This window comes from Streptomyces racemochromogenes, from assembly GCF_044129415.1.
Taxonomy (GTDB): domain Bacteria; phylum Actinomycetota; class Actinomycetes; order Streptomycetales; family Streptomycetaceae; genus Streptomyces; species Streptomyces racemochromogenes_A.
The window spans coordinates 1-46819 of the sequence record NZ_JBBDHD010000055.1; the positions used below are offsets into that span (position 1 = coordinate 1).

The window sequence follows — 46819 nt, forward strand, 5'->3', positions numbered from 1 at the left end:
CCCCCGCCGCGCCGGCCGCGCCGGCCGACGCCGGGGCGCGGGGCGGCGAGGAGGAGCCCGGCGTCCCGGACCGGGCGGCAGCGGCCGGGGCGGGGGCCGCGAAGGATGCCCATGTGGGTGACTCCGTACGGGTGCAAGGACAGGAGGTGGGTCGACACCTGCAGGTGGTGCTCGCCGCGTTCGTCGACCCCGCCGTCAGCGTCGAGCCGAACTACGCGCCGCCCGCGGGGAAGCGCTGGGTGGCCGCCTCGATGTCGTTCGTCAACGTCGGCGGGGCCTCGTACGGGGCGCTCGGGCGCATGTGGGCGTACGACGGCGCGGGCAAGCGCCACCCGGTGGTGCGCACCGGGGAACTGACGACCGGAAAACCGCTCGTCTTCGATTCCCTCGCCGTCGGTGAGCGGGCGGAAGGCTGGGTGGTGTTCGAGATTCCGGAAAACCAGCGCATTGTGCGGCTCCAGTATCAGGACGCGAACACGCGGCCGAATTCCGGAGGGGGATTCTGGGCCGTGTAGCCCGCGCGGGTGAAAGGCCGTGAAAGGGCCGGGCGGGAGAGCACTAAGGTGCGGCGCATGACTTCAACGCAAGCCGAAATCGACCGCTCCCAGCTCGGCACCCTTTCCGTCCTCGCCTGGATCGGTGACCCCTCCGAGGGCCACGACGTCCCGTACCTCATCGCCTACACCCTCGGCGACGGCCCGCAGGGCCGGGAGGGCGGCGAGGCGGCCGCCCGCGGGCTGCTGGAGGAGATCGGTCTGCAGATCGGCGACGTCGTCATGGACGGCACGCGCAACCCGCGGGCCTTCCCCGTGCAGATCCTGCTGGCCGACGACCAGATCGCGCTGACCATGCCCGGCCTGAACGCCACCTGCACCGCCCCGCCGGAGTGGGTCGCCGCCGCGAACGAGAGCGGGCAGGCCTACTTCCTGTTCGCCACCCGCGCCTGGCCCGAGGCCGTCCCGGGCCAGCCCGTGGCGCCGGAGCTGCTCCAGGGCTTCGCCGGGGACGAGGCGGTGCTGACGAGCAGCGCCCACTGCGTCCTCGCCGTGCAGAGCCTGCAGAAGTAGCCGCGGCGGCGGCGCCCGCCGTCGCGCTCCGGCCGCCGGGCCCCCAGCCTGCCCGGCGGCCGGCCCCTTCGCCCGGCCGCCCCCTCGCGTCAGGGACGTTCGAAGGCGAAACGCAGCGAACGGACGCGGTTGTCGAAGTTCGAACCGGCCAGATCCGGCAGCCCCACCGCCCGCAGGCCCACCGGCCGGGTCAGCAGCTCCCGGAACAGGGCCTTCATCTCCACCCGGGCCAGATGGGCGCCCAGGCAGAAGTGCGGCCCGCCCCCGCCGAACCCCAGGTGCGGGTTGGGCGAGCGGGTGATGTCGAACGAGTCCGGGTCCGGGAACACCGCCTCGTCGCGGTTGGCGGACGCGTAGTACAGCACCACCTTGTCCCCCGGCACGAACACGTGCCCGCGCAGGGTGTGCTCCGCGGTGACCGTCCGGCGGAACTGGATGATCGGCGTCGAATGGCGGATCATCTCGTCCACCGCGCCGTCCGCGTACTTCTCGAAGTCCGACAGCAGCAGGTCCCGTTGGGCCGGAAAGTCCGTCAGCAGGGCCAGACCGTGGGTGATGGCGTTGCGGGTGGTCTCCACCCCCGCCACCATCAGCAGGCTGAAGAAGGCCCCCAACTGGCGGGCGCCGAGCGCCTGCCCGTCCACGTTCGCGCACACCAGCGCCGAGATCAGGTCGTCGGACGGGTTCCGCCGCCGCTCCCGCCCGATGCCCGCCACCATCCGCTGCATCCGGGCCAGCGCCCGCAGCCCCCGCCCGGGCATCCGCAGCCGCGATGCCAGACCGCGCTCCACACCGATGTTCTCCGAGGCGTGGTTGACCCGGTCGGCGATCTCCGCCCGGTAGCGCTCCGGGATGCCCATCATGTTGCAGATGACCTCCAGCGGCAGCCGCGAGGACACCGCCGAGACGAACTCGTCGGGCCGGTGCTCCAGGACGTCGTCCACGATCCGGGCCGCGACCGCGTGGATGTCCGCCTCCGCGGCCGCCAGCAGCCGGGGCGTGAACGCCCGCTGCACGATCTTCCTCAGCTGCGCGTGGTCGGCGCCGTCCAGGTTGACCATCGAGTCCCCGAACAGGGCCCGCACCCACCGGGCCGGCTCCGGCGTGGTGACCCCGGGAGCGCTCGCGAACACCTTGGGCAGCCGGCTGGCCTCCTGCACGTCCGCGTGGCGCACCAGGGCCCAGTGCCCGGTGCGGCCGCCGCCCTCCGGGACGAACACGGGGGAGTCCAGGGCGCGCAGGCGGGCGAAGGCCGCGAGGCGCTCGGCCGGCGGCCGCTGCCAGAATCCCGGCTCGGCCAGTTCCCCGCCGGGGCCGGATCCGAGTCGCTGCGAGGGGAGTGTCATCCGAGGTGCCTCTCTGCTGTCGCCCGTCACCGTGGCGTCCTGCGCTGGAGAACGGTGCCGGCGCCGCGCGGGTGACGGTCGCCGCGCCCCCGGCCTCGGACGACCTCAGACGGCGTCCGGCACCGGACGCACCGTGAGAGCCGTCCCGACCGCCACCGCGGCGGCCGCGACCAGGCCCGCGTACAGGACGGCGTACGCACCCGTCCAGGTACTGGCGAGGATCGCCAGCGCGCACAGCGGCAGCACCAGCTGCTGGGCGGCGCCCCGCTTGAAGTGCCGCGAGTGCAGCAGCCACACCGTCAGCAGGAACACCGCCGCCGGCACCGTCACGGCCGCGTTCGCCGCCACCTGCGAGATGTGCGCCTGGCCGACCGCGTGCTCCACCGCCACCTCGATGCCCGCCCCGATCGCCGCACCCGAGGCGAAGATCGCCAGATGGCCGTAGCCCCACGGGATGGCCTCCCGGTTGGAGTTCAGCCGCTCGTGCACCGGCACCGCGAAGTAGATCCACCACGCGGCGAAGACGATCAGCAGCCCGCCCGCCGCGATCGGCAGCAGCACCCCCAGCGCCTCGTGTTCGTCGATCGCCGACTTCACCGCCACCGTGCTCGCGGCGATCGTCTCGCCCAGCACGATGATGGTGAACAGGCCGTACCGCTCCGCGATGTGGTGGGCGTGCCACGGCGTCTGGTGCCCGTGCTCCGCCCACACCGGCACCATCAGCTCGGCCGCCACCAGCACCAGGAACAGCCAGCGCTTCCAGCCGTCCGGTGCGAACAGCAGCGCCACCCAGCCCGCCTGGCACACCAGCAGCCCGGCCGCGTACTTCAGCGCGGCGGTCCGTGCCGCCCCGCTCTCCCCGGCAGCGGCCCGCAGCCACTGCGCCGTCAGCGCCACGCGCATGATCAGGTAGCCGATGACGGCCACCGTCCAGTCGTTGTCGTTGAAGGCCCGGCTCACCCCGGCCGCGTAGACGAGCACCCCGGCGATCTGCACCAGCGTCGTGATCCGGTACGGCACGTCGTCGCAGTCGTAGGCGGAGGCGAACCAGGTGAAGTTCATCCACGCCCACCACACGCCGAAGAAGACGAAGAGGTAGCCGACCACCCCGCTGCCCGGGTGCCCCTCCACGAGCGCGTGCACCAGCTGCTGGCCCGCCTGCGCGATCGCGACGACGAAGCAGAGGTCGAAGAAGAGCTCCAGCGTCGTCGCGGTCCGGTGGCCCTCGACGCGGCTGCGGGCGGTCATCGGCACGTACGTCATACCGCCCAGCACACCAGGGCCCCGCACCGTGACGGCCGAGGCGCGCGGCCCGCGGGGCACGGGTACCCCGGGCGGACGCGGGCACCGGCGGACCGGCCAACGCACCTCCCGCGGCGGGACCTTGTCCCGCCGCCCACACGACGTTCGCCCCTGCCGCGCGCCGCCCGCGCGGGCAGAGCCTGGAAGGGTCACCACCCTCCCCGACGTTCAGGACGACGCCATGAGCACCGCAACCCAGCAAGCGCCGGAGGTACCGGCCGACCCGGCGCAGTACCGCCCGGGCCGCGCCATCACCGCACCGGCACGTCCCCGGGCTCCGCCGGCCCCGGCAACGGAAAGGTGGCCGCGGCCAAGGCGGTCTTCGCCGCCCGCGGAGTGCGGGCCGTATGCCCCGTTCGGAACAACCGGAAAGTCCGTATAGCGGGCTAAAACGGTATGGACCACCTAGCGTGGTGCTGTGTCCGAGCCCACCGAAGCACTCGCCGCGCCCCCGCCGTCACCACACGGCGCGCCGCAGCCCCCGCCGCCGGCCGGCCGGTCCGTCCCCACACGGGCCACCCTGGCCGGCACGGCCGTACTGGTCCTGCTCGTCGCCGCCATCGTGCTCGGCAGCCGCCTTCTGCGGGACTTCGACCGCGCCCTGCCGGCCTACGCGGTCGCCATCGTCTTCCTGGCCTTCGGGGTGACCCACCGCCACACCGTCTGGAGCTCCGCACCCGCTGCGCGCCGCCCTCTTCGCCAAGGGCTTCGGCAGCCTCTTCCCGGCCGCCAACGCGGCCTCCCCGGTCGTCGCGAGCTTCGCGCTGCCGTCCGGCGGCGACCAGGGGAGCTTCCGGCCCTTCTTCGCAGTTTTCCCGGCGGCTTTCACCTGCTCCGGACCGGGCAACGGATCGACCTTCCGGCAGATCTCGGTGATCTTCCGCGAGCAGCACATGCGCCAAGCGGTGGAGCAGGGCCCCGAGGCGCAGGCGGCCGCGCTGAAGAAGTCGGAGAGGGAAGCGGGCGCCGTCACCGGCTTCTCGTCCGCCATCGCCGCCTACGGCTTCTTCTTCATCCCGGCCATGTTCGCGGCCACGGCCGTCACGAGCGCCCTGTGGCTGTTCATCGGCTTCTACGCGACCTGTCTCGCGGTCTGCTGGTGGTTCTACGCCCGTAAGGGCGCGGAAGCCCCCAGCTGACGAAAGCCGCGACAGGGGCCCGGACGGGGGCCTGAGCCCCGTCCCGGGCCCGCGCCCGGGCCGGGCCCGGCCGTACCCTTGAGCCATGAGCACCGCCGCCTCCCCCGACCCGCAGCCCTCCGAGCCCGCAGCCGGGACACAGGCCCCCTCCAAGCCGGCCCCGAAGCCGAGGCCGAAGCTGGTCTTCGACGACCCGCTCGACCGGCAGTCCTCGGACGACACCGACCGGGGCTGGGGCGAGCGGCCGCCCGCCGGCGGAAGCGCGGCCGACCTGGCCCGCTTCCTCGACGAGAAGCCCCCGCACCACATCTGATCCGCCGCGGCGGTCAGACCGCGTCGCGGGCTCCCGGGGTCCTGGCGCCCTCCCCGTTCCCGCTGCGCTGCGCGACCAGCGTGTCGCGGATCTCCTTGAGCACTTCGAGCTCGGTGATCTCGATGGTCTCCTTCACGCCCTCCCTGGCCTTGCGGCGCGCTTCCTGCCGGGACAGGTACTTCGCCATCGGCAGGACCATCAGGAAGTAGACGACCGCGGCGGTGATCAGGAAGGTGAGCGTGGCGTTCAGGACCGAGCCCCACATGATGTTCACGCCGGTCGGCTCGCCCTTGGCGTCCACCCCACAGGGTGCCTTCAGGCACGAGGTGTAGACATCCAGGTTTTTGGTGCCGATGGCGCCCACGACCGGGCTGATGATGCCCTTCACGATCGAGTTCACGATGTTCGTGAACGCCGCGCCGATGACCACCGCCACGGCCAGGTCCACCACGTTGCCGCGCATCAGGAAGGCCTTGAAGCCCGCCAGTACGCTCTCCTTCTTCTCGCTCACGACTGAGCCTTTCTTCGTCACTGCTGTACACGGAGCCAACGGTTCCGAAAGCTACGGCAGTGATGGCACGCCATGTCCAATCCGTGCCCACACGCGGGCTACGTGACTGCACGCCAGTGCGAATCAGCACAACGTCACCGCCAGCCGTGCCACCGCGCCCGCCCCCACCAGGGCCTGCGCGGTCTCCCGGGGAACCGACAGGACCACCAGCGCCCCACCGTCTCCCGCACCCCCCTCCGGCGCCGGGACCTCGGCCACCCTGGCCCCCGCCGCGACCACCCGCGGCAGCCCGGCGCGCTCCGCCGCCACCACGTCCACCCGGTCACCGGGACGCAGCAGCCGCACCGTGGCCGCGTCCGCGATGCGCACCGGCGCCGACACCAGGCGCACCGCCGCGGGCGGCGGCTTCACCTCGGGCGGCGCCGCGCCCCGGGAGGCCCGCGCGTCCGCCCCGCCCACGGCCAGGGCGGCGGCCACCACGGCCAGCCCGGCCGAGGCGATCCGCCGCCGGCGGCGCACCGCGCGCCGCAGCCGCCCCCGGGCCCGGCCCACACGCAGCGGCGGGAACGGCGGCACGGGCCGCGCCGGTCGGCACCCGGAGGAGAGCGAGGGCGGGGAGGACGGCGAGGAAGAAAGCGGGGGAGGAGCCGGAGAGCCGGGGGAGTCGGGAGAGGCCGTGGACATGCTGATCACCGCCGAAGGGGTCGAGATCCGGTGTCCGGGTCCAGCGCCCGGACCCTCCCACGATCCGCCCCTTGGCCGAGGCCCGCTCCGGCCTGTGGACGATCCCCAGGTTGTGGACAACCTGTTCACCCACAGGGACCGGTACCCCGCCCGGCCGCTCAGGACCGGCCCGGCACCCGGCAGGCCTCCGAGAAGCCCTGGCTGGTCAGACCGAAGGCGCTGTTCACCCGCGAGCGCCAGTTCTCCAGGGCCACCACGGCGGTGAGCTCGACGAACGCGGCCTCGCCGAGCCGCGCGATGAGCCCGGCCGCCATCTCGTCGGTGACCGCCGGCTCGGTCTCGGTCATGGCCTCCGCGTACTCCATCACCAGCAGCTCCAGCTCGGTGAAGGCCTCCCGCTCCTCGCGCCACCGAGGCACCCGCTCGATCTTCTCCGGCGACAGGCCCAGCTCGTGGCCCTCCCAGTAGCCGAAGTCCATGCACCACGAGCAGTTGATCCGGGCGGCGCAGGCCATCACCGCGAGGTGCTTCAGCCCGGGGTCGAGCGCGGTCCACTTCGCCGCCCGCTGCTCCATCCGGACGTACGAGAACAGCACGCGCGCGTTGTGCCCGTACGCCTGGCCGGGGTCGAGCACCTTGCCGTAGGTCCGGCGCGAGTACCAGGCGCCGACGCGCGTGAGGAGGGTGCGGGGCGGGGTGAGCGAGATGCGCGGCATGGCGGCCTCTTCCACACGGGGGGTCCCGTCGACCCCTTCGCACAGGAGACAGGACGGCCCGGCGGAACGTGACACCTCCGGGGAAACGATTCCCCGCCCGGCGCCCTGGGCCGTGGCCCGCCAGGGGACACGGCCCGCCTCCAGGGCGCCTGGGGCCCGCCTCCAGCGCGCCTACGGCAGTTCGATGCCCAGGTCCCAGCCGTCGTGGGCGTGGGTGCACAGGCAGTCGCGGTCCTCGGTCGCCGGCAGGCCCGCCACCGCGTCGAACAGGACCTCGCGCAGCCGGCTGACGTTCTCGCCGAACACCTTCAGGACCTCGGTGTGCGAGACCCCCTCGCCCGTCTCCGCGCCCGCGTCCAGGTCCGTCACCAGCGCGATCGACGTGTAGCAGAGGCCCAGCTCACGGGCGAGGACCGCCTCCGGGTGCCCGGTCATACCGACCACCGACCAGCCGGCCGCCGCGTGCCACCGGGACTCCGCGCGCGTCGAGAAACGGGGACCCTCCACCACGACCATGGTGCCGCCGTCCACCGGCTCCCACTCCCGCCCGCGCGCCGCCGCGAGCGCCACCGAGCGCCCCACCGGGCAGTACGGGTCGGCGAAGGTGGTGTGGACGACGTTCGGGACGCTCCCGTCCGGCAGCGGCTCCCCGTCGAAGAAGGTCTGCGCGCGGGACTTCGTACGGTCCACCAGCTGGTCCGGGACCAGCAGCGTGCCCGGCCCGTACTCCGCCCGGAGGCCACCCACCGCGCACGGCCCCAGCACCTGCCGGACGCCGACCGAGCGCAGCGCCCACAGGTTGGCACGGTAGTTGATCTTGTGGGGCGGCACGGTGTGGCTGCGCCCGTGCCGCGGCAGGAACGCCACCTGCCGGCCGGCGAGCTCGCCCAGGTACAGGGAGTCGCTCGGAGGCCCGTAGGGGGTCTCGACCTGGATCTCGGTGACGTCCTCCAGGAAGGAGTAGAAGCCCGAGCCGCCGATTACACCGATCTCTGCGTTCACCATGCCGCCACCCTAACGGGGGACGCGAAAGGCCCCGCAGCCCAGGAGGGCGAACGGGGCCTCGGCGGAAGGCTGCGAGGTCAGGCGGCCGAGCTGGAGCTGCTGCTGCCCGCGCTGGAGGACGTCGAGGACGACGCGGCGGCCGGAGCCGAAGCGGTCGACGTCGTCGTGGACGACGAGGAGGACGACTTCGAGGCGGGCGTGCTGCTCGACGAGGCGCCGCGGCTGTCGTTCCGGTAGAAACCGGAGCCCTTGAACACGATGCCGACCGCGGAGAACACCTTCTTCAGGCGTCCGTCGCAGCTCGGGCACACGGTCAGCGCTTCATCGGTGAACTTCTGCACGGCCTCAAGGCCCTCACCGCACTCGGTGCACTGGTACTGGTAGGTCGGCACGAATTTCCTCCTGGCACTCTCACTCAATGAGTGCTAACGACGCTCCATGGTGACGTATTCCGGCGGATCAGTCCACCGTCACAGGCGTGCGGTGACCGATCCCACGCTCGGCCGTGCGCTCCCGCCCGCTGCGACCGGGCGCGGCGGCGGCCGGCTCGGACGAGTTCACGATGCGGCTCGCGGCGTTCGGAGCGAGCTTCGCGCGCAGCGCCACCAGGGTGGCCAGCGCCAGCGCGGTGGCCGCCAGCGGCACGAGGAACCCGTACGAGGACCCGTGCGCGTCCGTCAGGCGGCCGGCCACGATCACGGCGACGGCCTGCCCGAAGGCGACCGCGCCGGTCAGCCAGGTGAAGGCCTCGGTGCGCGAGGCGGCCGGGACCAGCTGCTCGATCATCGTGTAGCCGGTGATCAGCGCGGGGGCGATGCACAGGCCGACGGCCAGGCCGACCGCGCCCATCAGGAGGGCCGAGTTCACGGCCCACAGCACCGAGGCGGCGGCGGTCAGGCCGACGTAGCCCAGGATCAGGCGGCGGCGCGGGCCGATCTTCCAGGCGACGGCGCCCATGGTGATGCCCGCGATCATGTTGCCGGCCGCGAAGACGCCGTAGAGCAGGCCGTTGACGCCCGGGTTGCCGATCTCGCCGGCGAAGGCGGTGAGCGACACCTGCATGCCGCCGAAGACGGCGCCGATGCCGAGGAACGCGACGATCAGGACGCGCAGGCCGGGGAAGGACAGCGCCGAGGCGCGCTTCTCGCCGGTGGCCGCCGCCGGGGCCGCCTTCGGCTCGGTGGAGCGCTGCGCGGCGAAGAACAGGCCGCCGAGCAGGGTCAGGGCCGCCTCGGTGGCCAGGCCGGCCGCCGGGTGGACGCCGGTGCACAGCGCGGTGGCGAGCACCGGGCCGACGACGAAGGTGAACTCGTCGGTGACGGACTCGAACGCGGCCGCGGTCGGCAGCAGCGGGGAGCCCTCCAGCTTGACCGCCCAGCGGGTCCGGACCATGGGCCCGACCTGCGGGACGGAGGCGCCGGCCGGGACGGCGGCCAGCGCGAGCGCCCACAGCGGGGCGCCGAGCAGGGCCAGCGCGGTCAGGGCGGAGACCGCGCCGGCGTGCGTGAGGACGACCGGCACCAGGACGGCGCTCTGGCCGCGGCGGTCGGTGAGCTTGCCCATGACCGGGGCGAACAGGGCCATGGAGACGCCGGTGACGGCGGAGACGATGCCGGCGTCGCCGTAGGAGCCGGTGGCGTGCTGGACGAGCAGCAGGATGCTGATGGTCAGCATGCCGAAGGGCAGGCGGGCGGCGAAGCCGGGGAGGACGAAGGAGAGGGCGCCGGGAGTGCGCAGGAGCTGCCCGTAACCGGGTCGGGCGGACTTGTCGGTCGTGACCGCGGATGTCACGGCCTGGCCTTTCCGCTGCCTGGTAGAGCGTCCCCGTCTGCGGACGGCCGGCCGCCTTGTGAGCGGCCGCACCCGTACATGTGGGAGCCCCGAGAGCTGTCCTCTTGCGCAGAACCGAGTGATACCTGGGCGCCCACTGCGGGAGGGTGCCACGGCCGCTTTGCGGTCGCGCCAGCTCTGCGTCAGGCAGAGTTGGTTCGATGTGGTGTGCCTTCATCGTACAGGGCAATCCACTACCACGCCCTGTGATTACGGTGACAAGACATGTCTTCACCTGCGATTAACTGGAACTTCGCATTCCGACCCTCGGAAATAGGGGCAAGGCCGGATGCAAGCCACCGAAAATGGCTGATTTAGAATGTCGCTCTAACCGGAATCCGCCGCCCCGGGTGGCCCGTACGGCCACCCTCCGGTACCTAGAGTGACGTTCCGCCACCGGTGCCCAGCCACCCCGCGAGCTTGCCCCCGCGCGCCACCGCACGCAGCCTCGCCTCCGCCGCGTCCCGCACCGGATCCGTGGCCACCACCAGCAGCTCGTCCCCCCGGCGCAGCACCGTCGACGGCGCCGGCACGAAGCTCCTCGCGTCCCGGACCACCAGCGTGACCGACGCCCCGGCCGGCAGCCGCAGCTCGCCGACCTCCACGCCGTGCATCCGCGACGCCTCGGGTATCGCGAAGGAGAGCAGGTGTCCGCGCAGCTTCTCCAGCGGCGCCGACTCGATCCCCAGGTCGGCGGCGGCCTCGTCCGTCTCGCGCAGGTTCAGCTTGCGCGCCAGCCACGGCAGGGTCGGCCCCTGCACCAGCGTGTAGACGACGACGAGCACGAAGACGATGTTGAAGACCCGGTCGCTGCCCTCGATCCCCGTCACCATCGGGATCGTCGCCAGGATGATGGGCACGGCGCCGCGCAGCCCCGCCCACGACATCAGCACCTGCTCCGGCCACGCGACCCGGAACGGCAGCAGGCTGACGAACACCCCCAGCGGCCGCGCCACCATCGTCAGCACCAGTCCGATGATCACGGCGGGCCAGAAGTCCCCGGCCAGCTCGTGCGGCGTCACCAGCAGGCCCAGCAGCACGAACATGCCGATCTGCGCGATCCAGCCCAGCCCGTCCGCGAACCCCCGCGTGGCGGGCCAGTGCGGCAGCTTCGCATTGCCCAGGACCATCGCCGCCAGGTACACCGCGAGGAAGCCGGAGCCGTGCGCCATCGCGCCGGCCGCGTAGGCGCTCACCGCGATCGCCATCACGGCGATCGGGTACAGGCCGGAGGCGGGCAGAGCCACGTGCCGCAGCCCGTACGCCCCCAGGAAGCCCACCGCCAGGCCGATCGCGGCGCCGATCGCCAGCTCCAGCGCGATCTTGCCGACCAGGACGTACCAGGGGTCGACCGGCCCGGCCGCCGCGAAGGCCACCACCAGGATGACGACGGGCGCGTCGTTGAAGCCGGACTCGGCCTCCAGCACACCCGTCACGCGGGAGGGGAGCGGAACCTTCCGCAGGACCGAGAAGACCGCCGCCGCGTCGGTCGAGGAGACGACCGCGCCGATCAGCAGCGCCTGCCGCCATTCGAGTCCGACGAGGTAGTGCGCGCCGGCCGCGGTGACCCCCACGCTCACCGCGACGCCGACCAGCGACAGGACGACCGCCTGCGGCAGGGCCGGCCTGATCTCTTTCCACTTGGTGCCCAGACCGCCCTCGGCGAGGATGACGACGAGCGCGGCGTAACCGATGACCTGCGTCAGCTCGGCGTTGTCGAATACGACGTTGCCTATGCCGTCCTGGCCTATCGCGATGCCTATGCCGAGGTAGATGAGCAGGCTGGGGAGGCCGCTGCGTGAAGAGATGCGTACCGCCGCGACCGCGACGAGCAGCACGAGCGAGCAGACCAGCAGGAGCTCGTTGAGCGTGTGGACAGTCAGTGGGCGGCCCTTTCCTCAAAGCGCGTCCGGCGGAACGTTCCACCGGCGGCGTATTCGGCAAGTGCTTCGTTACCTTACCTAATCTTTGACGGACTCTTTACGCGATACCCACATTGTGAAACGGCGGTTCGCCCCTGTCCTACGGACCTTGACCCCTGGCGGATCACCGGAGGCGGTCCTGCGCCTATGGTTGCTCCCAGCACTCCCAGGACCACCCTGCCCCTCGAAGGACAGCGATGCCCGCCAAAGAATCCGGACCTTCCGTCAAGAAGAAGGGACGACGCGCACGCCTGCTCGTGCTCGTCTTGGTCCTGGCGCTCTTGGCGGGCCTCGGCTACGGCGCGTACTGGAGCGTGGACACCGTGCGCGCTTCGTTCCCGCAGACCACCGGCTCCCTCAAGGTCCCCGGCCTGACCGGGACCGTCGACGTCAAGCGCGACGAGCACGGGATCCCCCAGCTCTACGCCGACAACGACGAGGACCTCTTCCGCGCGCAGGGCTTCGTCCACGCGCAGGACCGGTTCTGGGAGATGGACGTACGCCGTCACATGACCTCCGGCCGGCTCTCGGAGATGTTCGGCTCCGGCCAGGTCGAGACCGACGCCTTCCTGCGCACCCTCGGCTGGCGCCAGGTCGCGCAGGAGGAGTACGACAAGAAGCTCTCGGCCGAGACGAAGAAGTACCTCCAGGCCTACGCCGACGGGGTCAACGCGTGGCTGAAGGGGAAGTCCGGCAAGTCCCTCTCCGTCGAGCACGCCGCCCTGAAGATCACCGACGGCTACAAGCCCGAGCAGTGGACGCCGGTCGACTCGGTGGCCTGGCTCAAGGCGATGGCCTGGGACCTGCGCGGCAACATGCAGGACGAGATCGACCGCTCGCTGATGTCGAACAAGCTCACGCAGGCGCAGATCGACGAGCTCTACCCGGCGTACCCCTTCGACCGGAACAAGCCGATCGTCGAGGGCGGCACCGTCGCGGGCGGCAAGTACGCGCCCCAGGGCACCACCGGCTCCACCACGACGGGCACCACCGGCGCGGGCACGGGCACCACCGGCACCGGCACCACCGGCACGGGCTCCACCGCGGGCACCGGCGCCACCGGCATGCAGGCCACCCCCAACGGCGGCGCCAACCCCGCCTCCGGCCTCGCCGACAACGCGAGCGCCCAGGGCGCGACCGTCGGCCTGCGCACGCAGCTGACCGCCCTCTCCAAGACCCTGGACGACATCCCGGCCATCCTCGGCCCCAACGGCAGCGGCATCGGCTCCAACTCCTGGGTCGTCTCCGGCAAGTACACGACCACCGGCAAGCCGCTGCTCGCGAACGACCCGCACCTGTCCCCGCAGCTGCCCTCGGTCTGGTACCAGATGGGCCTGCACTGCCGCGCCGTCTCGGCCAAGTGCCAGTACGACGTCGCCGGCTTCACCTTCTCCGGCATGCCCGGCGTCGTCATCGGCCACAACGCCGACATCGCCTGGGGCATGACCAACCTCGGCGCCGACGTCACCGACCTCTACCTGGAGCAGGTCCGCCCCGAGGGCTACGTCTACGACAACAAGGTCGTCCCCTTCACCACCCGTGAAGAGGAGATCAAGGTCGCCGGCGGCAAGAGCAAGAAGATCACCGTCCGCTCGACCAACAACGGACCGCTGATCTCCGACCGCAGCGACACGCTGGAGACCGTCGGCTCCCGCGCCCCCGTCCCGAGCTCGGCCCCCGACCGCGGCACCGGCTACGCCGTCGCCCTGCGCTGGACCGCCCTGGACCCGGGCAAGTCGATGGACGCCGTCTTCAAGATCGACCGCGCCAAGGACTTCCCGAGCTTCCGGGCCGCGGCCGCGGACTTCGAGGTCCCTTCCCAGAACCTGATCTACGCCGACAACAAGGGCCCCAACGGCAACATCGGCTACCAGGCCCCGGGCCGCATCCCGGTCCGCGGCCAGGGCGACGGCCGCATGCCGGCCCCCGGCTGGGACCCCAAGTACGCGTGGAAGGGCGGCCGCGACGGCAACGCCGGCTACATCCCGCAGAACGAGCTGCCCTGGGAGTACAACCCGCAGCGCGGCTACATCGTCACCGCCAACCAGGCCGTCACCGAGTCCGCGACCGGCACCGCGACCGGCAACACCGGCAACACCGGCAACACCGGCAATACCGGCAACACCCCCGGCACCGGCACGAGCGCCCCGGGCAGCGCGGCCGCCGCGGCCACCGCGGGCAAGTACCCGTACGTCCTGACCACCGACTGGGGCTACGGCGCCCGCAGCCAGCGGATCAACGACCTCATCGAGGCGAAGATCAAGGACAACGGCAAGATCTCCACCGACGACATGCGCACCATGCAGACGGACAACAGCAGTGAGATCGCCGCGCTGCTGACCCCGATGCTGGCCAAGATCCCGGTCTCCGACCCGGACGTGCGCTCGGCGCAGCAGCTGCTGGAGGGCTGGAACTACACCCAGGAGAACGACTCCGCGGCCGCCGCGTACTTCAACGCCGTCTGGCGCAACATCCTCAAGCTGGCGTTCGGCGACAAGATGCCGAAGGAGCTGCGCGTCGAGGGCAGCTGCATGAACGTCATCGAGGAGGGCACCGGCCCCAACGACGACCTCGCCAAGACGGTCCGCGAGTGCGGCACGCGCGGCCCCGACTCCGCGCAGCCCGACGGCGGCGACCGCTGGTTCGAGGTGGTCCGCCGGCTGGTCAAGGACGAGAAGTCGCCGTGGTGGACCGCCACCCCGAAGACCGTCCACGACAAGCCCATCAAGACCCGTGACGAGCTCTTCGCCCGGGCGATGGAGGACGCGCGCTGGGAGCTGACCGCCAAGCTCGGCAAGGACCAGTCGACCTGGAGCTGGGGCCGGCTGCACCAGCTGACCCTGAAGAACCAGACCATCGGCAAGGAGGGCCCGGGCTTCATGCAGTGGCTCCTCAACCGCGGCCCGTGGAACCTGGGCGGCGGCGAGGCCACCGTCAACGCCACCGGCTGGAACGCCTCCAGCGGGTACGACGTCACCTGGGTGCCGTCGATGCGGATGGTCGTCAACCTCAACGACCTGGACAAGTCGCGCTGGATCAACCTGACCGGCGCCTCGGGCCACGCGTACGACGGCACCTACACGGACCAGACGACCCTGTGGGCCAAGGGCGAGCTGCTGGACTGGCCGTTCGGGAAGGCCGCCGTCGACAAGTCGACAGTGGACACCCTGACGCTCAAGCCGTGAGCGACGGCGCGCACGGCCTGACCGCCACGACGTGATCAGGCCGTGAAGCGCACCACCCCCGACGGGGTGGCGACCGCCTGGACGGGGTGGTCGTGCGGTTCCTCCGGGACCCGCGCGACCACCTCTTCGTCGTAGAGGAGCACCACCAGCGCCGGATGCGCCCCGGCCCGCTCCAGCCGGGCCAGCACCCGGTCGTACGAGCCCCCGCCGCGCCCCAGCCGCATCCCGCGCCGGTCCACGGCCAGTCCGGGCAGCAGCACCGCGTCCGCCCCGGTGACGGCCTGCGGGCCAAGCGGCGGACCGGAGGGCTCCAGCAGCCGCATCTTCCCCGGGTGCGCGGCCTCGGCCAGGCTGTCCGGGCCCTCGTACGCCGCCCAGTCGAGGTCGTTGTCCGGCAGCAGCAGGGGCAGCAGCACGCGCTTGCCGGCGTCGCGCAACGCGTCGAGCAGCTCGCGCGTGCCGGGTTCCGCGCCGACGGAGACGTACGCCGCCACCGTGCGCGCGCCGGCCAGTTCCGGCAGTGCCAGCGCGGAGCGCGCGAGGGCGTGGGCCGCGGTGCGGCGCGACTCGGGGGACAAGGCCCGCCGGGCGGCGAGGAGTTCCCTGCGGAGGGAGGCCTTCTCGGGAGGGAAGGGCGGATTTCCGGACAGGCTCTCTACCACAGTTGGGTCACATTTCCTTTTCTATCGGGACAGAGTTGGATCTATTTACCGGAATCTGGTCGGGTGTTCGGTACGACCCACTATGGTTCTGCCCATGACTCAGTCGCACCCTGTGATCAAGAAAGCCGTCATTCCGGCAGCTGGCCTCGGTACCCGGTTCCTGCCGGCGACCAAGGCGACCCCCAAGGAAATGCTCCCGGTCGTGGACAAGCCGGCCATCCAGTACGTGGTCGAGGAGGCCGTGTCGGCCGGTCTCGACGACGTCCTCATGATCACAGGACGTAACAAGCGGGCCCTCGAAGACCACTTCGACCGCAACTACGAGCTGGAATCGGCCCTGACCGCCAAGGGCGACGACGACCGGCTGAAGAAGGTTCAGGAGTCCAGCGACCTCGCCACCATGCACTACGTCCGCCAGGGCGACCCGCGCGGCCTCGGCCACGCCGTCCTGTGCGCCGAGCCGCACGTCGGCGAAGAGCCCTTCGCGGTCCTCCTCGGCGACGACCTCATCGACCCGCGCGACCCCCTCCTGCGCCGGATGGTCGAGGTCCACGAGAACACCGGCGGCACTGTCATCGCCCTGATGGAGGTCGACCCCGCCCACGTGCACCTCTACGGCTGCGCCGCCGTCGAGACGACCGGCGAGGACGACGTCGTCCGCGTCACCGGCCTCGTGGAGAAGCCCGAGCCCGCCGAGGCGCCCAGCAACTACGCGGTCATCGGACGCTACGTCCTGCACCCCGCGATCTTCGGCATACTGCGGGAGACCGAGCCGGGCCGCGGTGGGGAGATCCAGCTCACCGACGCCCTGCAGAAGCTGGCCGCCGACGAGAGCGTGGGCGGCCCGGTGCACGGCGTGGTCTTCCGCGGCCGCCGCTACGACACCGGGGACCGGGGGGACTACCTGCGGGCCATCGTCCGACTCGCGTGCGAACGTGAGGACCTGGGCCCGGAGTTCCGCACCTGGCTTCACCGTTACGTCACGGAGGAGATGTAGCACCTTGAGCAGCAGAGCACCGCAGGACACCGGCCACCACCGCCTGTGGTCGGTGGACGAGCACCTCGCGGACGTCCTCGCAGCCGTCCGGCCGCTGGAGCCCATCGAACTCCAGCTGCTCGACGCCCAGGGCTGCGTCCTGGTCGAGGACGTCACCGTGCCCGTCGCCCTCCCGCCCTTCGACAACAGCTCCATGGACGGATACGCCGTCCGCACGGCCGATGTCCAGGGCGCGAGCGAGGAGTTCCCCGCGGTGCTCACGGTCATCGGCGACGTCGCGGCGGGCAGCGGTGAGCTGCCCACCGTCGGACCCGGCCAGGCCGCCCGCATCATGACCGGCGCCCCCCTGCCCCCCGGCGCGGAAGCGGTCGTACCGGTCGAGTGGACCGACGGCGGCACCGGAGGCGGCGCCGCCTCAGGGATGACCCCGGCCAGCGCCGCGCCCGAGGGCGCGGGCGGCGAGGTACGGGTCCACCGCGCGGCCGAGGCCCGGGCCCACGTCCGCGCCCGCGGCAGCGACGTCCAGGCCGGCGACCTGGCACTGGCCGCCGGCACGGTCCTCGGCCCGCCGCAGATCGCGCTGCTGGCGGCCATCGGCCGCGGCGCCGTACGGGTCCGCCCGCGCCCCCGCGTGGTCGTGCTGTCCACCGGCAGCGAGCTGGTCCAGCCGGGTGAGGCGCTGGCCTCCGGGACCATCTACGACTCCAACAGCTTCGCCCTGGCCGCCGCCGCCCGCGACGCCGGCGCCATCGCCTACCGCGTCGGCGCGGTCGCCGACGACGCCGACACGCTGCGCTCCACCATCGAGGACCAGCTGATCCGCGCCGACCTGCTGGTCACCACGGGCGGGGTCAGCGTCGGCGCGTACGACGTGGTCAAGGAGGCCCTGACCACCGCCGGCTCCGGCGACGGCGACGCGCCGCAGGCGGCCGGGGTGGACTTCCGCAAGCTCGCGATGCAGCCCGGCAAGCCGCAGGGCTTCGGCACCGTCGGCCCCGACCACACCCCCCTGCTGGCCCTGCCCGGCAACCCGGTGTCCTCGTACGTCTCCTTCGAGCTGTTCGTGCGTCCCGCGATCCGGGCCCTCATGGGGCTGCCGGCGTCGCAGGTCAGCCGGCCGAGCGTGCGGGCCGTGCTGAAGGCCGACGCGCCGCTGCGCTCCCCGGCCGCCCGCCGGCAGTTCCTGCGCGGGAAGTACGACCCCGTGGCGGGCACCGTCAGCCCGGTCGGCGGATCGGGCTCGCACCTGATCGCCGCCCTGGCGCACGCCGACTCGCTGCTGGTCGTCCCCGAGGACGTCACCTCGGTGGAGCCGGGCACCGAGCTGGAAGTCATCCCGCTCGGCTGACCGCGCGGCCCTCCGGCGGCAGCGTCCGGCCGGCCGCCCCGCGCGGCCGGCCGCCCTGTTCGCCCAGTGGTCCTGCCCCGCTGAGGACCGCCCGGTGCGGGTAGCGTGTTGCACCACACAGGCCCCGGCGCTTCGGGGCCCGGAGCGGGAGCGGCACGGAGACATGAGTACGCAGAGCAGGCTGACGCACATCGACGAGGCCGGCGCGGCCCGGATGGTCGACGTATCGACAAAGGACGTCACCACCCGCACGGCGCGCGCCAGCGGCCGCGTCCTGGTCTCGTCCCGGGTGATCGAGCTGCTGCGCGGCGAGGGAGTGCCCAAGGGCGACGCCCTCGCCACCGCGCGGATCGCCGGGATCATGGGGGCCAAGAAGACCCCCGACCTGATCCCGCTCTGCCACCCGCTGGCCGTCTCGGGGGTGAAGGTGGACCTGAAGGTCGCCGACGACGCCGTCGAGATCCTCGCCACCGTCAAGACCACCGACCGCACGGGCGTGGAGATGGAGGCGCTGACCGCCGTCGCCGTCGCCGGGCTCACCGTGATCGACATGGTGAAGGCCGTCGACAAGGGCGCGGTCATCACCGACGTCCGGGTGGAGGAGAAGACCGGCGGCAAGTCCGGCGACTGGACGCGCTCGTGACGCCCCCGCGCGGCGGCGAGGTCCACAGCCACGTGCCGCCCGCGGCCGGCGGCGCCCGGGAGACGGCCCCCGCCGCCGGCGGCGCGCCCGCCCCCCGCGGCCTGGTGGTCACCGCCTCCAACCGCGCCTCGCAGGGCGTGTACGCGGACAAGGGCGGTCCGCTGCTGGCCGAGGCCCTGGAGAAGCTGGGCTTCGCCGTCGACGGCCCGCGCGTCGTCGCGGACGGCGACCCGGTCGAGGCGGCGCTGCGCGAGGGCGTCGCCGCCGGGTACGAGGTCATCCTGACCACGGGCGGCACCGGCATCTCGCCGACCGACCGGACCCCCGAGGCGACCGCCCGCGTGCTCGACTACGAGATCCCGGGCATCCCCCAGGCCATCCGCGCCGAGGGCCTGGCCAAGGTGCCGACCGCCGCCCTGTCGCGGGGCCTGGCCGGCGTGGCGGGCCGCACGCTGATCGTGAACCTGCCCGGCTCCACGGGCGGGGTCAAGGACGGCCTCGCGGTGCTGTCGCGGATCCTGCCGCACGCCGTCGACCAGATCCGGGGCGGCGACCACCCCAGACCGGACGCGGCCCCCGGGAGCCCGAGCTGAACGGCCCGTCCTGGCCGGTGGTGCTGGCGGACGGCGACGTCACGCTGCGGCCCATAAAACTGCGTGACCAGCGCGCCTGGCGCGAGGTCAACCAGCGCAACCGCGACTGGCTGCGGCCGTGGGAGGCCACCATCCCGCCGCCCGCGCCGTGGGGACCGGTGATCCACCGGCCGACGTACCGGCAGATGGTCCGCCACCTGCGGACGGAGGCGAACGCGGGCCGGATGCTGCCGTTCGTCATCGAGTACCAGGGGCGGCTGGTCGGCCAGCTGACCGTCGCCGGGATCACCTGGGGATCGATGTGCGCCGCCCACGTGGGCTACTGGGTGGACCGCGACGTGGCCGGCCGCGGGGTGATGCCGACGGCCGTCGCGCTCGCCGTGGACCACTGCTTCCTGAAGGTCGGCCTGCACCGCATCGAGGTGTGCATCCGCCCCGAGAACGGCCCGAGCCGCCGTGTCGTGGAGAAGCTGGGCTTCCGGGAGGAGGGTCTGCGACCGCGTTATCTGCACATCGACGGTGCGTGGCGTGACCACCTGGTCTTCGCGCTCACCGCCGAGGAGGTCCCGGAGGGGCTGCTGCGCCGCTGGAACCGGGTGCGCAAGAGGGAAAGCCCGCCGCCGTCGGCCACCCGCTAAAGGGGTAATCGCAAAAGCGTTCGAATTGTTGCTCGATTCGCCCATAACCTGATCCGAAGAATCACAAAAAAAGTCGGTGATATCAGCCGGATCGTGCGACACACCGGCCCAATTGGCTGATCCTGTCGGCCGTGCCCCTCTACGGTGTGGGGTGTGAGCAGCAGCGGCCTCATCTACGCAGTCATCGTCGGGGCCTGGGCCGCCTACTTGGTGCCCATGTGGCTCCGGAGGCAGGACGAGCTGAACGAAGCGCGTCCGACGGAACGCTTCTCCACTGCCATCCGGCTGCTTTCCGGCCGGGCGGGAATGGAGCGCCGTTACGCCAAGGGGCTGCGTGAGCGCGGTGAAGTCCAGGCGGAGCCCCAGCCCCACGCGGACCCGGACGCGGTGACGGAAACGGTGAATTCCGTGGACGCCGACGCCCGGGCCCTCGGCGTGTCCCCGACCAGGGCCGAACCGAGATCGGTCGAGGTCGAACGGGTCGAGCGGGTCCGGCGCCAGCAGCGCCTCCAGGTCCTCGCACGCCGTCGGCGCACCACCGCCCTGCTCTTCCTCGCCTTCAGCGGCGGCGCCATCGCCGCCGCCGTCGGCGGGCTGCGCTACCTGTGGGCGCCGGCCGTCCCCGCCCTCCTGCTGAGCGCGTACATCGTGCACCTGCGCGTCCAGGAACGGCGGCGCTACGAGTTCACCATGGACCGCCGCCGCGCCGAGGCGGCCGCCCGCGCCCTGCGCGAGAGCCGCTCCCGCCACCGCGACCCCGAGCCCGCGGGCGCCGCCGAGCCGGACCCCGCGCCGCCGGTCTCCCCGCAGGAGGCCGGGCGCCGCGCGCTCGTCGAGCAGACCGACCACGCCGAGTGGGTCGACCAGCAGCGCGAGCGCGAGCGCGGCCCGGCGCGCGGCGACAGCTGGGAACCCGTACCCGTCCCGCTGCCCACGTACGTGACGGCCCCCGTCGCCCCGCGCGCCACCGGGCCGGTCAACCCGGACGGCTGGAGTGCCACCCGTTCGAGTGCCGCCGAGCCCACCAACCCCCGGCTGCGCGCCCAGCCCGGCCCGGCCCCCGCCAAGCCGGAGCCCCAGCCCCACCCGGCCACCCCGCGCCCGCGCGGCCGCGAGGCCGGCCGGACCCCGCTCTTCGACCAGTACGAGAGCGACGACCGGCCGCGCGCCGCGAACGAGTGACCGTCCCCGCGTCCGCCGGGTGACCTGCGCGGACCCGGCCGGAGGCGGCCGGCGCACCCCGCGGGCCGGCCGCGGGGAACGCGTTTTGGACCAGCGGCGCAGGGATGCTAATGTTTCACACGTCGCAAGGGCCTGTGGCGCAGTCTGGTAGCGCACCTCGTTCGCATCGAGGGGGTCTGGGGTTCAAATCCCCACAGGTCCACAGACGATGAAGGTCCCGTCCGATCGCAAGATCGGACGGGACCTTCTGCTTTTCCTGAAGATCCGTCACGTCACACTGGGGCGCATGACGAACCAGGACGGCGCCACGGCGCAGGCGTGGAAAGCCCTCGGCGGCGCCGAGGGGCTGGCGGAGCGGGTGGAGTACCGGGGGCCGAGCGGCCTGGAGGGGCCACTGCCGGTGCGGGAGTTGGCGCGGGCCACCGTCGGCGTGTGCGCGCTCGCGGCGGCCGAGCTGGCCGCCGTACGGGCCGGGGCTTCGGCCCTGGACGCGGCTCCCGTGGTGGTGGACGAGGGGGCCGTGGCGACGGCTTTCGTCAGCGAACGCCACCTCCGGGTGGAAGGCCGTGCCCCGGTGGGCTTCGCCCCGCTGTCGGGGTTCTGGCGGGCCGCCGACGGGTGGGTGCGCACCCACGCCAACTATCCGCACCACGAGGCGGCCCTCGTACGGGCCCTCGGCGTGCCCGCGACCCAGGAGGCCGTGCGCGGGGCCCTCGCCGCGCGCGGCGCCGTGGAGGTGCAGGAGCTCGTCCACGCGGAGGGCGGGCTGGCCGTCGCGGTGGCGCCGGAGTACGGGGCCCCGCAGCCGCTGGTGGAGTGGACGCGGGGCGAGGCGCGCGACGGGCGTCCCCGGGGGCCGGCGCCCGAGCGGCTTCCGGCCGCGGGGGTGCGGGTGCTGGACCTGACCCGGGTCATCGCCGGGCCCGTCGCCACCCGCACGCTCGGCGTGCTCGGGGCCGACGTGCTGCGGATCGACCCGCCGGGGCTGCCGGAGGCGGACGACGCGTACGCGGACACCGGGTTCGGGAAGCGCTCGGCCCTGCTGGACCTCGCGCGGCCGCAGGAGCGGGCGGTGCTGGAGGAACTGCTCGACGGGGCCGACGTCGTGGTCACGGGCTACCGGCCGGGGGCGCTGGAACGCTTCGGCCTGGGCGGGAGGCAACTGCTGGAGCGGCGGCCGGGGCAGGTGGTGGCCGAGCTGTGCGCGTGGGGGTGGCGGGGGCCGTGGGCCGGGCGGCGGGGGTTCGACTCGCTGGTGCAGGCCGGGTACGGGATCGCCGCCCGCTGTGCGGGGGAGGACGGGGTGCCGGGGGTGCTGCCGGCGCAGGCGCTGGACCACGGGACCGGGTACCTGGTGGCGGCGGGCGTCCTCAGGGCGCTGGCCGGCGGGGCCGGGGGGCTGCTGCGGTTCTCCCTGGCCGGGACGGCGTCGTGGCTGGTGCGGGACGTCCCGGGGGCGGGGCCGGGGGTGCCGGGGTACGAGGCGGGGCCGTGGCTGCGGGAGGGGCCGTCGGGGTACGGGACGCTGCGCCACGCGGTGAGTCCCCTCGGGGAGTGGCGGCGGGGGCCGTCGCGGTGGGGGAGTGACCGGCCGGAGTGGCTCCCGCGGTAGCGGGTGCGGGCGGCCGGGGGGTGCGGGCGCGTCCGGGGTGTGGGGCGCGCCCGAACGCCGGTGGGGCCGTCCGCGGCCCGCGCGGCGTTCGAGCGCCGGGGCGGTGCCGGCGGGCGGGTCAGGCGGGTGCGGCGGGCGACGGCAGCGGCTTCGCCATGCAGCGGCTCGACTCGTACTCCCGGTAGTACCCGAACTTCTCCGACAGCGTGTACCCCGACGACAGGTACAGCTCGATCGCCTCCGGCTGCCGGTCGCCCGTCTCCAGGACCATCCGGCGTCGGCCGGCCGCCGCCGCGTCGGCCTCCAGTTCGGCCAGGATGCGGCGGGCCAGGCCCTTTCCGCGGGCCTCGGGGACCACGTACATGCGCTTGATCTCGGCGTCGCCGTCCGAGTAGCCCTCGTCGTTGTGGTCCTGGGCGCGCCAGGCGCCGCTCGCCACCGGGGTGTCCGAGGCGTCGTACGCGAGCAGGTAGAGCCCGGACGGCGGGACGAACATCGCCGGGTCGAGGAAGGTGGCGTCGCCCTCGCCGTCGTAGCGCTCCTGGTATTCGAGCTGGACCTGGGCGTCGAGTTTCAGCGCGTCCGGGTGGTCGTACGGTACGGCGCGCAGGTGTATCCCGTGAGACATCAGAACATCGTACGGAAGGCTGCGGTTATGGTGCTGGGATGCTCACCGTGACCTCCGTGAATGTGAATGGGATCCGCGCCGCCGCGAAGAAGGGCTTCGTGGAGTGGCTCGCCGGATCCGATGCCGACGTCGTGTGCCTCCAGGAGGTACGGGCGGAGGAAGCGCAGATTCCGGTGGAGGCCCGGGAGCCCGCCGGCTGGCACACCGTGTTCGCTCCGGCCGCCGTGAAGGGCCGGGCCGGCGTCGCCCTGTATACGCGGAACTCACCTGAACGGGTGCAGGTGGGCTTCGGCAGTGACGAGTTCGACGCGAGCGGCCGGTACGTCGAGGTCGACCTGCCCGGTGTCACCGTGGCGAGCCTGTACCTGCCGTCCGGGGAGGCCGGGACGCAGAAGCAGGAGGAGAAGTACCGCTTCATGGCGGAGTTCCACACCTACCTCCAGGCGCTGAAGGTGCGGGCGGCCGCCGACGGCCGGGAGGTCGTGGTGTGCGGCGACTGGAACATCTGCCACCAGGAGGCCGACCTCAAGAACTGGAAGACCAACCGGAAGAACGCCGGCTTCCTGCCCGAGGAGCGGGAGTGGCTCGGGAAGGTGTACTCGGAGGCCGGGTACGTGGACGTCGTGCGCGTGCTGCACCCCGACACGGAGGGCCCGTACTCCTGGTGGTCCTACCGCGGGCGGGCCTTCGACAACGACGCCGGCTGGCGCATCGACCTCCAGGTCGCGACGCCGGGTCTGGCCGCCAGGGCCGTCAAGGCGTTCGTCGAGCGGGCCGAGACGCACCCGGAGCGCTGGTCGGACCACGCGCCGGTGACCGTCGTCTACGAGCTCGGCGTCTGAGGCGGACGGGGCGCCGCGGGGCCGCGCCGCTGGTGCAGGCGCTCCATGGCGCTCGTGAGTTCGGCCTCGACGACGCTCTTGGCGAGCGGGCGCAGACGGGTGACGGCCTCCTCCCCGAGGTGGCCGGAGATCAGTTCGGTGAAGAGCGCCGCCAGCGCGTCCGCGTGCTCGCGGACCCGGCGGCCCGTCTCCAGTACCGCGGCGAGGGGTACGCCTTCGCGGACCAGGGCGGAGGAGACGTCCAGCAGGCGCCGGCTGACGTGCACGATCTCTTCGCCGTCGGGGGCGAGGTAGCCGAGGTCGAGGGCGGCCGCCAGGTTCTCCGGGGTGACCTCGCCCTCGAAGTGGTCGGCCAGTGCCTCCGGTGTGAGCCGTACGGGGGTCTCGTCCGACCAGCCCATGCCGAGCAGCTCGCCGAGCTGGCCGACGTCGCGGCCCTTCTCGAAGGCGGCGGTGAGCTCGGCGATGCCGCCGAGGGTGTGGCCGCGTTCCAGCAGGGCGGCGATGGTGCGCAGGCGGGCCAGGTGCTGGTCGTCGTACCAGGCGATCCGGCCCTCGCGGCGCGGCGGCGGGAGCAGCTTGCGCTCTCGGTAGAAGCGCAGGGTGCGCACCGGGATGCCGGCGGCCTCGGCCAGCTCCTGGGTCCGGTACTCGCGCTTCACGGCCGCCTCCGCCTCCCACGTCCCCCGCGTCTCCACATGCGCAGCCTAGGGCGTACCCCCGGTAACTTTCCGGGCGCGACCCCTACCCATGGGTACGGAGCTGCTCTACGCTCCCGATTGTGCCAGTGATTGCTGGCAATGTTCGGATGAGTGTGACGGCGTGGCTTGACGTGGCTGGGACGGACTGCGGAAGCGGGAGGCGGCGGGCATGAGCGGCATGGACGGGCGCGGGCACGGGCGCGAGCACGTACGGGTGGCGGTGATCGGGTCGGGCTTCGGCGGACTCGGCGCGGCCGTCCGGCTGCGGCGCGAGGGGATCACGGACTTCGTCGTGCTGGAACGGGCCGACTCCGTCGGCGGCACCTGGCGCGACAACAGCTATCCCGGGTGCGCCTGCGACGTCCCCTCGCACCTGTACTCCTTCTCCTTCGCACCCAACCCCGACTGGCCCCGCACCTTCTCCGGGCAGCCGGCCATCCGCGCCTACCTGGAACACGTCACCGACACCTTCGGGCTGCGCCCGCACATCCGCTTCGGCCACGAGGTCCTGATGATGCGCTGGGACGCCGAGGAACTGCGCTGGGAGATCGACACCTCGGCGGGCGCCTTCACCGCCGACGTCGTGGTGTCGGCGACCGGCCCGCTGTCCGACCCGAAGATGCCGGAGATCCCCGGGCTGGACGAGTTCCCCGGGAAGGTCTTCCACTCCGCGCGCTGGGACCACGACTACGACCTGCGCGGCAAGCGCGTCGCGATGATCGGCACGGGCGCCTCCGCGATCCAGATCGTCCCCGCCATCGCCCCGAAGACGGCGCGCCTGACCCTCTTCCAGCGCACCCCTCCGTGGGTCATGCCGCGCACCGACCGGGCCATCAGTTCCCTCGAACGCCGGCTCCACCGGCAGCTGCCCTTCACCCAGGCGGCCCGGCGCGGGCTGCTGTGGGGGATCCGCGAACTCCAGGTCAGCGCCTTCACCAAGCGGCCGAACCAGCTCGGGCTGATCGAATCCCTGGCCAAGGCCAATATGGCGCGTTCCATCAAGGACCCGGTGCTGCGGGCCAAGCTGACGCCCTCGTACCGGATCGGCTGCAAGCGGATCCTGCTCTCCAGTGAGTACTACCCGGCGCTGGCCCGGCCCGACGTGGACCTGGTCGCCTCCGGGCTGAAGGAGGTGCGGGGCTCGGTCCTGGTCGCCGCCGACGGGACCGAGGCGGAGGTCGACGCGATCATCTTCGGCACCGGCTTCCACGTCACCGACATGCCCATCGCCGACCGGGTGGTCGGCGCGGACGGGCAGACCCTCGCCGACAGCTGGAAGGGCGGGATGCAGGCGCTGCGCGGGGCGACGGCGGCCGGCTTCCCCAACTGGATGACGATCATCGGCCCGAACACCGGCCTCGGCAACAGCTCCATGATCCTGATGATCGAGTCCCAGCTGAACTACATGGCCGACTACCTGCGTCAGCTGTCCCTCCTCGGCGACGGCCCCCGCGGCGGCCGCACCGCGCTCGCCGCCCGCCCCTCCGCCGTCAACCAGTGGAACCGGCGCGTACAGGCGCGCATGGAGCGGACGGTGTGGAACACCGGCGGCTGCACCAGCTGGTACCTGGACGCGCAGGGCCGCAACACCACGGTCTGGCCGGGTACGACGGGTGAGTTCCGGCGCGAGACGTTGACGGTCGACCTGGCCGAGTACGAGGTCGTACGGGTCCGCGGGCGCGAGCACGGCGCCCAGCGCCTCCCCGCGACCGCGGCGGCTACCGCCGGCAGTGCCACCGCCGGTGCCGCCGCTGGTGCCGCCGCTGCCGCCGCGGAGTCGGCCCCCGCCGGCGAGGGCGCGGCATGAGCCGGCCGCCGCGCGTCACCGCCGGGCGGTACGCGCCCCCCGCCGCCGCCCGCGAACTGGTCGCGGTCTCCGCCGACGGCTCCCGCCTGCACGTCGAGGTCCACGGCCCCGAGGGCGCCCCGGCCGTCGTCCTCTCCCACGGCTGGACCTGCTCCACCGCCTTCTGGGCCGCCCAGATCCGCGAACTGGCCGGCGACCACCGCGTCATCGCCTACGACCAGCGCGGCCACGGCCGCAGCCCGGCCGCCGCCGCGTACAGCACCACCGCCCTCGCCGACGACCTCGTCGCCGTGCTGGAGGCCACCCTCGCCCCCGGCGAGCGGGCCGTCGTCGCCGGGCACTCGATGGGCGGCATGACCGTCATGGCCGCCGCCGGCCGCCCCCGGTTCGCCGAGCACGCCGCGGCCGTCCTGCTGTGCAGCACCGGCAGCTCGCGGCTGGTCGCGGAGGCGACCGTGCTGCCGCTGCGCCCCGGGCGCGCGCGGACCCGTATGACCCGGGGACTGCTGGGGTCGCCCGCCCCGCTGGGACCCGTCACCCCCGCCACCCGGGCGGTCCTCAAGTACGCGACCATGGGCCCGGGCTCCGCGCCCGAACGGGTGGACGCCTGCGCGCGGATCGTGCACGCCTGCCCCGCGGGGGTGCGCCGCTCCTGGTCGCACGTACTGGCCGGCCTCGACCTGGACGAGGGGGTGGCCCGGCTGGCGGTGCCGACCGCCGTCATCGTGGGCCGCGACGACCGGTTGACCCCGGTCGTGCACGCCCGCGGGCTGGCGGCCGCGCTGCCGCACTGCGTCGGCCTGACCGAACTCACCGGAATAGGTCATATGACCCCCATTGAGGCGCCCGAAGCGGTGAGTTCCGCCCTGCGTGAGTTGACGTCCCGGTACCTCGCCGCGCACACGACGCACACGACGAACGCGGCCGCGACCGCGACCGAGAAGGAGAAGACGACGTGAGTGCTCGCAGCAGTCTGGAAGGCCAGGTCGCCGTCGTCACCGGCGCCGCTCGCGGGGTCGGTGAGCTGCTCGCCCGCAAGCTGTCCGCGCGCGGAGCGAAGGTCGCGCTCGTCGGCCTGGAGCCGGAGGCACTCAAGGAGGTCTCCGAGCGGCTGCACACCGACAGCGACCACTGGTACGCCGACGTCACCGACCACGAGGCGATGGCCCGGGTCGCGCAGGAGGTCAAACAGCGCTTCGGCAAGGTGGACATCGTCGTCGCCAACGCGGGCGTCGCCTCCGGCGGCCCGTTCGTCGACTCCGACCCGGAGGCCTGGCGACGGGTGATCGAGGTCAACCTGATCGGCGGGGCGGTGACCGCCCGCGCCTTCCTGCCCGTCCTCATGGAGAGCCGCGGCTACTTCCTCCAGATCGCCTCGCTCGCCGCGATCACCCCCGCGCCGATGATGTCGGCGTACTGCGCCTCCAAGTCCGGTGTCGAGGCCTTCGCGCACTGCCTGCGCGCCGAGGTCGGATACAAGGGGGTCAGGGTCGGCGTCGGCTACCTCTCCTGGACCGACACCGACATGGTCCGCGGCGCCGACCAGCACGACGTGATGCGCGAACTGCGCGGCCGCCTGCCCTGGCCGGCGAACCGGACCTACCCGCTCGGCCCGGCCGTCGACCGGATCGTCGCCGGCATCGAGCGGCGTTCGGCGCACGTGTACGCGCAGTGGTGGCTGCGGGGCACGCAGGGCGTGCGCGGCTACCTGCCGGCGGTCATCGCGGCGGGCGGACGGCGCGAGATGAAGCGCTTCGAACCCCGGCTGGCCGGAGTGCCCAGGGGGCTGGTGGGTGCGGGCGGAGCCGCCGACGAACAGGAGCGCACCCGGAGCCGCTGATCAAAATGCGGCATTTGTGCCTTCGTGTCAGTCTGGTCGAGCCCCACCACCAACACCCCTCAGGGAGTGCACGCATGGGTATCAAGGACCAGTTCCAGGACAAGGCGGAGCAGCTCAAGGCGAAGGCCCAGCAGGGCGCGAAGGGCGCGAAGGGCGCGAAGGGCGAGGCGTCCTCGCGTGCGCAGCAGGCCGAGCCGAAGAAGCCGCAGGCGCACCAGCCGGCCGACGACGTCCGCGACGAGCTCGACGAGACCTGGGCCTGACCCGGTCCTGCACGGCGCCGAGGGGCGCGACCCGTACGTCTCACGGGTCGCGCCCCTTGTGCTGTGCGCTGTGCGCGACGCGCGCTACGGCCGTGGCGGCAGCTTCGGCCGGCGGCCGTCCGGGACGTCCGTGTAGCCGGGCGGGATCGCGGCCGGGTCCTGCTCCAGCAGCTCCAGCGCCAGGTACACCGCGTCGTCGAGCTGCGCGTGGCGGCCCTCCGCCCAGTCGAGGGGGGTGCGCATGATCTCCAGGTCCGGCTCCACACCGTGGTTCTCCACCGACCAGCCGTACTCCGGGAACCAGGCGGCGTTCATCGGCACGGTGATGACCGTGCCGTCGCCCAGCCTGTGCCGGCCCGTCATGCCGACGACCCCGCCCCAGGTGCGCTGGCCGACCACCGGGCCCAGGCCGAGCAGTTTGAACGCGGCGGTGATCATGTCCCCGTCGGAGGAGGTCGCCTCGTCGGCCAGGGCCACGATCGGGCCGCGCGGCGCGTTGGAGGCGTAACTGACCGGCTGGGCGTCGCGGGTGAGGTCCCAGCCGAGAATCGATCGGGTGAGTTTCTCGACGACGAGTTCACTGATGTGCCCGCCGGCGTTGCCGCGCACGTCGACGATCAGGGCGGGCCGGGACATCTCCATCCGCAGGTCGCGGTTGAACTGGGCCCAGCCCGAGCCGCCCATGTCGGGGATGTGCAGGTAGCCGCAGCGCCCGCCGCTGATCTCGCGGACCACGGCGCGGCGCTTGGACACCCAGTCCTGGTAGCGCAGCGGCCGTTCGTCGACGAGCGGGACGACCGCGACGCGCCGGGACCGGCCCTCGCCCCCGGCCGGGGTGAACGTCAGCTCCACGGTGGTGCCCCCGGCCGCCGCGAGCAGCGGGTAGGGGCCGGCGACCGGGTCGACGGGCCGGCCGTCGACGTGGGTCAGTACCGCGCCCTCGCGGATGCCGGTGCCGGCGAGCGGGGAGCGGGCCTTGGAGTCGGAGGACTCGCCGGGCAGGATGCGCGCGACCACCCACCCCTCATCGCGGCGCACCAGGTTGGCGCCGAGCAGGCCGATCGCCCGCTGGTAGTGGGGCGGGCCCTCGTTGCGGCGGGCGGGGGAGACGTACGCGTGCGAGGTGCCGAGTTCGCCGAGGACCTCGCGCAGCAGGTCGGCGAACTCGTCGGGGGAGGCGACCCGTTGGACCAGGGGCCGGTACTGGCTCAGCACCGCGTCCCAGTCGATGCCGCACATGTTCGGTTCCCAGAAGTACGCGCGGATGAGCCGGCCGGCCTCCTCGTACGCCTGCCGCCACTCGGCCGCCGGGTCCACCTCGTGCAGGATGCGGCGCAGGTCGAGGTAGACGGTGGAGTCGCCGTCACCCGATTCGGTGGCCGGTACGGCGCGGAGGTCACCGTCGTCGTTGACGACGAGGCGGGTGCCGTCGCCGCTGACCGCGAACCAGTCCAGCCCGGAGGCCAGTTCGGTCTTGCGGGCCTTGGTCATGTCGAAGTGCTCCAGCGTCGGCTTGCCGCTGGTGTCGGCCGGGTTGGCGAATGTCTCGCCGAGCGCGCCGGAGATGGGCCAGCGCAGCCACACCAGTCCGCCGCCGCTCACGGGGTGCAGGGCCGAGTACTTCGACGCGGCCACGGGGAAGGGGGTGACCCGGCTCTCCAGGCCCTCCACCTCCACGGTCACCGTCCCGTCCCCCTCGCCGGGTTCCCCCTCGACGGGGTCGAGCCCGCCCGCCGCCGGGCGGCCGTCGGGGGAGAAGGCGAAGGGGGAGGGGGTGGCCGAGGACAGCGGCACCAGGTAGGGCCGGCAGCCCAGGGGGAAGGACAGGTCGCCGGTGTGGACGTCGTACACCGGGTCGAACCCGCGCCAGGACAGGAAGGCGAGGTAGCGGCCGTCCCGCGTGAAAACCGGGTTCTCGTCGGCGAAGCGGCCGTTGGTGACGTCGACGACGACGCATGCGCCCGGTCCGGAGATCTTCGCCATCTTGATCTGCCGCAGGGAGTGGCCGATGCCGGGGTGCGACCAGGTCAGCCAGCAGCCGTCGGGGGAGAAGGCGAGGTCGGTGACCGGCCCGTTGATGGAGCGGATCAGCTCGGTGACCTCCCCGTCGGACTCCTCGGTCGCGTCGATGAGCAGCAGCCGTCCGTCGTTGGAGGCGACGGCGAGCCGCTCGCCGTCCGGATCGGACAGCAGTTCGGTGACGCGGCCCAGCTCGCCCGAGGCCAGCCGGCGCGGCTCGCGTTCGCCGGAGGCGCGGGGGAGGTAGGCGATCTCGATGGCGTCCTCGCCCTCGGCGTCGGTCACGTAGGCGACCTGCCCGCCGCTGCCGAGCATCTCCGGCAGGCGGACCCGTACGCCGGGGGTGTCGGCGATGGTCCGGGCCGGGCCGTCGCGGTGGGTGAGCCAGTACAGGCTGCCGCGGATGACGACGGCGCTGGCCCGGCCGGTGGTGTCCACGGACAGGGAGTCGACGTGGCTGGCGGCGGGAACCTGGTACGTGCGCCGTCCCGCGCGCGGGCCGCCGAGGCGGACGTCGAGCCGGCGCGGGGAGGCGTCCTCGGCGAGGGAGTCCACCAGCCAGAGGTCGCCGGCGCACTGGTAGACGACGCGCGAGCCGTCGCTGGAGGCGTGGCGGGCGTAGAAGTCCTCGTGGTCGGTGTGGCGGCGCAGGCCGGTGCCGTCGGGCAGACAGGAGTAGAGGTTGCCGATGCCCTCGTGGTCGGAGAGGAAGGCGATGCGGCCGCCGACGAACATCGGTGCTTCGATGTGGCCCTCGATGTCCTCCAGCAGGCGCTTGCCGTGGAGCCAGAGCCGGCCGGTGGCGCCGCCGCGGTAGCGCTTCCAGGCGGCGGGCTCGTGCGGGGGCTTGCCGGTCAGCAGCAGGCTGCGGTGCTCGCCGTCGATGTCGGCGACCTGGATGTCGGAGACGGGGCCCCAGGGCAGGCGGCCGCCGGGGCTGCCGTCGGTGGGCAGCTTGTAGGCCCAGGAGTAGTACGAGAACGGCTGCCCGTGCGAGGAGACGGCCAGGATGTTGCCGTCGGGGTCCCAGCCGCAGACGCGGGTGTCGGTGGAGCCCCAGTAGCTGAGCCGGCGGGCCGGCCCGCCGTCGACGGGGGCGAGGTGGATCTCGGGGTCGAGGCTGCGCCAGGTGGTGAACGCGATGTGCCGTCCGTCGGGGGAGAAGCGGGGGTGGCCGACCCGGGTGCGGTCGACGGAGATCCGCCAGGCCCGGCCCGGGGTGTCGCCCTCGGGGACCAGGGGGGCGACCCACAGGTCGTCCTCGGTGGCGAAACACAGCAGTTCGTCGTGCAGGTGCGGGAAGCGGAGATACGCGACGTCGTGACTCACCCCACAATGCTTTCCGCGCCAGGGGGGTGCGGCAACTCGTACAGGTGGTCCATGGGGTGTTCGCCCGTATGCCCGTCCGTGTGACCGACGCCACCGTCATATCGAAACGGAACGGTTTCGTTTCGTTAAGGGTGAGCGGTAGTCTCTTCGGTGTACGAAACCGTTTCGTTCGGATGGGTGGTCGTGATGAAGGGAAGCTGCCGGGTCACCGACGCGATGTCGGCACGGCGCAGCCGGATCACCCCCGAGCGGGAGGCCGAGCTCCACGAGGCGGTCCTCGACCTCCTCCGCGAGGTCGGCTACGAGGCGCTGACCATGGATGCGGTCGCCGCCCGCACGAAGTCCAGCAAGGCCACCCTCTACCGCCAGTGGGGGAGCAAGCCGGAGCTGGTCGCCAAGGCCCTTCGATGTACCCAGCCGGTCTCCCTGCGGGAGATCGACACGGGCACCCTGCGCGGTGACTTCGCCCGCATGGTCGCGCACTCCGACGACGCGCAGATGGCCAAGGACACCGCTCTCATGCGGGGTCTGGCCCACGCCGTCCACGAGAGCCCGGAGCTGCACCGGGCGCTGCGGGACCTGCTGGTCGACCCGGAGATCAACGGCCTCCAGGCCATGCTCCGGCGCGCGGTGGAGCGGGGCGAGGTCCGCCCGGACTGTCCGGCGCTGGACTTCGTACCGCACATGCTGATCGGGGCGTTCATCGCCCTGCCGCTGATCGAGGACCGGTCCGTCGACCGGGCGTTCCTCACCCAGTTCATCGACGCCGTGGTCTTCCCCGCCCTCGGCGTCTGACTCCCACAAGAACCGCCTGCTGCTCCTGACACGCCGCTCTCGTCGTCGGGCCGGCTTTCCACGCCCTGATCCGCCCATGGCCCCGGCCGTATGGGCGCAGGATCCATCCCACGACCTGAAACGGGAGAACCACGACGTGGTCACCTTCCTCTACCGGCTCGGGCGCGGCGCCTTCAGGCGCCGCGGCCTCGTCGCCCTCATATGGGTGGCGCTGCTGTTCGCCGCCGGCTTCGGCGCCGCGACGGCCGCCGCGCCGACCTCCGGTTCGTTCTCGATCCCCGGCACCGAGGCCCAGAAGGCCTTCGACCTGCTGGACAAGAAGTTCCCGGGCATGTCCGCCGACGGCGCGACCGCCCGGATCGTCGTCAAGGCCCCGGCCGGCGCGAAGGTCACCGACCAGGGCCCCAAGGCCGAGGTCGAGAAGCTGATCTCGGGCCTGAAGCAGGGCGACGGTGCCACCCAGGTCGCCACCGTCGACGACCCGTACCAGATGCAGGCGGTGAGCCAGGACGGCTCCACCACCTACATCACGGTGAAGTACAAGGTCAGCGGCATGGAGCTGAAGGACGTCACGCGTGACGCCCTGAAGGACTCCGGGCACGACGCGCAGAAGGCCGGCCTCCAGGTGGAGATCGGTGGCGACGCGCTGATGGAGGCCCCTGAGACGGGCTCCGGCGAGGCCATCGGCATCCTGATCGCCGGCGTGGTCCTGGTCATCACCTTCGGCTCGCTGGTCGCGGCCGGGCTGCCGCTGCTGACCGCGCTGATCGGGGTGGGCATCGGCGTCTCCTCGATCACCGCGCTCGCCAACGTGCTGGACCTCGGCTCCACCACCTCCACCCTCGCGATGATGATCGGCCTCGCGGTCGGCATCGACTACGCGCTGTTCATCGTCTCCCGCTACCGCGTGGAGCTCGCCGAGGGCCGCGAGCGCGACGAGGCCGCGGGCCGCGCCGCCGGAACCGCCGGCTCCGCGGTGGTGTTCGCCGGTCTGACCGTGGTCATCGCCCTGGTGGGCCTGGCCGTCGTCAACATCCCGATGCTGACCAAGATGGGTGTCGCGGCCGCCGGAACGGTGGTCATCGCCGTACTCGTCGCCCTGACGCTGGTCCCGGCGATCCTCGGCTTCGCGGGGAAGAAGGTGCTGCCCGCCGGCGAGAAGAGCAAGATCTTCGGCAAGGGCAGGCCGGCCGGCGCCGAGGAGAAGCCCAACGGCGGCACGCGCTGGGCGCGCTTCGTCCTGCGCCGCCCGGTGATGGTGCTGCTGGTCGGTGTGATCGGCCTGGGCGCCGTCGCGGTGCCGGCGAGCAAGCTGGAGATGGGCCTGCCGGACGACGGCTCCAAGCCGGTCTCCACCAGCCAGCGCAAGGCGTACGACATGCTGTCCGAGGGCTTCGGCCCGGGCTTCAACGGTCCGCTGATGGTGGTGGTGGACGGCGACAAGGCGCTAGCCGACCGGACCGTCGACCGGATCAAGGGGCTGGAGGGCGTGGTCGCGGTGACCCCGCCGCACCAGAACCAGGCCAAGGACGCCGCTGTCATCAGCGTGATCCCGAAGGAGCGTCCGTCCTCGACGCAGACCGAGGACCTGGTCCACAAGATCCGCGAGGGCAACGGGAACGACGTGTTCGTCACCGGCGCGACCGCGATGAACATCGACTTCTCGCAGAAGATGAACGACGCGCTGCTGCCCTACCTGGCGCTCGTGGTCGGCCTGGCGTTCCTGCTGCTGATGCTGGTGTTCCGCTCGATCCTGGTTCCGCTCAAGGCGGCCCTCGGCTTCCTGCTGTCGGTCGTCGCCGCTCTCGGCGCGGTCGTCGCGGTGTTCCAGTGGGGCTGGCTCGGGTCCGTCTTCGGGGTGGAGCAGACCGGTCCGATCATGTCGATGATGCCGATCTTCATGGTGGGCGTGGTCTTCGGCCTGGCGATGGACTACGAGGTGTTCCTCGTCACCCGGATGAGGGAGGCGTACGTCCACGGCGAGCGCCCGGGCCAGGCCGTGGTGACCGGGTTCCGGTTCAGCGCCCGTGTGGTCGTGGCGGCCGCGGTCATCATGATCGCCGTCTTCTCCGGCTTCCTGGGCGCCAGCGACGCGATGGTGAAGATGATCGGCTTCGGCCTGGCCGTCGCCGTCCTGTTCGACGCCTTCGTGGTGCGCATGGCGATCGTTCCGGCGGTGCTGGCGCTGCTCGGCCACAAGGCCTGGTGGCTGCCCGCCTGGCTGGACCGGATCCTGCCCAACGTGGACGTGGAGGGCGAGAGCCTGCGCAAGCACCTGGGGGAGTCCGCGCCGGAGGCCGGGTCCCCGGAGGACCCCGACAAGCGGCGCGAGCTGGTCAACGCCTGACCCTCGGGCGGCTAATGCCACGCCGAAGCGGTGAGGCATGTGAGCCCCAGCCCCGCACCCGGATCCCCGGGTGCGGGGCCGGCCGCGTTCCGCTAGGCCGTACGGGTGGCCGCGGGCCGCGCGCCCGTGCCGGAGGCGGCGTACGTGTGGCGCAGGAAGCGGCGCAGGACGGCGCTGTCGAACTGGATGACGGCCACGCCCTCCGGGGAGTGGAACTCGACCACCGCCTGGACCCGGCCGCAGGGCCAGACCCGTACGTCCCCGGTCCCGGTCGGTGCGAGCAGGCCGGCCTCCAGCAGGGCGCGGGGGAAGACCCACTCGTTGTCGGTGTCCTCGGGGGACAGTTCGGCGGGGAAGACGATCCGTACGGCCAGCGGTTCGGCGGGGGTGAACCGCAGGGCGACGGGGATCGCGCGGTAGAGGGGGTCGTCGCTGATCACGCGGCCGGTGACCCGCTCCTCGACGGCCGCGGAGGTGGCTGGCGGATTCTCGGCGGTGGCTGACATCGACCGGACTCCTTGAATCGGAACATCTACGTCCGTATGTCCGTCCAGCCTCGCACATTCCCACGAAACCGCACGTATGTATTTGTGTGGCGGCGGCTCTTGCCAATCATTTGCAAGTGGGCACTACTCTTGAACGGTTGAACGCTCATGTGAGGAAGAGGAAGCGGAGCCGCTCCATGCACGTGCCCGACGGATTCATCGACGCGCCCGTCTCGGTGGCCGCAGGAGTGGCGGCCACCGCCGCTGTCGCGGTCAGCCTGCGCGGCGCCCGCCGTGAGCTCGACGAACGCACCGCCCCGCTGGCCGGCCTCGTCGCCGCGTTCATCTTCGCCGTGCAGATGCTGAACTTCCCGGTCGCCGCCGGCACCAGCGGGCACCTCCTCGGCGGCGCGCTCGCCGCGATACTCGTCGGCCCCTACACCGGCGTGCTCTGCGTCTCCGTCGTCCTGCTGATGCAGGGCATCCTCTTCGCCGACGGCGGCCTGACCGCGCTCGGCGTCAACATCCTGAACATGGCCGTGGTGACCGTCCTCGTCTCCTACGCCGTCTTCCGCGTCCTGCTGCGGCTCCTGCCCTCCGGCCGGCGCTCGGTCACCACCGCCGCGTTCGCCGGAGCCCTGCTCTCGGTGCCCGGCGCGGCCGTCATGTTCACCCTCCTCTACGCCCTCGGCGGCACCACCGACGTCCCGATCGGCAAGGTCTTCACCGCGATGGCCGGCGTCCACGTGCTCATCGGCATCGGAGAGGCACTGATCACCGCCGCGACCGTCGGCGCCGTGATCGCCGTACGCCCCGACCTGGTGCACGGCGCGCGCGGCCTGGCCGCCCCGCTGAAGCTGCGCGTCGGCGGCGAGCTCGTCGACGCCCCCGCCGCGGCGCCCGTCCCCGTCGCCGCCCGCTCCACCCGCAAGCTCTGGCTCACCGGCCTGGCCGCCGCCCTCGTGCTCGCCGGGTTCGTCTCCTTCTACGCCTCCGCCAGCCCCGACGGCCTGGAGAAGGTCGCCGCCGACCAGGGCATCGACGCCAAGGCGCGGGAGCACGCCACCGCCGGCTCCCCGCTCGCCGACTACAGCGTCAAGGACGTCGACGACGCCCGCCTGTCCGGCGGCCTCGCCGGGGTCATCGGCGTCGGCGCGACCGTCGCCGTCGGCAGCGGCGTCTTCTGGGTGGTGCGCCGCCGCCGCGCCCAGGACCTGACCGCGTCCTCCACGGCCGCCCCTTCGGCGGGCTGACGTGGGGGCCGGTCACGCGCACAGGCTCTACCGGCACGGGCACTCGCCCGTGCACGAGCTGCCGCCGCACTGCAAGATCGCCGCGACCGCCGCCTTCGTGATCGTCGTCGTGTCGACACCGCGCGAGGCGATGTGGGCCTTCGGCCTGTACGCCGTCCTCATCGCCGCCGTCGCCGCGGCGGCCCGGATCCCCGCGGGGTTCCTGCTGCGACGGCTGCTGATCGAGGTGCCGTTCGTGCTGTTCGCCGTGCTCATGCCGTTCGTGTCACAGGGCGAGCGGGTCGACGTCCTCGGTGTGTCGCTGAGCGTCTCCGGACTGTGGGGCGCCTGGAACGTCCTCGCCAAGGGCACCCTCGGCGTGGCCGCCTCCGTGCTCCTGGCATCCACGACCGAACTGCGGGCCCTGCTGCTGGGCCTCCAGCGGCTGAAGCTGCCGCCGCTGCTCGTGCAGATCGCCTCCTTCATGATCCGGTACGGGGACGTCATCACCGACGAACTGCGCCGGATGTCCATCGCCCGCCGCTCGCGCGGCTTCGAGGCGCGCGGGATCCAGCACTGGGGGGTGCTCGCCAAGACCGCCGGCGCCCTCTTCATCCGCTCCTACGAGCGCGGCGAGCGGGTGTACCTCGCGATGGTCAGCCGCGGCTACGCCGGTTCCATGCCGGTGATCGACGACGTCACGGCCACCCGCGCCCAGTGGGCGTACTCGGCCGTGCTCCCGGTGACGGCGCTCGCCGTCTGTCTGATGGGTTGGACGCTGTGACCGCTCCCTCCGCCTCTAATGCCTCCGCAGCCCTCACTGGCGTTAGCCGTCCGGTGCCTTCGCTGGAGGTGTCCGGGGTCGCCTACGCCTACCCCGACGGGCACCAGGCCCTCTTCGGCGTCGACCTCACCGTCGGCCGCGGCGAACGCGTCGCCCTGCTCGGCCCCAACGGAGCCGGGAAGACCACCCTCGTCCTGCACCTCAACGGCATCCTGGGCGGCGGCGTCGGCTCCGTCACCGTGGCCGGCCTGCCCGTGGAGAAGCGCAACCTGGCCGAGATCCGGCGCCGCGTCGGCATCGTCTTCCAGGACCCCGACGACCAGCTGTTCATGCCGACCGTCCGCGAGGACGTGGCCTTCGGCCCGGCCGCCGCCGGCCTGCGCGGCGCAGAGCTGGAGACGCGGGTCCGCGAGGCCCTCGAACAGGTCGGCATGGCCGCCTTCGCCGACCGCCCCCCGCACCACCTGTCCTTCGGCCAGCGGCGCCGGGTGGCGGTGGCGACCGTACTGGCCATGCGGCCGGAGATCCTCGTCCTGGACGAGCCCTTCTCCAACCTCGACCCCGCCTCGCGGCGCGAGCTGGCCGACATCCTGCGGGCGCTCGACGTCACCGTGCTGATGGTGACGCACGACCTCCCGTACGCCCTGGAGCTCTGCCCGCGCTCGGTGATCCTCAGCGAGGGGGTCATCGCCGCCGACGGGCGCACCCGGGACCTGCTGTGCGACGAGGAGCTGATGGGCGCGCACCGGCTGGAGCTGCCGTTCGGATTCGACCCGCGTTCCGTGGCCGCGGCATAAGCGCAGGTCCGCGGTTGTTGGGGTGCTCGTGAACATCCAGGGTGTGGTGACCGGGGGCTTCGAGCCCGTACGAGAGGCCTTCGCGCGCAACTTCGAGGTCCTCGGGGACCGGGGCGCGGCCGTGACCGTGTACCGGGACGGCCGCAAGGTCGTCGACCTGTGGGGCGGTACGAAGGACGCCGACGGCAGCGAGCCCTGGGCCGAGGACACCACGACGATCGTGCGCTCGGCGACCAAGGGCGTGGCCGCGGCCGTACCGCTGCTGCTGCACCAGCGCGGACTGCTGGACCTGGACGCGCCGGTGAGCTCGTACTGGCCGGAGTTCAAGGCGGGCGGCAAGGAACGCACCCTGGTCCGTCACCTGCTCGCGCACCAGGCCGGCGTCCCCGCCCTGGATCGGGGCCTGACCGTGGCGGAGGCCGTCGACGGGGTGTCGGGGGCGCGGGCGGTCGCGGCGCAGCAGGCGTTCTGGGAGCCGGGCAGCGCGCACGGCTACCACGCGCAGACCTTCAGCTGGCTGGTGTCCGAGCTGGTGCTGCGGGCCACCGGGCGCACCGTCGGCGGGATCCTGGCCGAGGAGATGGCCGAGCCGCTCGGCCTGGACTTCTGGATCGGGCTGCCGGAGAGCGAGGCGCACCGGGTGGGCCGGGTGGCTCCGGTCGAGCCGCCGCCGAGTGCGGGGCTGCTGAAGACGCGGCCGAGGAGAAACGTTTCGGAGGCGTACGCCGACCCGGAGTCCCTCACCCGTCGCGCCTTCGCCGCCATCGACCCGCAGCCGGACGAGAACGACCCCGTCTACCAGGCGGCGGAGCTCCCCGGGTCGGCCGGCATCGGCACGGCGCGCGCCCTGGCGCGCTTCTACGCGGCGACCATCGGGGTGGTGGAGGGCGGGGCGCGGATCTTCACCCCGGCGACCACCGCGCTGGCCGGCACCGAGTTCGCGGCGGGCCCCGACCGGGTGCTGGTCGTGGGGACCCGCTTCGGCCCCGGCTACATGCTGCACGGGCCGGCGTCCCCGCTGCTGTCCCCGGCCTCCTTCGGCCACCCGGGCCGCGGCGGCTCGCTGGCCTTCGCGGACCCGGAGGCGGGCATCGGCTTCGGCTACGTCACCAACGCGCACGCCAAGTCGGTCACCGCCGACCCGCGTGCGCAGGCGCTGGTGCGGGCGCTGCGTTCCTGCCTGTAGCGCTTTGTCGCTTTGGCGCTATTCCTGTGTGCTCGTTGGCCGTCGTCAGAGGCGTTCGCGGACGTCGGCCAGCTCGGCGGAGGCGTGGGTGACGAGTTCGCGCGGGGGGATCGGGAACACGGTGTGCGGGGTGCCGGCCGCCGCCCAGACCACGTCGTGCCGCAGGAGGGCCTGGTCCGCCAGCACGCGGGTGCGGGTGCGGTGGCCGAAGGGCGGGACGCCGCCGATGGCGTAGCCGGTGGTCTCGCGGACGAGGGCCGCGTCGGCGCGGGTGACTTCCGCGGCGCCGAGTTGACGCCGGACCGCCTCGACGTCGACGCGCGAGGCGCCGTCCATGAGGACCAGGACCGGGGCGCCGTCCGCGGCGAAGATCAGCGACTTCACGATCTGGCTGAGCTCGCAGCCGATCGCCGCGGCGGCGTCGGCGGCCGTGCGGGTGCCTTCGGGGAAGGCGCGGATGGTGAGGTCGAGGCCGAGTTCGGCGATGGCCCGGGCGAAGAGGGGGTGCGGGGTGCTGGTCGTCATGCCGGGACGCTAGCGCCGTGCCGGCCGGGGGGCGAGGTGTTTCGCCCCCGTCCCGCCCTCGCACCGTTCCCAGGGCACCGCCCCGGACCTCGCGGCCCGGGGGTTCTTCGGCCGGCCGGGGGTGTCAGGAGGCGTTGAGGACCGTGGCGACGACGGGGCCCGCCGCGTCGGCGCCGTGGCCGCCGCCCTCGACCATGGCCGCCGCCGCCACGTCGCCGCTGAAGCCCGTGAACCAGCTGTCCGGAGCCGTCGCCCCGTCGACCTCCGCCGAGCCGGTCTTCGCTCCCTTGTCGGAGCCGCCGACCGAGGCCATCGCCTTCGCCGCCGTGCCGCTCGTGGCCGTCTGCCGCATCATCCGCACCAACTGGGCCGACACCCCCGGCGCCAGGGAGCGCGGAGCCGTCGCCAGGGTGCGGCCGTCCAGGGAGGCCTTGACGAGGACCGGCTGGCGGAACACCCCGGTGCGGGCGGTCGCCGTGACCGAGGCCATGTTCAGCGGGTTCATCTGGATCGCGCCCTGCCCGATGTACTCGGCGGCGGCCGCCGAGCCCGAGGTCACCGGAACGGTGCCGTCCTGTGAGGGGATGCCTGTCTTCCAGTCCAGTCCGATGCCGAAGGCCTCCTTGGCCGTCCGCGGCAGTGCGCCGTTGTCCTTCACGTCGTCGATCAGGCTGATGAAGGCGGTGTTGCAGGACCGGGCGAAGCTGGCCGAGAAAGGCTGGCCCTGGAGGGAGAAGCCGCCCTGGTTGCGGAAGACCTTGCCGTCCCACGTGGCGCTCGCCGGGCACGCCGCCGGCCGGTCGGCCGCCACCAGTCCCTTCTCCAGCAGCATCGCGGCCGTCACGATCTTCATCGTCGAGCCGGGTGCCCGACGGCCCAGCATCGCCGCGTTGAAGCCGTCGCGGCGGTGGTTGGCCACCGCCAGGATGTCGCCGGTGCTCGGCTGGACCGCGACGACCGAGGCCTCCTCGTACTGGCCCACCGCCTTCTCCGCCGCCGCCTGCACGTCGGCGTCCAGCACGGTCCGCAGCTGCCCGGGCTTGCCCTCGACCAGCGTCGCCAGGGTCCGCTTGGGGGCGTCGGCGGTGGCCGGTTCGATCCACACCTCGACGCCGGGGGTGCCGCCCGCCTTCTGCCCGTACGTCGTGCGCAGCGCGTCCAGCACCGGGCGCAGCGACGGGTAGCGCTCGGGCGTCAGTTCCTTGCCGTGGCGGTCGAGGGCCTGGACGGGCGGGCTGGCCGGGGTGCCCGCGCGCAGCCGCTCGTCCTTCTGCAGCTGGGGGTGGATCACCGAGGGCTGCCAGTCGACGAGCGGTTTGCCGCTGCCGGTGCCGCGGACGACGGTCAGCTGGGAGTCGTAGACGAAGGGCGTGGTGGTCCCCTCGTGGGTGATCTCGGCCTCGACCTTGAAGGGCACGGTGGCGCCGTTCGCGGTGCCGGGGGTGATGACCGTCTTGGAGACGGCGCTCCGGGATCGGAAATCGGCCATCACCGGCTGCGCGGCGGGGGCGTTGTTCGTCAGCTCGGCGGCCGTGCGGGCGTCGCCGGACGCCCACGCGGCCAGGAAGTCCTTGGCGACCCGGGCCGTCTCCTGGTCGGTGACGGGGCCGGCCGCCTTCTGCGCGGTGACCGAGCCGGTGGGGACCGCGCCGTTCTTGCCGCTGCCGTCGGTGCCGCCGCTGTCACCCACCAGGGTGACCACCCCGTACGCCGCTCCGCCGGCCACCGCCAGGATTACCCCGCCGACGATGGCACCCTTTGCCGCCCCGTGCATGTCCGTCCCCTCCCCGGGAGCCCCCGTTCTCTGAACACGTTCAAAGAACCTCGGGGCTCACCTTACGCGCGGGTAGGGGCGCACCTCCACGTCAGATCCACGTATCCAGCCACATCCGGCCACGCCACGAGTCCATGGGCAGGGTCTGGCCGGTGTAGATCGGCCAGAAATAGATGAAGTTCCAGATGATCAGGAGCACCAGCACGCCCGCCCCGATCGCCCCGAGGGCCCGCCGCCGCTCCGAGGAGCCCGCCGGCCCCAACAGGGCGCCGATCATCATCGCCACCGCCAGGCACAGGTAGGGGACGAAGACCACCGCGTAGAAGTAGAAGATCGTCCGCTCCTGGTAGTTGAACCAGGGCAGCAGGCCCGCGGCCAGCGCGCACGCGATCGCGCCCGCCCGCCAGTCGCGCCGGAACAGCCAGCGCCACAGCACGTACAGCAGCGCGAAGCAGCCCGTCCACCACAGCAGCGGCGTGCCCAGCGCCAGCACCTCGCGGGCGCACTTGCCCGCCTCGGTCGCCGGGCAGCCGTCGGTGCCGGGGGAGGGGGACTCGTAGAAGTAGGACACCGGCCGGCCCAGCACCAGCCAGCTCCACGGGTTGGACTGGTAGGTGTGGCCGGAGGTCAGGCCCACGTGGAACTTGTAGACCTCGGTCTCGTAGTGCCACAGGCTGCGCAGCCACTCCGGCAGGAAGGACAGCGAGCTGTTCTGGTCGGACTTGGCGGCCCAGTCGCGGAAGTAACCGCCCCTGCCGTCGTCGGGGCTCAGGATCCAGCCGAGCCAGGACGTCAGGTACACGGCGATCGCCACCGGCACCGTCGAGAGGAACCCGGGCAGCGCGTCGCGGCGCAGCATCGCCGCGTACGGGGCGCCCGCGCCGGCGGTGCGGCGCGCGGCCGCGTCCCACAGCACGGTCAGGACCCCGAAGAAGGCCAGCACCACCAGGCCGTTCCACTTGGTGCCGAACGCCAGGCCCAGGCAGACGCCGGCCAGCAGCCGGTACGGGCGCCAGCCCAGCCGGAGGGTCTCCGCGACGCCCGCGTCCGGTCGGGCGCGGCCCTCCTCGTCGACCGGGAGCGCCGCGGCGAGGCGGGCCCGGGCCCGGTCGCGGTCGACGACCAGCGCCCCGAAGGCGGCCAGCACGAAGAACATCAGCACCAGGTCGAGCAGGGCGGTGCGGCTCATCACCAGGTGCAGGCCGTCGACCGCGAGCAGCGCGCCCGCCAGGCAGCCGAGGAAGGTGGAGCGCAAGAGGCGCCGGCCGATGCGGCACAGCATCAGGACGGACAGGGTGCCGAGCAGCGCCGTCATGAACCGCCAGCCGAAGGGGTCGAAGCCGAACATCCACTCGCCGAGCCCGATCACCCATTTGCCGACCGGCGGGTGCACCACGTAGCCGGGGTCGGTCGGCAGCGGGACGGCGTCGGGATTCGCGAGGATCGACTTGTCGACATCCTTGGGCCAACTGGCTTCGTAGCCCTGCCGGATCGTGGCCCACGCGTCCTTCGCGTAGTACGTCTCGTCGAATATCACCGCCTTCGGGCTGCCCAGGTGCGTGAACCGCAGCACGCCCGCGACCAGCGCCACCAGCAGCGGCCCCGCCCACGCCATGGCCCGCTGCCACTTCTCCCGGCCCGCCTCCCCGATCCCGAGCGCCGTCCAGAGCTGGACGGACGGCCGGGCGTACGGGGGCACGAGGCGGGTGCGGACATCGGCGGCCGGCGCGGCCGGCGCGTAGCCGAACCCGCGCAGGCGGCGCAGCCACACGGGCGGTTCGTGCTCGGGGCCGCCTCCGCCCGGCGGGACGGGCGGGGCCCCCGCGGGGCTGGGCGGCGGCGTCGCGGTACTGGTCACCGGGTCATCGTAGGGAACGCCCCTGTGCGAACCCCAGTCCCCACGAGCCCCAATGAGAGGATGAGCCGGTGACAGCAGACCAGCCCCGCGCCGACCGATCCCCCTCCTCCGACGGCGTGCTCGTCCTCGCCGGGACCCCGATCGGCGACCTCGCCGACGCCCCGCCCCGCCTCGCCGCCGAGCTGGAGCGGGCCGACGTGATCGCCGCCGAGGACACCCGGCGGCTGCGCCGGCTCACCCAGGGCCTGGGCGTGCACACCACCGGGCGGGTCCTGTCGTACTTCGAGGGCAACGAGTCCGCCCGCACCCCCGAGCTGGTCGAGGCCCTGGAGGCGGGCCGTCGGGTGCTGCTGGTCACCGACGCGGGCATGCCCTCGGTCTCCGACCCCGGCTACCGGCTGGTCGCCGCCGCCGTGGAGAAGGACCTCAAGGTCACGGCCGTGCCCGGGCCGTCCGCCGTCCTCACCGCTCTCGCGCTCTCCGGGCTCCCCGTGGACCGGTTCTGCTTCGAGGGGTTCCTGCCGCGCAAGGCGGGCGAGCGGCTCGGCCGGCTCCGCGAGGTCGAGGGCGAGCGGCGCACGCTCGTCTACTTCGAGGCCCCGCACCGGCTCGACGACACCCTGGCGGCCATGGCCGAGGTGTTCGGTGCCGACCGGCGGGCCGCCGTGTGCCGCGAGCTCACCAAGACGTACGAGGAGGTCAAGCGCGGCGGCCTGGGTGCGCTGGCCGAGTGGGCCGCCGAGGGGGTGCGCGGCGAGATCACCATCGTGGTCGAGGGGGCGCCGGCCGCCGGGCCGGCGGACCTGGACGACGAGGAGCTGGTGCGCCGGGTGCGGGTGCGCGAGGAGGCGGGGGAGCGGCGCAAGGAGGCCATCGCGGCGGTCGCGGCCGAGGCCGGAGTACCCAAGCGCGACGTCTTCGACGCGGTGGTGGCGGCAAAGAATGCGGCACAAAAGATGCCGTAGATCGGTAAAGAGCTAACCTGAAAAGCAAAGCTCAGACCGCGCACCGGCCGCTTTGAGACATGACTGGCCCAAAGAGAGTCCAACACTGGACAGGGCCTGATGCGCTCCCGCCCGAAGAGGCGTCCACTGTCAATGGCACCAGTGGAACAAGAGGAGCTGGCATGAGTGAGATCGCAGACACCCCGGTACCCGTCCCCGCCGCAGGGCCTGCCGCCGTTTCCACGTCCGATGTGCAGACCGTGCACGAGGCCTACTCCTTCGCGTGCATGAAGTGCGGGTACGGGTGGGAGCAGTCCTACGCGATTGAGCACCACACCGACGGCAAGGGTCAGCCGTTCATCATGTACAAGGTGAACGGCGAGCGGGTGCCCTCCCCGCTGTCCAATCCGACCTGCCTGAACTGCGGCGGGCACGTCGTGCGGATCATGCGGGCCGGCACGGTCTCCCAGGTGAACGCCACCATCGACCGTCTCTACCACCACCGCATCGCCCCCGGGATCGCCGGACCCGTGCCGGCCGGGGAGAACCCGCCGCGTCCCCCGAGGCAGCGCAGGCCCTCCCACGACTCCCCGGGGCCGGTCGCCGTCAACGAGCCCGGGCGGCGTCCCGGCCTGCTCGCCCGCCTGCTGGGGCGGCTGCGCCGGTCATAAGATCGGCCCATGAGCGCTCGCCCTTCCTCCTCCTCGGCCGCCGCCAAGGACGCCCCGCCCCCGCTGCCCGAACCGCTGCGGGTGGCGGTGGCCGACTCGCACACCCACCTCGACATGCAGTCCGGCACCGTCGAGGAGGGGCTGGCGAAGGCGGCGTCGGTGGGTGTGACCACCGTCGTGCAGGTGGGCTGTGACGTGAAGGGCTCGCGCTGGGCCGCCGAGACCGCGGCGGCCCACGCGAACGTGCACGCGGCGGTGGCGCTGCACCCCAACGAGGCCCCCCGCATCGTCCTGGGCGACCCGGACGGCTGGTCGCGGCAGGGCGCCCGGACCGGCGGCGGCGAAGGGGCGCTGGACGACGCCCTCGCCGAGATCGAGGCGCTGGCCGCCCTCGGCCACGTCAAGGCGGTCGGCGAGACCGGGCTGGACCACTTCCGCACCGGGCCGGAGGGGATGGCCGCGCAGGAGCGTTCCTTCCGGGCCCACATCGAGATCGCGAAGCGGCAGGGCAAGGCCCTCGTCATCCACGACCGCGACGCCCACGCCGACGTGCTGCGGGTGCTGCGCGAGGAGGGCGCGCCCGAGCGGACGGTCTTCCACTGCTACTCCGGGGACGCGGAGATGGCCCGGGAGTGCGCGGCTGCCGGGTACTACATGTCCTTCGCAGGCACGGTCACCTTCAAGAACGCGGCGCCGCTGCGGGAGGCCCTGGCGGTGGCTCCGCTGGAGCTGGTGCTCGTCGAGACGGACGCCCCGTACCTGACCCCGGCGCCCTACCGCGGGCGGCCCAACGCGCCGTACCTGATCCCGCTGACGGTGCGGGCGATGGCGGCGGTGCGCGGGATCGACGAGGACGCCATGGCCACCGCCCTCGCGGCGAACACGGCCCGCGCCTTCGACTACCGGCTCGACCACTGACCGTCGGGCGGATGGGGGACATGCCCGCGCCACGACATGACGACATGGCGATGTGCCGACATTTCGGTACGGTCGCCGCGACACCTTCGGTACACCCGTTCGTTCGACACGCTGGGTAGTCGAACGGCTTTGGTGCGTGACGGCCGCTCCCGCTAGGGTGCCGTGCCCGAACCAGCCGGGGCCGGACCAGTGGAGCGAGCGACGTGAGCGATACGCAGGGCAGTCACCGCCGTGTCTCCTGGCCGGAGACCGAGCCGGACGCCACCGGCCCGGACCCGGGCCCGGGAGCGGGCCTCGATCCGGGCCGGGACCCGGGGCCCGAGCCCGGCGTCCCCGCCCCCCGGGCCGAGGGCCGCCGAGACCGACTGGTAGGCGAACG

43 protein-coding genes and 1 tRNA gene are annotated in these 46819 nt (G+C 72.8%); 27 read left to right on the forward strand and 17 right to left on the reverse strand.

Translation table 11 applies throughout. The features are described from left to right. On the forward strand, positions 1 to 515 hold a 515-nt coding region (locus tag WDV06_RS20785), incomplete at its 5' end, for a DUF4352 domain-containing protein (protein WP_395511256.1). 57 nt (positions 516 to 572) lie between these two features. Continuing rightward, on the forward strand, positions 573 to 1067 hold the full coding sequence (locus tag WDV06_RS20790) for a DUF5949 family protein (RefSeq protein WP_395511257.1): 495 nt from the start codon (positions 573 to 575) through the stop codon (positions 1065 to 1067). A gap of 89 nt (positions 1068 to 1156) precedes the next feature. On the opposite strand, the gene WDV06_RS20795 is transcribed toward WDV06_RS20790, so the two are convergent. Together WDV06_RS20795 and WDV06_RS20800 are read right to left on the reverse strand one after the other, a co-directional pair. Next, positions 1157 to 2413, reverse strand: a complete 1257-nt coding sequence (locus WDV06_RS20795; protein ID WP_395511258.1) for a cytochrome P450 — start codon at positions 2411 to 2413, stop codon at positions 1157 to 1159. Between the two features lie 105 nt (positions 2414 to 2518). Then, complete coding sequence (locus tag WDV06_RS20800; protein WP_395511259.1) at positions 2519 to 3676, reverse strand: low temperature requirement protein A; 1158 nt, start codon at positions 3674 to 3676, stop codon at positions 2519 to 2521. A gap of 911 nt (positions 3677 to 4587) precedes the next feature. Between WDV06_RS20800 and WDV06_RS20805 the strand changes: the two genes are divergently transcribed. Together WDV06_RS20805 and WDV06_RS20810 are read left to right on the forward strand one after the other, a co-directional pair. Then, on the forward strand, positions 4588 to 4854 hold the full coding sequence (locus WDV06_RS20805) for a hypothetical protein (protein ID WP_395511260.1): 267 nt from the start codon (positions 4588 to 4590) through the stop codon (positions 4852 to 4854). A gap of 85 nt (positions 4855 to 4939) precedes the next feature. After that, a complete protein-coding gene (locus WDV06_RS20810; protein ID WP_395511261.1) occupies positions 4940 to 5167 on the forward strand; it encodes a hypothetical protein in 228 nt (75 codons plus the stop codon). 13 nt (positions 5168 to 5180) lie between these two features. Here WDV06_RS20810 and mscL read toward each other — a convergent pair whose 3' ends face one another. The 7 genes from mscL to WDV06_RS20845 form a co-directional block, all read right to left on the reverse strand. Beyond that, positions 5181 to 5678, reverse strand: a complete 498-nt coding sequence (gene mscL / locus WDV06_RS20815; protein ID WP_395511262.1) for a large conductance mechanosensitive channel protein MscL — start codon at positions 5676 to 5678, stop codon at positions 5181 to 5183. Between the two features lie 123 nt (positions 5679 to 5801). After that, positions 5802 to 6362 (reverse strand): hypothetical protein, encoded by a 561-nt coding sequence (locus tag WDV06_RS20820; RefSeq protein WP_395511294.1) that lies wholly within the window; start codon positions 6360 to 6362, stop codon positions 5802 to 5804. Positions 6363 to 6520: 158 nt separating this feature from the next. After that, a complete protein-coding gene (locus tag WDV06_RS20825; RefSeq protein WP_395511263.1) occupies positions 6521 to 7078 on the reverse strand; it encodes a carboxymuconolactone decarboxylase family protein in 558 nt (185 codons plus the stop codon). Positions 7079 to 7249: 171 nt separating this feature from the next. Next, positions 7250 to 8083 (reverse strand): S-methyl-5'-thioadenosine phosphorylase, encoded by an 834-nt coding sequence (locus WDV06_RS20830; RefSeq protein WP_395511264.1) that lies wholly within the window; start codon positions 8081 to 8083, stop codon positions 7250 to 7252. Between the two features lie 77 nt (positions 8084 to 8160). Then, positions 8161 to 8475 carry an FmdB family zinc ribbon protein gene (locus WDV06_RS20835; RefSeq protein ID WP_395511265.1) on the reverse strand — a complete coding sequence of 105 codons (315 nt, stop codon included), beginning with the start codon at positions 8473 to 8475 and terminating at the stop codon, positions 8161 to 8163. Between the two features lie 67 nt (positions 8476 to 8542). Continuing rightward, positions 8543 to 9874 carry an MFS transporter gene (locus tag WDV06_RS20840; protein ID WP_395511266.1) on the reverse strand — a complete coding sequence of 444 codons (1332 nt, stop codon included), beginning with the start codon at positions 9872 to 9874 and terminating at the stop codon, positions 8543 to 8545. 416 nt (positions 9875 to 10290) lie between these two features. Beyond that, complete coding sequence (locus tag WDV06_RS20845; protein ID WP_395511267.1) at positions 10291 to 11751, reverse strand: potassium/proton antiporter; 1461 nt, start codon at positions 11749 to 11751, stop codon at positions 10291 to 10293. Positions 11752 to 12032: 281 nt separating this feature from the next. On the opposite strand from WDV06_RS20845, the gene WDV06_RS20850 reads away from it, so the two are divergent. Continuing rightward, a complete protein-coding gene (locus tag WDV06_RS20850; protein WP_395511268.1) occupies positions 12033 to 15020 on the forward strand; it encodes a penicillin acylase family protein in 2988 nt (995 codons plus the stop codon). A 35-nt stretch (positions 15021 to 15055) separates the two neighbouring features. On the opposite strand, the gene WDV06_RS20855 is transcribed toward WDV06_RS20850, so the two are convergent. Continuing rightward, on the reverse strand, positions 15056 to 15682 hold the full coding sequence (locus WDV06_RS20855) for a 5-formyltetrahydrofolate cyclo-ligase (protein WP_395511269.1): 627 nt from the start codon (positions 15680 to 15682) through the stop codon (positions 15056 to 15058). A gap of 94 nt (positions 15683 to 15776) precedes the next feature. On the opposite strand from WDV06_RS20855, the gene galU reads away from it, so the two are divergent. From galU to WDV06_RS20895, 8 genes are all read left to right on the forward strand, one after another. Beyond that, positions 15777 to 16679, forward strand: coding sequence for a UTP--glucose-1-phosphate uridylyltransferase GalU (gene galU / locus WDV06_RS20860; protein WP_395511270.1), 903 nt, complete (start codon positions 15777 to 15779; stop codon positions 16677 to 16679). Positions 16680 to 16683: 4 nt separating this feature from the next. Then, the gene (glp, locus tag WDV06_RS20865; protein WP_395511271.1) at positions 16684 to 18027 is read left to right on the forward strand and encodes a molybdotransferase-like divisome protein Glp; all 1344 of its coding nucleotides are present in this window, start codon (positions 16684 to 16686) and stop codon (positions 18025 to 18027) included. Between the two features lie 163 nt (positions 18028 to 18190). After that, positions 18191 to 18670 carry a cyclic pyranopterin monophosphate synthase MoaC gene (moaC, locus tag WDV06_RS20870; RefSeq protein ID WP_395511272.1) on the forward strand — a complete coding sequence of 160 codons (480 nt, stop codon included), beginning with the start codon at positions 18191 to 18193 and terminating at the stop codon, positions 18668 to 18670. 32 nt (positions 18671 to 18702) lie between these two features. After that, positions 18703 to 19263 carry a MogA/MoaB family molybdenum cofactor biosynthesis protein gene (locus tag WDV06_RS20875; protein WP_395511295.1) on the forward strand — a complete coding sequence of 187 codons (561 nt, stop codon included), beginning with the start codon at positions 18703 to 18705 and terminating at the stop codon, positions 19261 to 19263. Positions 19264 to 19280: 17 nt separating this feature from the next. Then, positions 19281 to 19901, forward strand: a complete 621-nt coding sequence (locus WDV06_RS20880) for a GNAT family N-acetyltransferase (RefSeq protein WP_395511273.1) — start codon at positions 19281 to 19283, stop codon at positions 19899 to 19901. 153 nt (positions 19902 to 20054) lie between these two features. After that, complete coding sequence (sepX, locus tag WDV06_RS20885; RefSeq protein WP_395511274.1) at positions 20055 to 21083, forward strand: divisome protein SepX/GlpR; 1029 nt, start codon at positions 20055 to 20057, stop codon at positions 21081 to 21083. A 128-nt stretch (positions 21084 to 21211) separates the two neighbouring features. Beyond that, a tRNA-Ala gene (locus tag WDV06_RS20890) sits at positions 21212 to 21285 on the forward strand. Positions 21286 to 21369: 84 nt separating this feature from the next. After that, the gene (locus WDV06_RS20895; RefSeq protein ID WP_395511275.1) at positions 21370 to 22695 is read left to right on the forward strand and encodes a CoA transferase; all 1326 of its coding nucleotides are present in this window, start codon (positions 21370 to 21372) and stop codon (positions 22693 to 22695) included. Between the two features lie 118 nt (positions 22696 to 22813). Here the strand turns inward: WDV06_RS20895 and WDV06_RS20900 are convergent, their stop codons facing one another. Beyond that, positions 22814 to 23323, reverse strand: coding sequence for a GNAT family N-acetyltransferase (locus tag WDV06_RS20900; RefSeq protein WP_395511276.1), 510 nt, complete (start codon positions 23321 to 23323; stop codon positions 22814 to 22816). Between the two features lie 38 nt (positions 23324 to 23361). Between WDV06_RS20900 and WDV06_RS20905 the strand changes: the two genes are divergently transcribed. Beyond that, positions 23362 to 24165 carry an exodeoxyribonuclease III gene (locus WDV06_RS20905; RefSeq protein ID WP_395511277.1) on the forward strand — a complete coding sequence of 268 codons (804 nt, stop codon included), beginning with the start codon at positions 23362 to 23364 and terminating at the stop codon, positions 24163 to 24165. Here WDV06_RS20905 and WDV06_RS20910 read toward each other — a convergent pair. Further along, positions 24147 to 24863: a MerR family transcriptional regulator gene (locus WDV06_RS20910; RefSeq protein ID WP_395511278.1), complete on the reverse strand. Its 717-nt coding sequence runs from the start codon at positions 24861 to 24863 to the stop codon at positions 24147 to 24149. The genes WDV06_RS20905 and WDV06_RS20910 overlap by 19 nt on opposite strands. A gap of 181 nt (positions 24864 to 25044) precedes the next feature. Here WDV06_RS20910 and WDV06_RS20915 point away from each other — a divergent pair, with 181 nt between their 5' ends. From WDV06_RS20915 to WDV06_RS20930, 4 genes are all read left to right on the forward strand, one after another. Beyond that, a complete protein-coding gene (locus WDV06_RS20915) occupies positions 25045 to 26673 on the forward strand; it encodes a flavin-containing monooxygenase (protein WP_395511296.1) in 1629 nt (542 codons plus the stop codon). After that, entirely contained in the window at positions 26670 to 27632 is a 963-nt protein-coding gene (locus tag WDV06_RS20920) for an alpha/beta fold hydrolase (RefSeq protein ID WP_395511279.1), read from the forward strand. Before WDV06_RS20915 ends, WDV06_RS20920 begins: the two co-directional genes overlap by 4 nt. Then, positions 27629 to 28513, forward strand: coding sequence for an SDR family oxidoreductase (locus WDV06_RS20925; RefSeq protein WP_395511280.1), 885 nt, complete (start codon positions 27629 to 27631; stop codon positions 28511 to 28513). The genes WDV06_RS20920 and WDV06_RS20925 overlap by 4 nt, the downstream gene beginning before the upstream one ends. Before the next feature lie 74 nt (positions 28514 to 28587). Then, positions 28588 to 28776: a hypothetical protein gene (locus tag WDV06_RS20930; RefSeq protein ID WP_395511281.1), complete on the forward strand. Its 189-nt coding sequence runs from the start codon at positions 28588 to 28590 to the stop codon at positions 28774 to 28776. An 84-nt stretch (positions 28777 to 28860) separates the two neighbouring features. Here the strand turns inward: WDV06_RS20930 and WDV06_RS20935 are convergent, their stop codons facing one another. Continuing rightward, positions 28861 to 32124 carry a S41 family peptidase gene (locus tag WDV06_RS20935; protein ID WP_395511282.1) on the reverse strand — a complete coding sequence of 1088 codons (3264 nt, stop codon included), beginning with the start codon at positions 32122 to 32124 and terminating at the stop codon, positions 28861 to 28863. 216 nt (positions 32125 to 32340) lie between these two features. Between WDV06_RS20935 and WDV06_RS20940 the strand changes: the two genes are divergently transcribed. Continuing rightward, the gene (locus WDV06_RS20940; RefSeq protein WP_366450999.1) at positions 32341 to 32919 is read left to right on the forward strand and encodes a TetR/AcrR family transcriptional regulator; all 579 of its coding nucleotides are present in this window, start codon (positions 32341 to 32343) and stop codon (positions 32917 to 32919) included. A 136-nt stretch (positions 32920 to 33055) separates the two neighbouring features. Next, entirely contained in the window at positions 33056 to 35266 is a 2211-nt protein-coding gene (locus tag WDV06_RS20945) for an MMPL family transporter (protein WP_395511297.1), read from the forward strand. A gap of 92 nt (positions 35267 to 35358) precedes the next feature. On the opposite strand, the gene WDV06_RS20950 is transcribed toward WDV06_RS20945, so the two are convergent. Then, on the reverse strand, positions 35359 to 35772 hold the full coding sequence (locus tag WDV06_RS20950; RefSeq protein ID WP_395511283.1) for an SsgA family sporulation/cell division regulator: 414 nt from the start codon (positions 35770 to 35772) through the stop codon (positions 35359 to 35361). Between the two features lie 176 nt (positions 35773 to 35948). On the opposite strand from WDV06_RS20950, the gene WDV06_RS20955 reads away from it, so the two are divergent. The 4 genes from WDV06_RS20955 to WDV06_RS20970 are packed head-to-tail and all read left to right on the forward strand — an operon-like array spanning position 35949 to position 39750. Then, on the forward strand, positions 35949 to 37004 hold the full coding sequence (locus tag WDV06_RS20955) for an energy-coupling factor ABC transporter permease (protein ID WP_395511284.1): 1056 nt from the start codon (positions 35949 to 35951) through the stop codon (positions 37002 to 37004). 1 nt (position 37005) lies between these two features. Continuing rightward, positions 37006 to 37767: a cobalt ECF transporter T component CbiQ gene (gene cbiQ / locus WDV06_RS20960; RefSeq protein WP_395511285.1), complete on the forward strand. Its 762-nt coding sequence runs from the start codon at positions 37006 to 37008 to the stop codon at positions 37765 to 37767. Further along, complete coding sequence (locus tag WDV06_RS20965; protein WP_395511286.1) at positions 37764 to 38564, forward strand: energy-coupling factor ABC transporter ATP-binding protein; 801 nt, start codon at positions 37764 to 37766, stop codon at positions 38562 to 38564. The genes cbiQ and WDV06_RS20965 overlap by 4 nt, the downstream gene beginning before the upstream one ends. Before the next feature lie 28 nt (positions 38565 to 38592). Continuing rightward, positions 38593 to 39750 carry a serine hydrolase domain-containing protein gene (locus tag WDV06_RS20970; protein WP_395511287.1) on the forward strand — a complete coding sequence of 386 codons (1158 nt, stop codon included), beginning with the start codon at positions 38593 to 38595 and terminating at the stop codon, positions 39748 to 39750. A gap of 45 nt (positions 39751 to 39795) precedes the next feature. Here the strand turns inward: WDV06_RS20970 and WDV06_RS20975 are convergent, their stop codons facing one another. The 3 genes from WDV06_RS20975 to WDV06_RS20985 form a co-directional block, all read right to left on the reverse strand. After that, positions 39796 to 40275 (reverse strand): YbaK/EbsC family protein, encoded by a 480-nt coding sequence (locus WDV06_RS20975; protein ID WP_395511288.1) that lies wholly within the window; start codon positions 40273 to 40275, stop codon positions 39796 to 39798. 124 nt (positions 40276 to 40399) lie between these two features. Next, a complete protein-coding gene (locus tag WDV06_RS20980) occupies positions 40400 to 42049 on the reverse strand; it encodes a penicillin-binding transpeptidase domain-containing protein (protein ID WP_395511289.1) in 1650 nt (549 codons plus the stop codon). A gap of 91 nt (positions 42050 to 42140) precedes the next feature. Then, a complete protein-coding gene (locus WDV06_RS20985; RefSeq protein ID WP_395511290.1) occupies positions 42141 to 43907 on the reverse strand; it encodes a dolichyl-phosphate-mannose--protein mannosyltransferase in 1767 nt (588 codons plus the stop codon). A gap of 68 nt (positions 43908 to 43975) precedes the next feature. On the opposite strand from WDV06_RS20985, the gene rsmI reads away from it, so the two are divergent. The 3 genes from rsmI to WDV06_RS21000 all read left to right on the forward strand — a co-directional run bounded on the left by rsmI (position 43976) and on the right by WDV06_RS21000 (position 46440). Next, positions 43976 to 44872, forward strand: coding sequence for a 16S rRNA (cytidine(1402)-2'-O)-methyltransferase (gene rsmI / locus WDV06_RS20990; RefSeq protein WP_395511291.1), 897 nt, complete (start codon positions 43976 to 43978; stop codon positions 44870 to 44872). Positions 44873 to 45033: 161 nt separating this feature from the next. Then, positions 45034 to 45522, forward strand: coding sequence for a hypothetical protein (locus tag WDV06_RS20995; RefSeq protein WP_395511292.1), 489 nt, complete (start codon positions 45034 to 45036; stop codon positions 45520 to 45522). Between the two features lie 9 nt (positions 45523 to 45531). Next, on the forward strand, positions 45532 to 46440 hold the full coding sequence (locus tag WDV06_RS21000) for a TatD family hydrolase (protein ID WP_395511293.1): 909 nt from the start codon (positions 45532 to 45534) through the stop codon (positions 46438 to 46440). Positions 46441 to 46819: the final 379 nt, after the last annotated feature.

Excerpts from the sequence above, each read along its gene's own strand:
- WDV06_RS20920 (WP_395511279.1), top strand. The coding sequence starts at position 26,670 with ATGAGCCGGCCGCCGCGCGTCACCGCCGGGCGGTACGCGCCCCCCGCC.
- WDV06_RS20895 (WP_395511275.1), top strand. The coding sequence starts at position 21,370 with ATGACGAACCAGGACGGCGCCACGGCGCAGGCGTGGAAAGCCCTCGGC.
- WDV06_RS20825 (WP_395511263.1), bottom strand. The coding sequence starts at position 7,078 with ATGCCGCGCATCTCGCTCACCCCGCCCCGCACCCTCCTCACGCGCGTC.
- WDV06_RS21000 (WP_395511293.1), top strand. The coding sequence starts at position 45,532 with ATGAGCGCTCGCCCTTCCTCCTCCTCGGCCGCCGCCAAGGACGCCCCG.
- WDV06_RS20955 (WP_395511284.1), top strand. The coding sequence starts at position 35,949 with ATGCACGTGCCCGACGGATTCATCGACGCGCCCGTCTCGGTGGCCGCA.
- WDV06_RS20810 (WP_395511261.1), top strand. The coding sequence starts at position 4,940 with ATGAGCACCGCCGCCTCCCCCGACCCGCAGCCCTCCGAGCCCGCAGCC.
- galU (WP_395511270.1), top strand. The coding sequence starts at position 15,777 with ATGACTCAGTCGCACCCTGTGATCAAGAAAGCCGTCATTCCGGCAGCT.
- WDV06_RS20905 (WP_395511277.1), top strand. The coding sequence starts at position 23,362 with ATGCTCACCGTGACCTCCGTGAATGTGAATGGGATCCGCGCCGCCGCG.
- WDV06_RS20915 (WP_395511296.1), top strand. The coding sequence starts at position 25,045 with ATGGACGGGCGCGGGCACGGGCGCGAGCACGTACGGGTGGCGGTGATC.
- WDV06_RS20995 (WP_395511292.1), top strand. The coding sequence starts at position 45,034 with ATGAGTGAGATCGCAGACACCCCGGTACCCGTCCCCGCCGCAGGGCCT.
- WDV06_RS20975 (WP_395511288.1), bottom strand. The coding sequence starts at position 40,275 with ATGACGACCAGCACCCCGCACCCCCTCTTCGCCCGGGCCATCGCCGAA.
- WDV06_RS20820 (WP_395511294.1), bottom strand. The coding sequence starts at position 6,362 with ATGTCCACGGCCTCTCCCGACTCCCCCGGCTCTCCGGCTCCTCCCCCG.
- WDV06_RS20950 (WP_395511283.1), bottom strand. The coding sequence starts at position 35,772 with ATGTCAGCCACCGCCGAGAATCCGCCAGCCACCTCCGCGGCCGTCGAG.
- WDV06_RS20790 (WP_395511257.1), top strand. The coding sequence starts at position 573 with ATGACTTCAACGCAAGCCGAAATCGACCGCTCCCAGCTCGGCACCCTT.
- WDV06_RS20930 (WP_395511281.1), top strand. The coding sequence starts at position 28,588 with ATGGGTATCAAGGACCAGTTCCAGGACAAGGCGGAGCAGCTCAAGGCG.
- WDV06_RS20900 (WP_395511276.1), bottom strand. The coding sequence starts at position 23,323 with ATGTCTCACGGGATACACCTGCGCGCCGTACCGTACGACCACCCGGAC.
- WDV06_RS20980 (WP_395511289.1), bottom strand. The coding sequence starts at position 42,049 with ATGCACGGGGCGGCAAAGGGTGCCATCGTCGGCGGGGTAATCCTGGCG.
- WDV06_RS20940 (WP_366450999.1), top strand. The coding sequence starts at position 32,341 with ATGTCGGCACGGCGCAGCCGGATCACCCCCGAGCGGGAGGCCGAGCTC.
- moaC (WP_395511272.1), top strand. The coding sequence starts at position 18,191 with ATGAGTACGCAGAGCAGGCTGACGCACATCGACGAGGCCGGCGCGGCC.
- WDV06_RS20795 (WP_395511258.1), bottom strand. The coding sequence starts at position 2,413 with ATGACACTCCCCTCGCAGCGACTCGGATCCGGCCCCGGCGGGGAACTG.
- WDV06_RS20850 (WP_395511268.1), top strand. The coding sequence starts at position 12,033 with ATGCCCGCCAAAGAATCCGGACCTTCCGTCAAGAAGAAGGGACGACGC.
- WDV06_RS20800 (WP_395511259.1), bottom strand. The coding sequence starts at position 3,676 with ATGACGTACGTGCCGATGACCGCCCGCAGCCGCGTCGAGGGCCACCGG.
- WDV06_RS20830 (WP_395511264.1), bottom strand. The coding sequence starts at position 8,083 with ATGGTGAACGCAGAGATCGGTGTAATCGGCGGCTCGGGCTTCTACTCC.